Below are 56,814 nucleotides of genomic sequence, written 5' to 3' on the forward strand. Positions count from 1 at the left end.
CGAGGAACAGGCCACCGACCGCGCCTACCGCATCGGCCAGACCCAGCCCGTACAGGTCCACCGGATCATCGCCGAAGGCACCGTCGAGGACCGCATCGCACGCCTCCTGGAACGCAAACGGGCCCTGGCCGACGCCGTGCTCGCGGGCGGCGAGAGCGCGCTGACCGAACTGACCGACGCCGAACTGGCCGAGCTCGTGGCACTGCGCCCGGCCACGGGGAGTACGCGATGAGCACCGGGGACCCGTACGAGAAGACCTTCGCGGCGCTTCCGCCCGCACCCGGCCGGGGCTTCGCCCGTACCTGGTGGGGCCATGCCTGGCTGCGCGCCCTGGAGGACAGCGCGCTCGACGGGGAGCAGGTGCGCCTGGGCCGCCGCGTCGCGCGCTCCGGCGCGGTGGGGACCGTCTCGGTGCGCCCGGGCGGGCTCACCGCGGTCGTGCGCGACCGGGACGGGACGGCGCACCGGACGGACGTGCTGGTGCAGGAGTTCTCGCAGGCCGAGTGGGACCGGCTGCTGGGGCTCGCGGCCGCGGAGTCGGGCTACATCGCGGCGCTGCTGGACCGGGAGGTTCCGCCGGAGCTGGCCGAGGACGCGGCGGCGGCCGGGGTGGAACTGCTGCCCGGCATCGGGGACTTCGACCCGCGCTGCGACTGCGGCGAGTGGGACCACTGCCCACACACGGCCGCGCTCTGCTACCAGGTGGCGCGGCTGCTGGACCAGGACCCCTTCGTCCTGCTGCTCCTGCGCGGCCGGGGCGAACGGCAGCTGCTGGACGGGCTGGAGGCGCGCAGCGCCGCGAACGCCCCGGCGCAGACCCCGGACGCGGACGTGGCCGCCGACGCGGGTGTCCCGGCGGACCTGGCGTACGGGGCGGCGCGTGCGGGCCTGCCGCCGCTGCCCCCGCTGCCGGAACCGCCGCGGGCGCCGGGGCAGCCGCCGACCCTGGACACGGAGGCGGAACCGGACGGGCTCGACGTGGACGCGGTGGAGTTCCTCGCGCGGGCGGCCGCGGCCGAGGCCTTCCGGCTGCTGGCGGAGGCGGTCGCTCCGGGCCACGCCGACCGCGCCGTACCGCCCGTGCTCACGCAGGCGCAGGACGCCGTACGACTCACGCGGGAGGCCGATGACGTCCGGGTCCGCTCCCGTCTGGCGGCGGCTACCGGGCGCAGCCGGGCCGACATGGAACTGGCCGTACGCGCCTGGGGCTTCGGCGCGGCCCCGGGCCTGGCGGCGCTGGAGGACGACTGGACGCCGGACCGGACGACGCTGGCCCGTGCCCGGACGGCACTGGCCGCCGCCTGGGCGGAGGAGGAGGCTCCGGTGCTTCGCCGGGTCCGGGCCCGCTGGACGTCTCCGGGGACGGGCCGGCAGATCCGGCTGGGCCGGGAGGGGCGCTGGTGGCCGTACCGCCGGGAGGCCGGGCGGTGGATCCCCTCGGGCCCGCCGGCCCCGGACCCGGCGTCGGCACTGGCGGCCGCCGACCCGGCCGGCTGAGGCGGGGAGGGCTGCGGCAGCGAGCCGTACCCGTGGCGCGCCGACCGGCCGGAGCGGGCCCGCGCCCTGGCCGACGTACCGCTTGCCGGGGCTCGGCGGCGCGACGACGATGGGGGCGCTCCGGGTACCGCGGCACCACGGGAGGGTGACATGGGCGACCGGGATCCGTCGGTGGCACTGCCGGACGGGGCCGATCCGGCCGCCCGTTCGCGGGAACTGCGCCGGGCGCACGCCGCGTTCACCCGGGACGGGCGGGTGGAGACCCCGGTCAGGGCGGTCATCGCGCGGTCCTGGCGGCGGTGCGCGCGGGCCCGGCTGAGCCCGGAGTGCGCACCGCGGGTGGAACTCGCGGAGGCGGAGCTGCGCCCGTACCGGGAGGAGCACCCGCTGGCCCGGGTGATGCCGCTGTTCCGGGACCTCGTCGGCGCGTTCGCCGCGCACGGGGCGTACCTGCTGGCGGTGTGCGACGCGCGGGGCAGCCTGCTGTGGGTGGAGGGCGAACCGGCCACCCTGCGGCGCGCCGAGGGCCTCGGCTTCGTCCCGGGCACCCGCTGGGCGGAGTCGGCGATGGGGACCAACGCCCCCGGGACGGCGGTCGCGGTGGGCGAGCCCGTGCAGGTCTTCGGGGCCGAGCACTTCAGCCGCCGGGTGCACGCGTGGACCTGCGCGGCGGCGCCGGTGCGGGATCCGCGGACGGGCGGGGTGCTGGGCGCGGTGGACATCACCGGCGGCGACGGGCTCGCGCACCCGCACTCCCTGGCGTTCGTCCGGGCGGTGGCCCGGGCGGCGGAGGACCGGCTGGCCCTGCTCGACGGTGGGCCGCCGGCCGCGCGGGACACCCTCACGGCCCTCGGCCGGGACGAGGCACTGCTGGTCACCGGTGGCCGGCGGGTGCGGCTGGGACGCCGGCACAGCGAGATCATGGCCCTGCTGGCGCAGCATCCCGAGGGCCTGTCCGGCGAGGAGCTGGCGATCGCCGTGTACGAGGACGAGTCGGTGTCACCGGTCACGCTGCGCGCCGAGATGTCCCGGCTGCGCGCGCTGCTGGGACCCGCGGCGCCGTTGTCGCGCCCCTATCGCACGGCCGGTCCGCTGGATGCGGACTTCACCGCCCTGACCCGGCGGCTGGCGGCCGGAGCCGTCTCCGCGGCCCTCCACCACTACCCCGGCCCGCTGCTGCCGGCCTCGACGGCGCCCGGGGTGGTCCGGCTGCGCCGGCGGATCGAGGACCAGACGCGGGCGGCCCTGATCGCGCGGGCCGACGCGGGGCTGCTGGCCGACTGGGTGTGCAGTGCGTGGGGCGCGGACGACCCGGAGGCGTGGCGGGCGCTGGCGGCGGCGCTGCCGCCCGAGGCCAGGCCGGCCGCGCTGGCCCGGGTACGCGCCCTGGACCGTGAGCTGGGGGACCTGGGGGGTGCCCGGCCGGGCGGGCGCGGTCGGCGTGCAACGTATCCGCAACCTGCCCGCTCCTAGCCTCCACCGCAGCGCTGTCCGACGGCGGCCGGCGCCCGGCAGGGGAGGACACCATGGCCCGTTACGCTGCGCCCGGTACCGAGGGGTCGCTGATGTCGTACGCGTCCCGCTACGACCACTTCATCGGCGGCGAGTACGTCCCGCCCGCCCGCGGCCGCTACTTCGCGAACCCCTCGCCGGTCAACGGGCAGACCTTCACGGAGGTCGCGCGGGGCACCGCCGAGGACGTGGAGCGGGCGCTGGACGCGGCGCACGCGGCGGCGCCCGCCTGGGGCCGGACCTCCGTCGCCGACCGCTCGTCGGTCCTGCTGCGCATCGCGGACCGGATGGAGCAGCACCTGGAGGCCCTCGCGGTCGCCGAGACCTGGGAGAACGGCAAGCCGGTGCGCGAGACCCTGGCGGCCGACCTGCCCCTGGCCATCGACCAGTTCCGCTACTTCGCGGGCGCGCTGCGTGCGCAGGAGGGCGCGCTGAGCCAGATCGACGACGACACCGTCGCCTACCACTTCCACGAACCGCTGGGCGTGGTCGGGCAGATCATCCCGTGGAACTTCCCGATCCTGATGGCCGTGTGGAAGCTGGCCCCCGCGCTGGCGGCGGGCAACACCGTGGTGCTCAAGCCGGCCGAGCAGACCCCGGCCTCCGTCCACTACTGGCTGGGCCTGGTCGCGGACCTGCTGCCGCCGGGCGTGGTGAACGTCGTCAACGGCTTCGGCGAGGAGGCGGGCAAGCCGCTCGCGTCCAGTCCGCGCGTGGCGAAGGTCGCCTTCACCGGGGAGACGGCGACGGGACGGCTGATCATGCAGTACGCGGCCGAACACCTGAAGCCGGTGACGCTCGAACTGGGCGGCAAGAGCCCGAACCTGTTCTTCGACGACATCTGGTCGCAGGACGACGACCTGCGCGACAAGGCCCTGGAGGGCTTCACCATGTTCGCGCTCAACCAGGGCGAGGTGTGCACGAACCCCTCGCGGGCCCTGATCGAGCGGGGCCGGTACGGGGACTTCCTCGACGCGGCCGTGGCCCGTACCGAACTGATCGTGCCGGGCCACCCGTTGGACACGGACACGATGATCGGGGCCCAGGCCTCGGAGGAGCAGCTGAAGAAGGTCCTGTCGTACGTGGAGATCGGCCAGCGGGAGGGCGCGAAACTCCTGACGGGCGGCCGCCGCCAGGAACTGGAGGGCGACCTCGCGGGCGGCTTCTACGTCCAGCCGACCATCTTCGAGGGCGACAACCGCATGCGGATCTTCCAGGAGGAGATCTTCGGACCGGTGGTGTCGGTGACCGCCTTCCAGGACTTCGAGGACGCGGTGCGCATCGCCAACGACACGGCGTACGGCCTGGGCGCGGGCGTGTGGACCCGCGACGTCAACACGGCCTACCGCGCGGGCCGGGCGATCCAGGCGGGCCGCGTCTGGACGAACTGCTACCACGCCTACCCCGCCCACGCGGCCTTCGGCGGCTACAAGCAGTCGGGCATCGGCCGCGAGACCCACAAGATGATGCTGGAGCACTACCAGCAGACGAAGAATCTCCTGGTCTCCTACTCCCCCAAGAGGCTCGGCTTCTTTTAGAGCCTGAAAGACGGCGCCTGACCTGGGCTTTCGCCCGTCAGGCGCCGTCGGCTCGACCCGCTCGACACGGGTGTCAACCCTTTCTGTTCCTCCCGGTTCGTCCAGCCCCTCTCCCGCGGTCGAGGTACACGTCAGCTGACCCGAAGACCGACCGCCATCGTCAGCTCGAGGACCCGGTGTGGCGATGCGAGATCCGGAAAAAGCTCCCGCAGCTGCGACATCCGGTACCGGACGGTCTGGGGATGGACGAACAACGCCGCCGCCACCTCGTCCCGCCTGCCCTGGTGCAGCAGCCACTCCCGCAACGTCTCCTCCAGCCGCCGTGCGGTCGCGACAGGCAGGGTCCGCAACGGTGCGAGGGCTCGGGCACGCAGGTCCGCGAGCACGTCCGCGTCGGCGCTCAGCACCAGCTCGGGCAGGTGGTCCTCGGTGTCGCGGATATCGGAGGAGAGCAAGCGGGCGCGTGCGGCTCGTGCGTACGAGGCGGACGCTCGAGTCCATGGCCGGGCCGGGCCGACCACGGCGGTGCGTCCGGTCAGCTGCCGCAAGAGATGTGACCGGTCAGCATCGGGGACGAGCAGCACACCGGTGGCGTCCGGCAGATCGTCGAGAACGAGGGTGCTCGGGTCGAGCGCGCGGTAGGCGGGCCGGGCCTGGGTGGCGGGCAGCAGGACCGCGGTCAGCGAAACCGGAGGCTGCCACCCGGCCCGTTGAGCAGAGGCCAGCAGCACGTCCGGGCTCGCGTCGGCAAGGAGGTCGCGGGCCAGGTGTTCCAGGTGGCGCTCGTGGTCCCGGCCCCGGGCGGCCAGTTCGTCGGCGTGGCCCGCGGCGCTCGCGGCGGAGAGCTCGTCGATGTAGGCGAAGGTCAGCTCGGCGAACTTGGCGACCTCGGCGGCGGGCAGGCCTGCGGGTACCGCCCCCGCTGCCAGGCATCGCCAGGCCACGCGGGCGCCGACGCGGTAGGCGCTGAGCAGAGCGTCCATCGAACGGCCGTCGCGGACCTCGCCGCGCCCCAGCTCGTAGGCCGCGTCACCGCCGTCGCCGCCCGTGGCGTTCCCGCTCGCGAGGTCCAGGTAGTGCCCGAGGGCCGTGCGGACGGCGCGGCGGATGGTGGCGCCCATGCGTCCCGAAAGGGCGTTGGCGTAGGGAGGGACCTCGTCGATGATCGCCTGGACGACCTCGTCGGCGGTGGTCTTCAGCGCGGCCCGAAGTACGGTGACCGTCGTCTCATCCAGGGCCAGCTCGCTGGCCCTCCGGGTTACATGGCTCACGTTTTTGTTCCCTGCGAACAATTCTGCCGATCAGATTCACGTCCTACGGTCAGGACCTTACGCCGTGAGGCGCAGCAAGCTGGAGCCATGACGAGTGCAGCCCTCCGCAGTAGGGCGTGGAAACTGCTGGAGATGGTCACGACGCCGCTGCTGCCGTCGGACTACCTCGACCTGGTCAGCCCGCTGCGGGCGGGTGCCGACCTGCGGGGGCGCATCGAGGCCGTGCACCCCGAGACGGCTGACGCCGCGACCATCGTGATCAGGCCGGGAAGGGGCTGGCGCGGCCACACGGCCGGTCAGTACGTGCGGATCGGGGTCGACGTCGACGGGCGGCGCCTGTGGCGCGCCTACTCCATCACCTCGCCGACGAACCGCCAGGACGGCCGCGTCACGATCACCGTGAAGGCGATCCCGGACGGCAAGGTCAGCAACCACCTGGTCCGCAGGGCGAAGCCCGGCACGCTGGTCCAGCTCGACCAGCCGACCGGCGACTTCGTACTGCCGGAGGCCAAGCCCGCCAAGGTGCTCTACCTGACGGCCGGCAGCGGCATCACGCCCGTGATGGGCATGCTGCGCGACATCGACTTCGACGACGTCGTCATGATCCACAGCGCGCCACAGCCGCAAGACGTGATCTTCCGCGACGAACTGCACGACCTGGTCGCGGCCAAGAAGCTGCGGCTCACCGAGGTGCACACCGACACGGACGGCGTGCTCGACATCGCCCGACTCGACGAACTGGTACCCGACTGGGCCGAGCGCGAGACCTGGGCCTGCGGGCCCGCGGGCCTGCTCGACGCCGCCGAGGAGTTCTGGAGCGAACGCGGCGTCAGAGAGCGCCTGCACACCGAACGCTTCCGCCCCGGCATCGTCGCCGCCGGCGACGGCGGCGAGGTCACGTTCAGCGCCACCGGCAAGACCGTCGAGGCGGACGGCGCAACGCCGTTGCTGGACATCGGCGAGGAGGCCGGCGTGCTCATGCCGTCCGGGTGCCGCATGGGCATCTGCTTCGGATGCGTCACGCCGCTCAAGGCGGGCGCCGTCCGCGACCTGCGCACCGGCGAGATCACCGAGGCCGAGCCGGGCGTCCTCATCCAGACCTGCGTGTCCGCCGCGGCGGGCCCCTGCGACATCGAACGGTAGGAGCACCTTGACCGCCATCGACCCCACCGCCCACCTGACCGCGGAGCAGATCGAAGAGCTTGGCCGCGAGCTGGACGCGATCCGCGACGAGGTGATCGCCAGCCGTGGCGAGAAGGACGCCGCCTACATCCGTAAGGTCATCTCGGCGCAGCGCAAGCTCGAGCTGGTCAGCAGGGGCGTGCTGCTGTTCTCGTTCTTCCCGCCCGCGTGGCTGCTCGGCACCGCCGGGCTGTCCGTGGCGAAGATCATGGACAACATGGAGATCGGCCACAACATCCTGCACGGCCAGTGGGACTGGATGCGGGACCCGAAGATCCACTCCACCACCTGGGAATGGGATCACGTCTCGCCGGCCGACCAGTGGAAACACTCGCACAACGAGCTGCACCACACGTACACCAACGTGATCGGCAAGGACAACGACCTCGGCTACGGCATCATGCGCGTCGACGAGGACCAGAAGTGGCACCCGTTCCACCTCGGCCAGCCGCTGTGGAACTTCATCAACGCCTGCTTCTTCGAGTACGGCATCGCGGCGTACGACCTGGAGCTCGGCAAGAACCTGCACAAGCGCCGCCGCAACACCCCGGAGTTCCGCGCGCGGGCCAAGGCCGTGGGCCGCAAGATCCGCAAGCAGGTGCTCAAGGACTACGTGATCCACCCGCTGCTGTCGGGCCCGTCCTTCCTCACCACGCTCGCCGCCACGTTCACCGCGAACCTGGTCCGCAACATCTGGTCCCACTCGGTGATCATGTGCGGGCACTTCCCCGAGGGCGTTCAGACCTTCGAGCGCCGGTCGATCAAGGGCGAGACGCGCGGCCAGTGGTACCTGCGCCAGATGATGGGCTCGGCGAACATCAGCGGCAGCAGGGCCATGCACTTCATGACCGGCAACCTGTCGCACCAGATCGAGCACCACCTGTTCCCGGACCTGCCGAGCAACCGGTACGCCGAGGTCGCGGTGAAGGTGCGCGCGCTGTTCGAAAAGTACGAGCTGGAGTACGTCACCGGGCCGCTGCCCAAGCAGGTGTTCTCCGCGTGGCGCAAGGTCTTCCGGCTCTCGCTGCCGAACAAGAAGCCCAAGGTCGATGCGCCGGACCGCGATCAGGAGCTCGTCGCCGCCTGATTCCCGGTATCGGTTCGGACCTTTCACCCGTACGTCGGCCGTTCTCACTCTGCACGCCGACCCGCCCACCGGACCTCGGAAGGACCTGGCTCTCCCCGCGCAACCCGCGCGAGATTCAGGCACGGGACGCGGCGGCCCGACAGGTGGGCGTGCTGGACTGCCCGATCCCGGCCGCCCGGGCCGGAACGTACCAAGATCCGGAACATTCCCGGGCCAGCCCCTGGCAGAAGGCCTCACCGACTGTCGTTTCGCCTGGCCAGAATGGGTCTGGGTGCTGTACCACCAGCAGACGAAGAACCTCCTGGTGAGCTACTCCCCCAAGAGGCTCGGCTTCTTCTGAGAACGTCAGGGCGGTGCCTGACCTGCACGAAGGCCGGTCAGGCAGCGCGCCGTGGACTCGGGACGGCTAGCGAAGCCGGGCCGTTGCGGAGTTCGCTCGCCTCCGATGTCCCGCTTCACCGGGCCGGTCACCCGGGTGTCAGGTGGGTGTGTGGGCGGTCTTGTTCGTCGTGGTGCCCTCTTCGTCCTGGGCCTGCGCCGCAGCAGGCTGTTGCGGAGCGGGCGGGGTGCGGATCAGCAACGCGACCAGCACGGCCAGGGCGCCGATCACGGCGCCGATGCCGAATCCCCAACGGATGCCCGTGGCGAGAGCGCCGGTGGCGTCGGCGCCCCCGGCCGCTGCCGTGGCGGCGTGTCCCGACATCACACTGATGACGAGGGCGGTGCCGGCGGCTGCCGCGACCTGTTGGAGCGAGCCCAGGATGGCGGAGCCGTGGGGGTAGAGGTGCGGCGGCAGTACGGACAGGCCGGAGGTGAAAACGGGGGTGAAGACGAACGCCATGCCCGCACTCAGGGCCACGTGGAGGGCGAGCACCAGCCACGGCGAGGTCTGTTCACCCGCGAGGGTGAACAGCGCGAGGCAGAGCGCTGTGAGTGCGGCTCCGGGTACGACCAGGCGTGGTGCGCCGAGTCGGTCGTAGAGCTTGCCGACCTGTGGTCCGAGCAGGCCCATGGTCAGGCCTCCGGGGATGAGGAGCAGCCCGGTCTGCAGCGAGGTCAGGCCGCACACCTCCTGCAGGTAGATCGGCAGCAGGATGAACGCACCCATGAGGGCCATGAAGGACAGGCACATCAGGCCCAGAGCCACGGAGAAGTGACGGAACGTCAGTGCACGCAGGTCCAGCAGCGGGCTGGAGGAGCGCTGCAGTGCCAGTTGTCGCCACACGAACAGTCCTACGAGCACTGCGCCGGCCAGGGTGGTGGCCTCCGGGGGCACGGGCGACTGGGCCGCGTTCTCGGCACCGAGCCCGCTCAGGCCGTAGACCAGGGCGCCGAAGCCCGCTGCCGCCAGGGGGACGGACATCCAGTCGATGGGGGCGGCCTGCGGTTCGCCGATGTTGACCAGGTTGCGCCGACCGAATACGGCCATGGCTCCGGCGATGGGAAGCACGGCCAGGAATAGCAGGCGCCATGACCCCAGCTGCAGCAGCACACCGGAGACGGCGGGGCCGAGGGCGGGTGCGACGGAGATGACGAGGGTGATGTTGCCCATGACACGGCCGCGGTCGTGCGGGGGCACGAGGGTCATCAGCGTCGTCATGAGCAGCGGCATCATGACGGCGGTGCCACTGGCCTGGATGACGCGGGCGGCCAGCAGTACGGGGAAGGCGGGCGCGGCCGCGGCCAGAGCCGTGCCGGCGAGGAACAGTGCCATGGCGAGGCCGAACGCGGTTCGGGTCGTCACGCGCTGCAGGAACCACCCCGTCACCGGGATGACGACGGCCATGGTGAGCATGAAGGCCGTGGACAGCCACCCTGCGGCGGCTGCGGTGACCTCGAAGTCGCGCATGAGCCGCGGGATCGCGTTGACCATGATCGTCTCGTTGAGGAGGACGACGAACGTGGACAGCACCAGAATCCGCAGCACGGCGGTGACACGGGCGGGCGGGAGGGTGGGCGTTGCGTGGGGTGCGGGCATGGTGCCTTCCGTCATCTGAGTGTCCTCCGCGTGTGGGCAGGTCACACTGACAGACCGCGGCGCCGGGAAGAACTCATCGGTGTTCCCCGATCCTGTCGGTGCCGCCGCCCGGGCTCAAACCATTTTGCCGACCCGGAACGGCCAGGACACGGCTTCTGGAGCAGTCCGGCGCCGAGCTCCAGGACGACGGGCAGCAGGCGCAGCCTTCCTTCCCTCCGGGCGGGGTGTCGTTCAGTCGCAGCAGTCGCAGCAGCATTTGCACGGATTGCAGCAGCCGCCGCCACCGCCGCCGCAGCCGTCACCCGAGCCACCGCCCGAACCGCCGGAAGAGCCACCCGAGCTGCCGCCGCCCCGGCCGCCGAACCAGCCGTCACTCCCGGAACCCTCACTCCCGGAACCGTCCCGGCTCGTCGAGCCGCCGTTGCGGTTGCCGTCGCCGAACTGCAAGGGCTCTGCGTCATCCTGGCCGTCGTCCTCGCTGCAGCTGCAGCAGGTGGAGCACGATCTGCAATCGCCGCACAGCCGGCGCCACTCGCGACACCGCCGGCACTGTCCCTCCGGCGGCCGGCCCGACGCCGTCACCCCACCGTCCGGGGCCGCGCCCGCAAGCTCCCCCACGGCGCAGGCCGTGCCGGTGCCGGTGCCGGTTCCCGACGGCGTTTGCGTCTCTGCACGGCGGCCCAGCCAGGACAGCATGGGCAGGCCCCGCACCTGGCGGCGGCGGTGCTGATGGTGACGAGGCCGCGAGTCGAAGGCCCGGTCGACGGCACGCTCCAGCTCTGCGCCCAGAAGCGCCCGCGCCAACCGCCCGTCGACGAACACGGCGTCGGTCAGGGCGAGTCGGATCCCACGAACGGCGTCGTCGCAGAGCCGGCGCACCTCGGCGCGGTCCGCGCCGGTCACGGCGATCGGGTTCCACGCGCCGGACGCCTCGTCCGCGTCCAGGTCCTCCACCGCGTCCAGGAGATGCGCCAGCCGACCGAACAGCCGGCCGGCTTCCGCCAGCGGTTCGGCGTTGCCCGGGCGGTCCGTGAGCACTGCGGTGTACGCGAAGGCGGCCGCGGTCGCCGTCTCCGAAGGCTCCGTGACCGTCAGCAGCGAGCCACCGGGGCCGGTCAACCGCTCGACGTCCGGCTGGCGTTCGACCGCCGCGAGCAGCAGCGCGGTGTCGAAGCCGAGTCGTTCGCCGCCTGCGACGCCCGCACGGTCCCAGGCGTGGGCGATCCGGCGTGCCGCCAGCGCCACCGGGCGGCGGCCCACCAGGCCGTCACCATCGGCCGCGTGGTCACGCATCTTCGCTGCGGCCAGCACCAGCGACACCGTCGCCGCCAGCCGCGCCCCCTCACCCTGCGCCACGTCCGCCGACCGCATCCCGCGCAGCGGGCACGGCCCGGCACCCCGCCGCCAGTCCCCGGGGCGCTGCGACTGCGCTTCGGTCAGCACCGAGAGGATCAGGCCGTCGTAGTTGGTGGCCACCCTCGCGAACTGCCCGTACTCGCTGCGCAAAGCCAGGCACAGCCCGCACAGATGCGCCATCCACTCGGTACGCAAGCCCTCGCCCAGGCGATGACGGCACGGCCTGATGATTCCGAACACCGAAGTTCTCCCCCGTAGGAACAGCAACCCGGACGGATCCGGTCGGTCGGCTCACGGACGCAAGACCGCACACATGCGGCACGACCCGGCGTGACGTCGACCGCGTGCGACATCAACGCGCGGCCGACATCCTAGATGGTCGGGGGTGTGGAGGCGTCCTACGCGAACCCGCCCCATACGGCGGCTCCGCCCTGCGCGGCACCGGCAGTGGCGTCGATCCGGTAGGTGTCGTCCTTCGCGTCGCGTCCGCCGGCGGCGTGGTCGTACTGGCCGGCGAAGACGTGCTCGCCGGACGGGACGGTCCTGCCGGGTCTGAGGGTCCACCGGTAGACCAGGAAGCCGCCCTCCTCGCGCGCGGTGAGGTCGAAGTCCCCTGCGGGGCGGGTCCGCCAGCTACCGGTGTCCTTCACCCCCTCGGTGAGGGCGATGCGCAGCTCGACGACGAGCGCGGTGAGCGGCGCCCTCGCCTTGAGCGTGACGTTGCTCTGAGCCCAATAGGCGTTGCTGTGGGGGTCGACGGAGCCGTCGGCCCACAGTGGACCGTCCTCGGTCCGGCTGCCCTCGGTCGGCGGCGCCGTGCGGCCGGTGGCGGACGGGGCGGCGGCGGACGGGGCGGCGGGCGTCGGGGCGGCGGCCGTCGGATTCCGTGGCGGGTCCGGGGTGTGCACGACAGCGACCACCGTGAGGGCGCTCACCGTCAGGGTGCCGGCGGTGGCCAGGGTCGCGAGGACGGTCCTCGGCCAGTACAGGGCGCGGATGCGCTCGCGTGCCCGTGGTCGGTGGGCGGCGCCGGGACGGGCCGTGCCGCGCTCGACGCGGGCCAGCATGCGGGCCCGGTCGGGCAGGTGGGCTTCGGCGCTCCCGCGCAGCAGGTCGCGCAGTTCGTCGGTCACCGGGTTCCCCTTCCCACCAGCTCGTCCGCGGCCCGGGCGCCGAGCAGCCGCTGCAGTTCCGCCGTCCCCTTCGAGGTCTGGCTCTTCACCGTACCCACCGATATCCCGAGCGCCGCCGCGGTGTCCTTCTCCGAGAGGTCGAAGGCGTGCCGCAGTACCACGCAGGCGCGTTTGCGGAAGGGCAGCGTGTCCAGCGCGGCCCGCACGTCCATGACGGCGGCCATGTCCGGGCCGTCGGTCCGCTCCGGGCGGTGCGACCAGAACAGCAGGACGCGGCGCCGCTCACGTACCGTGCTCCGGATCCGGCTGCGGGCGAGGTTGGCGACGATCCCCCGGGCGTAGGCGGCCGGGGAGTCGGCGCGGCGGGCCCTGTCCCAGTGGTGCCAGAGCGCGACCATCGCGTCGGCGGCGAGGTCGTCGGCCGCGTCCGCCTCTCCGGTCAGCAGGTACGCCAGGCGGGAGAGTTCGGCGTGGTGGCGTTCGAAGAACGCGCGGAAGTCCGCGGCCGCCTCGTCTTCGGTCATGGCCTCGGTACGGCCTCTCGGTGCGACGGGGGCGATCTCAGGCAGGTGCCGGAGCGTAGCAGTCCGTTCGAGTGCCCGTTCGGACACCTCGGTGCGCCCGGGCCCGGTCCGCACAGTGGCGCCCATCAGCCCGTCGGGTTCCAGCCGTCGGTGCCGGCCAGGTAGGCGCGGGCGGTGTGGGCTGCGGCCTGGTCCGGGCCGAGCTGGGGCCGGGTCGCTCCGCTGCCGGCGCCGGGGCCCGTGTTGGCGTACTCGGCGAACCGGGCGGACTTCCAGGAGAAGCCCCCCATGTCGGTCCACGGCCCCTCGGTCTTCACGGCTGCGGGCAGGCTCGTGTTGCGGATGACGAGCCGGCCGACCGCGCTCTCGGCGGGGTGCCAGGGCCGGCCGAGGTAGTAGGTCCCGGGCCGGGCGGGGCTGCTGATCGTACTGTCGGTGATGAGGATCCCGTACGGCTTGGCCGCATCGGTGTTCGGCGCGGCGAGATATCCGTTGTGGCCGCCGGTCGCGGCCCCCCGGTCGCGCAGGGTGAAGTTGACGCGGTCGTAGACGGCGGTGGCGTTGCCGAAGACGAAGTCGACGTCCCCCGCGATGAAGCAGTGGCGGAAGTACTGCCGGTACTGGCCGGTGGCCGAGGGAGCCCAGTTGAGGACGGTGTCCTGGTGCCCGATGAAACGCGAGTTGAGGTACTTCTGGCGGTCGCCCGACGCGTTGACCGCCACGGCCTGGGTGTCCCTGACGTCCGGGTGCGCCGACCTGTCCCAGGTGTTCTCGACCGTCACGCCGGTGACGGTGATGTCGTTCGCCGAGAAGGTCGCGGTGGCACTGCCCGCGGTTCCGTACGTACCGCCTCCGGGTTTCGGCGTGCCGGAGGCGTTGTCGTAGGTGATGACGACGTCCTCGGCATTGCCGGTGGCGCCCTTGAGGGTCAGCCCTTGCTTGGAGGCGGGGACGTTCAGCGTCTCCCGGTAGGTGCCGCGCGAGACGAGGACGGTGTCGCGCGGAGCGGCGGCGTTGACGGCGGCCTGCACGGAACGGTGGTCTGCGGAGCCGTCGGCGGCGACCGTCAGCGTACGGCCGCCGGCCGAACCGGACGGGGCGGGAGCCTTGCCGCCGGTCTCGGTGAGGACGCCGGCGCCCGCCTCCCCCGCCTTCCCCGCAAGCTTCGTCGGCAGTCCGGCGGCGGGTTCCAGTCCGGCGGTGAGGGTGGGCCGCCAGCCGACGGTGGTCTTGATCTTCTTCCCGGTGTCGGCGGAGTTGTGGGCGGCGACCAGGTCCACGGGGGCGCCGTCGACGAGGTTGCCGCTGCCCGCGACGGCTCCGGTGCCGTCGCCGCTGAGCAGCTGGGAGGTCTTCCGGTCGGAGGAGAGCTTCCAGTGGTTGTTCTGCGCGACGACCTGGGCGCCGGCACGGGAGTTGACGCTGTAGCTGTGCGCGTAGCCCTCCGACGCCGTGGTGTCGTAGTAGTTGTCGTACAGGTGGATCTGGCCCACCCGGGCGAGAGGGGCCCGCTGGACGACGCCCCGGAAGACGTTGTGGTGGAGCGTCACCCGCAGTTTGGTGTCCTTGTCGCTGCTGCCGATGAGCATCGTCTTGTCGTGGTTGCTGAACGTGTTGTATCCGACGGTGACCAGGTCGGAGGCGTTGGTGATGTCGAGGGCACCGTCGTGCACCTGGTACTCACGGCCGAAGTGGACCGGGTTGGCGGAATCCGGGTGCGGGTCGTCGGAGAAGCTGTTGTGGTCGACCCAGACATGGGTGGCGCCGCGCAGGCTGACGGCGTCGTAGGCGGAGTTCCAGTTGCCGGTGGAGCCGTCGGTCGGGTCCCACTGCGGGAAGCAGTCCCGGACGTCGGTGAGCGACAGGTTGCGGATGATCACGTTGTCGGCGTTCTTCACCACCAGGCTGCCGCCGGTGATGCCCGCTCCGGTGCCGGGGACGCCGACGACGGTGGTCCGCGCCGGCACCGGGAACACCATGCGGGCGGCCTGCCTGGCCTGGGCCGCCCTGCGGGCGTTCTCCTGAGCGCCGGACGGCACCTTGGCACGGCCCCAGACCGCGGGATCGTAGGCCTTGAGGTAGGAGTCGAGCGAGTAGCCGGTGCCCGCGGCGTAGTCCGCGCAGCTCTGCGACTTCCCGCTGTCGTCGGTGTTGGCGTCGATCAGGCCCTTGACCCGGACGATCCGCGGGGCGTCGGCCGGGCCCGCGGCCAGAGCTCTCGCCAGCTCGGCCCGGGTGGAGACGGTGAAGACGCGTGCGGTGGCCGCAGCCCGGCCGCCGGTGGTGCCCGTGCCGCTCGCGGCCCAGCCGTCCCGGGCGGGCAGCACGCCGTGGGCGAGGTCGGCGGGGGCCACGGCGTCCGCCGTCACGACCAGCGGCACGGCGCCGAGACCGGCGGCGACCAGGGTGGCCGCTCCGACCAGGGCGAACCTGCGGCGTCCGGTGGGTCGGCGATGGGGGGAAGCGGACATGGGCGGTGGCTCCTTGGGGTGAGGTGCACTGTTCACCCCTCAGTTGCCGCCGGAGCCCGAAAGGTTGCCGGGCACCCGCCGGAATTTCTCCGCGGCCTTGGTGACCGGGTCCCGCGGGGAGCTTGGGCGAAGGTTCTGAGCGCTGTCGTCGACGGGCCGGGTGGGACGGACCGGCGTCGGTGTCGTAGCGTGATCGTCCACTGCATGGAGTGACCGTGCGCCGGCTGGTCCGTACGCGAGCTTCCGGCGGAGAGCGAGGAGGCCGCGATGACCGAACCGACGAAGCCCGTGATCGAACTTCCGGGGGGTGAAGCTCCGCAGGAGCTGACGGTCCGTGACCTCGTCGTGGGGGACGGGGCCGAGGCGAAGCCGGGCAGGGTCGTCCGGGTTCACTACGTCGGGGTGACCTTCGAGTCCGGAGCGGAGTTCGACGCCTCCTGGGACCGGGAGCAGCCGTTCAAGTTCGCCGTGGGTGGTGGCAGGGTCATCAAGGGCTGGGACCGGGGAATCAGGGGGATGAGGGTCGGCGGTCGGCGCGAGATCATCGTTCCCCCGCGCCTCGGCTACGGCAACCAGTCCCCCTCGCCCTTGATCCCGGCGGGTTCCACGCTCGTCTTCGTGGTGGACCTGCTCTCGGTGGTCTGAGGGGTCGCTCAGGCCGAGGCCGGTGGGTCCGTGGATTCGGCGGCACGGCGGTATTCGGCGTTGATGCGCTGGGCTTCTTCGAGCTGGTCTTCGAGGATGATGATGCGGCAGGCCGCCTCGATGGGGGTGCCCTGGTCCACGAGTTCCCGCGCACGGGCGGCGATGCGCAACTGGTAGCGGGAGTATCGGCGGTGACCGCCCGCGGAGCGGAGCGGGGTGATCAGGCGGGCTTCGCCGATGGCCCGCAGGAAGCCCTGGGTGGTGCCGAGCATCTCGGCGGCCCGGCCCATCGTGTAGGCGGGGTAGTCGTCGTCGTCGAGCCGGTCGAACGAGTCGTCTGCTGTCATTGCACCTCAATCATGGGACGCGTGGAGGGGCCCTGATGCCGTACGGCACCAGGGCCCCGAAGGAACTTCTACACCATCTGCCGACTCCGGTACCGCCCCGACCTCCGGATCCGGCGGGTGAGCGTCGCCGCCCCGACATGCGCGCAGGGCCCGACCGGCTGTGTGCCGGTCGGGCCCTGCGCGTGCGCCGGGTGCCGACGCGCGCCTTCCCCGGTCGGCCGTCAGACGGCCGCGGTGCCGAGCATCGCCGAGGCGTGCTCCAGCGGGCTGAGGACGCGGGCGGGCGCCGCGGCCCGGGGAAGGCCCCGGCAGGTGAAGCCGAGCTGGGTCATGGCCCGCAGGACTTCGCCGGCGCTGAAGTCGCGGCGGTCCTGGCGGGTGATGACCTGGCCGACCTGTTTGGCGGGGTAGGTGCGGCGGCCGATGGTCACGGACTCACCGGTGACCTCCTCGGGCTTGACGCCCTTCATCGATTCCAGGACGCCGTTCCTGGTCAGGTCGAACGGGAAGCGGGCGATGACGCAGCGCATGGTGCCTCACAGGCAGAAGGGGAATGGTCCGGCAGCGGGGCGGTTCAGCCTGCGAGGGCCGGGACGTCGCGCAGCCTGAGCCGGTCCGTGTACGCGTCGCCGGCCCGGACGGCGGCGAGCTGGGCCTGGGTGACCCGTCCGGTGTACACACCGGACGGGTCGCAGACGAGCAGATGCCCCTCGCGGGCACTGGCCATGACGGACAGGGCCACTTCGACCGTCATGTCGTCACAGATCTGCGGGACGCCCGCCTCCGGGGCGTCGCCCGCCGTCCTCTGGCCCGGGTCTGCGTTGCGGGAGCGGAACGGCATCTGGATCAGCGTCAAAATCGTGCCTCCTGCGGGGTTGGGCCGGCTTGGGCGATCGAGGGGTTCTCAGGCCGCCGCGTCGAAGGCTGTCCGGCGCTCGGCCACGCGCCGGGCCGCCGAGGCGGAACTGCGCCGGCCGCGGGAGGCCGTGCTGCGCTTGGACCGCTCCGACACCGGCGCGGTGATGGTGACGGGGACGCCCGAGGGGGTGCGCGCACCGGTGATGCGATGGAGCGCGTCGTCGCCGGAGCGGACCTGAGTTGCCTGGGGAACGATGCCGGCCGCGGTCATGAGGCGGGTCATCTCACGGCGCTGGCCGGGGGTGACCAGCGTGACGACGCTGCCGGACTCGCCGGCGCGGGCGGTGCGGCCGCCCCGGTGGAGGTAGTCCTTGTGGTCGGCCGGCGGGTCGACGTTCACGACGAGGTCGAGGTTGTCGACGTGGATGCCCCGGGCGGCGACGTTCGTGGCGACGAGCACGCTGACGTGCCCGGTCTTGAACTGGGCCAGGGTGCGCGTGCGCTGGCCCTGGGACTTGCCGCCGTGCAGGGCGGCAGCGCGGACCCCGTTGTGGAGCAGGTCCTGGGTGAGGCGGTCCACGGCGTGCTTGGTGTCGAGGAACATGATCACCCGGCCGTCGCGGGCTGCGATCTCGATGGTGGTCGCCTGCTTGTCCGTGCCGTGGACGTGCAGGACGTGGTGTTCCATGGTGGTGACCGCGCCCTGCGAGGGATCCACGGAGTGGACGACGGGGTCGGTCAGGTAGCGGCGCACCAGGAGATCGACGTTGCGGTCCAGGGTCGCGGAGAACAGCATCCGCTGGCCGTCCGGGCGCACCTGGTCCAGGAGCGCCGTGACCTGCGGCATGAAGCCCATGTCGGCCATCTGGTCGGCTTCGTCGAGGACCGTGACGGCGACCTGGTCGAGCCGGCAGTCGCCGCGGTCGATGAGGTCCTTGAGGCGCCCCGGGGTGGCCACGACGACTTCGGTTCCGCCGCGCAGCGCACTCGCCTGCCTGCCGATCGGCATCCCGCCGACCACGGTGGTCAGACGCAGTCCGACGGCGCGGCCGTAGGGTGCGAGGGCCTGGTTGACCTGCTGGGCGAGTTCCCGGGTCGGGACCAGGACCAGTGCCAGGGGCTGACGCGGCTCTGCGCGCCGTCCGGCGGTGCGGGCCAGGAGCGCCAGGCCGAAGGCGAGGGTCTTGCCGGAGCCGGTACGTCCTCGGCCGAGGACGTCGCGGCCGGCGAGGGAGTTCGGCAAGGTCGCGCCCTGGATCGGGAACGGCACCGACAGCCCCTGGGCACCGAGCGCGGCCAGCAGCTCGGCGGACAGGTCGAGATCGGCGAACGCCTCGACCGCGGGCAGCGCGGGAGTGATCGTCTTCGGCAGGGCGAACTCACCGGGTACCGCGGCGGGGCGTCGGCCGTGGCCGCCACCCGAGCGGCTCGGGCCCCCCGAACGGGCCGGGGCGGACGAACCGAAGCGGTTGCCCCGACCCGAGCCCGAGCCCGAGCCGGACCCGAAAGCGGGGGCCCCGGTGCGGCCTCGGGTACGGGAAGAACGGTTGTTCGTACGCGTGGGGTTCATGCAGAACCTTCCTTGATACGGCACGCATCAAGGAATTCCCTCCACGGAAAGAGCAGCGCGGGGAATCACGAGAACGAGCCGAAATGAATGCGACAGTCGATGTGACCGCAGAAAATCCATGCGGGCAGAATCACTGGAACAGGCGATGTCTCACGGAAATGGATCCGGAAAGTCAACGGGGACGGCGCGGAGGAGGCGGCATCCCTGGAATGCTACGTTCTCGCAGGTCGAACCACTGCGGGAAATACGTGCAGCTGGGGCCCACACCCCGAGGGATGCGGGCCCCAGCTACGAACCACGCGTCAGCGTCAGGCGAGAACGATGTTCTCGGCCGTCGGGCCCTTCTGACCCTGCGCGATGTCGAAGGTGACCTTCTGGCCCTCGTTCAGCTCGCGGAAGCCCTGGGAGGCGATGTTCGAGAAGTGGGCGAACACGTCGGCACCGCCACCGTCCTGCTCGATGAAGCCGAAACCCTTTGCCGCGTTGAACCACTTCACTGTGCCAGTAGCCATGCCATGTCTCCTTTGGGGCAGTACAACGGCGTCCGCACCGTGCGAACACCGTGTCGCCGCGATGATGCCCCACCGGAAAATGACCCGGAAATACGAAGCGCTTCCTGCGGCACGAAGGCCGGCCGGAGACGCCTGAAGTTTTTGGGTACCAAAACTGCAACCGAGATCGACAGTAGCACGTCACGGCGGGTTGCGTTCGTCCGAGAATTGCAACAGCGGAGGGAGGCCAGAAAATCTCCCTGCGGGATCCGCTCAATTCTCAGAGCGCGAGCACAGATATTCTTTCGCCCCGGCGCGGCCGATTCCGGGCGGGCGGTGGACGGCGCCGTCGGGGCGGCGGCATCGCCGAGGACGACCTGCCGCGCGTGTTCGACACCGGCTGGCGGGGCAACCCGGCCCGTACCCCGCCGTCCGGGGCGGGGCTGGGGCTGGCGATCGTACGGGGCACCTGGCCCGGCGGCGGGAGGGGCCGTCAGGCGCCTGGCCGCACCAGGCCCGACTCGTAGGCGATGATGACCAGTTGGGCCCGGTCGCGGGCGGCCAGCTTGCCCATGATCCGGCTGACGTGCGTCTTCGCGGTGAGGGGCGAGAGGCCCAGGGCCTCCGCGATCCCGGTGTTGTTGAGGCCCCGGGCCACCAGTGCGAGGACCTCGCGTTCGCGGTCCGAGAGGCCGTCCGGGCCGCCGGTCGCCGGGGTTTCCGGGAGCGCCAGGGCCCGGGCTATCAGCCTGGAGGTCGGGCCGGGCGACAGCAGGGCCTCGCCGGCCGCGACCGTACGGATCGCGGCGAGGAGTTCCGCGGGGCGGATGTCCTTGACGACGAAGCCCGAGGCGCCCGCCCGTAGCGCCTGCATGACGTGCTCGTCGGTGTCGTACGTGGTGAGGACCAGCACCTTCACCCCGGCCAGGTCCTCGTCGGCGGCGATCAGCCGGGTCGCCCCGATGCCGTCGAGTTCGGGCATCCGGACGTCCATGACCACCAGGTCGGCCCGGGCCGAACGGGCCAGCTCGACCGCTTCCCTGCCGTTGGCCGCCTGACCCACCACCCGCATGTCCGGTGCCGAGTCGACGAGCATCGCGAACGACGCCCGGACGAGCGTCTGGTCGTCCGCGAGCAGGACCCGGATCACACCGTCACCTCTCTGCCGGGGAGCGGCAGCTGCGCCGCGACTTCGAAGCCCCCGCCGTCGCGGGGGCCCGCGCTCAGTGTGCCGCCCACGCTCCTCGCCCGCTCGCGCATCCCGAGGATCCCGTACCCGGAACCGCCCGTCCCGCCGGGGGCGGTCCCGCCGTTGGTCACGCGGACCGTCAGCACGTCCTCGTCCAGACCGACGTCGACCCTCAGGTCCGCGCCCGGCGACCCGTGCCGTACGGCGTTGGTCAGGGACTCCTGCACGATCCGGTACGCCGCCGCGCCCACCGCGGCCGGGACCTTCGCCGCTCCCGTCCGTACCGTGAGGTCCGCGCCCGAGGTCCGTACGAGATCGGGCAGCGAGGCCAGGTCCGGCAGCGGTCCCTCCGGGGTGGCCCGCAGCACGTCCAGGGTCGTGCGTACCTCGCTGCGGGCTTCCCGGCAGGTCTCGGTGATGCCGTCCAGCGCCTTGACGAGCGCCTCCCGGTCGAGCCGGTCGGGATCGGCGACCAGGACGTGCGCGGCGACCGACGTCTGCACGCCGATGAGCGTGATCGAGTGGGCGAGGAGGTCGTGCAGGTCCCTGGCTATCCGCAGCCGTTCCTCGGCGACCTTGCGTTCGGCTTCGCGCTCCGCCCGCTCCATCACTCCCGCCACCAGCTGCCGGTAGAGCCGGATGCTGGCGCCGAAGACCAGCATGGCGATCACCCAGCCGGAGACCCTCAGCAGCTCCACCATCTCGTGCGGGTTGACGAAGAGCTGCATGGTCAGCGTGACGGAGGTGACCGAGAGACCCACGAAGAGCGTCCGCTTCGGCCGGCCGGTGGACGCGACCGTGTACAGCGCGGTCATCGAGGCCGGTATCGGCGCCAGGTGCATGTAGTCGAGCGCGTGGTACGGGGCGACGCAGGCGACCACGGCGAGCAGCACCGGCATGGGCGCCCTGCGCCGCCACGCCAGCGGGACGTGGGCGGCGAGCAGCAGGGCCCAGCCGAGGGCGTCCGGGGCGCGGCCGTCGTCGACGGTCAGTGCGAGGACCGCCGCGAGGGCCGCGAACACGGCCGCGGCGGACGCGTCGCACCGCACCGGGTACGGCGCGGCCTGCGGGTCGCGGGTGAAGGCCGCTGCGAAGTCCATGGTGTCCATCCTCTCCGAGGGGCGGGGGCTCCTGACAGGCCGGGGAGCCCCCGCCCGGCCCCGATCAGACCCGTGCCGGTGCCCGCCCGGCTCCCGAACCGGCCCTGGCGGGCGCCCTGTCGGCCAACGGGCCCGGCCACCACACCTTTCGGCCGAGCAGCACGCTCGCGCTGGTGACGAGGTAGGTGCGTACCAGGAAGGTGTCGAGGAGGACGCCGACCGCGATCACGAAGCCGAGTCCGGCCAGTTGCACCATGGGCATGTTGACGAGGACCGCGAAGGTGGCGGCGAGGACGAGTCCCGCCGAGGCGATCACCCCGCCCGTGGTGCGCAGGGCGGTGAGGGCCGCGGCTCCGGGTTCCGCCCCGTCCAGGCACTCCTCGCGCATCCGGTGGTGCATCAGGAAGATGCCGTAGTCGACGCCGAGGGCGACGAGGAAGACGAAGGAGAGCAGTGCCAGGCCCGGGTCGGTGCCCTCGAATCCGAAGAGGGACTCGAAGGCGAGACCGCCGATGCCGAGGGACGCGCCCCAGACGGCGACGACCGCGGCGACCAGGATCAGCGGTGCGACGAGGCTGCGCAGCAGCACGATCAGGACGAGCAGGACGACGACGATGACGAGGGGGACGACGATGCCCCGGTCGCGGGCGTTGGTGTCGGTCATGTCGAGCTGTTCGGCACTGGGCCCGCCGACGTACACGCCGTCGCCGAGGGCGGAGCGCAGCTCTCTGATGGTGGCGGTCTCGGCCGGTGACTGCGGCGGGTGCGCGGCTGTGACCGAGATCTCCGTCCACCCGTCTCCGCTGCGGCCCCGCTCGGCCTTCGCGACCCCTTGGGTGGAGCGCGCGGTCTCCAGCACGCCGGAGGAGGCTGCTGTCGGGGCGACGACGGTGATGGGCTGGGTACCCGTCTGCGGGTACGCGGCGGCCAGCGTCTTCATTGCGGCGACCGCTTCCGGGGTGGAGCTGAAGGAGTCCTCCTGCTTGAGGGCCCCGGGCAGGTTCAGCGTGCCGAGGGCGAGGGCGGCCAGGGCGGCGGCGCCGGTCAGGAGTACGGCGAGGGGGCGCCGGCCGGCCGAGGAGCCCATGGCGGCGAAGAGGGAACGGCGAGCCGCCTTCGGCTCGCTGCCGTAGGCCGGGATCAGGGGCCAGAACACCCGGCGGCCGAGGACGACGAGCAGGGCGGGCAGGAGCGTCGTCATCGCGACGAGTGCGCACAGCACGCCGACGGCGGCCGTGGGGCCCATGCCCCGGCTGCTGTTCATGTCGGCGGCGAGCAGGCACAGCATGCCGAGTGCGACGGTCCCGGAGGAGGCGAGGACGGCGGGGCCGCAGCCGCGCAGGGCGGCCGTCATCGCGTCGTACGGGTGCGGGGTGCGGCGCAGTTCCTCTCGGTAGCGGGAGACCAGCAGGAGGGCGTAGTCGGTCCCCGCGCCGAAGACGAGGATGGTCATGACGCCCGTGCTCTGGCCGGAGACGCTGATGTCGAAGCCCTGGTGGAGGGCGTAGGTGACGGCCATGGAGAGGTAGTCGGCCACCCCGGCGACGGCCAGCGGGACGAGCCAGAGGAAGGGGCTGCGGTAGATGAGGATCAGCAGGACGGCGACCACGGCGACGGTCGTGTAGAGGAGCGGCCCGTCGAGGGACTCGTAGACCTCGCTCGCGTCCGTGGCGAGGGCGCCGGGGCCGCCCACCTCGCCGCTGACGGTCTCGCGGACGTCGTGGACGAAGGCGTCCCGGGCGGCCTCGTCCGTGCCGGGCCCGGTGCTGGACACGGCGTACAGCAGGGTGGTGCCGTCCTCGGAGGGCACGGCCTGCGGCGCGGAGGTGAGCGGGTGTTCGGCGGCGACCTGCCCCACCTCCCGGGCGGCGGTCGCCCTGTCTTCGGATGTCAGTCCGCCCTCTCGGTGGTAGACCAGCACGAGGTCGGTCGAGTCGCCGCCCGGCAGCTGCTCGGTGATCTTCGCGACCTGGGTGGAGTCGGCGCTCGCGGGCAGGTAGTCGACCGCCCGGTCACGCTGTACGTCGCCGAGCTTCCCGGCGAGAGGTGCGGCGAGGGCGATCACGATCACCCACAGGGCCAGCACCCCCCAGCCGAGGATCCTCTTTCGGCCCTCCATCGGGGCTCCCTTCGTCGGTCCTCATCGGTCCTCATCGGTCGGTCCCAGGCTCTCGCCGCGGGAAGGCCGATTCGTCGCGCTGAAGGCCGAGTCGGGAGGTACTGCCGGGGGCGGTGCGGTCCGGGGACTACTCCCGGGGGAGTACGGGGGCGGGCCTCCCGGCGTCAGGTTCTGCGGGCGTGGAGGGTGTGCGCGCCGAGGGCGAGCGGGGTGTGGCCGACGAGTGCGAGGCCGCAGTCGGCGAGCAGCCGGGCGTAGTGCTCGGCGGTGCGTTCGCGGCCGCCGGTGTTGCACATCATGTGGAGGTCCCACGCGGTGGCGAGGGAGGCGGCGCCGTCGGCCGGCAGGAGGCGTTCGACGACGAGGAGGTCGGCGTGCCCGGGCATGGCGTCGGCGCAGTGGCGCAGGATGCTCCGGCAGCGGTCGTCGTCCCAGTCGTGCAGGACGCGGGACAGGACGTAGACGTCGCCACCCGGCGGGACGTCCGCGAAGTCGCCCGGCCGGAAGTCGCAGCGGGCGCCGACGGGCGTGGCGGCCAGCCTCGTGCGGGCGGCCGCGAGCACCTGGGGGCGTTCGAGGAGGATGCCGCGCAGGGTGGGGTGGGCGGTCAGGATGCGGCCGAGGAGTTCTCCGGTGCCGCCGGCGATGTCGACGACGGTGCGGGGGCGGCCGGGGGCGGTGGCGGCGGCGGTGAGGACCGGGTGCGCCGGGAGGGGTTCGAAGATGGGGGCGCTCGACACCATGGACTGGTCGAAGAGGGTGGCGAGTTCGGGGTGGCGGGCGAAGTGGTCGAAGTGGTTCTCGCCGTAGAGGTGCTCGAAGCCGGGCTGTCCGCTGCGGACGGTGTGGGCCAGGTGGGCGAAGGACTGGTAGAAGGGGCCGCCGTACATCAGCGCCAGGGGCCGCATCGAGCCGGGCGCCCGGGCGTCCAGGAGCGCGCCGACGCCGGTGAGGCGGAAACCGTCCGGGCCGTCGCGGACCACGCCCAGCATGGCGAGGTACCTCAGCAGGGTCGCCAGGCTCTCCGGGTGGGCGCCGACGGTCCGGGCCAGTTCCGCGGCGGGGGTGCCGGTGTGGCGGTCCATGGCCTCCGGCAGCCGCAGCTGTGCGCACGCGGCCAGGGCCTGGGTGGTCCAGGCACCGGTCAGCAGCCGCAGGAGCGTTTCCGCCGGCTGCGTCTCGCCGTGCTCCCCTGCGGGGCCGGCCGCCGCGTCATGGGCGCCGAGGTGCTCGGCCAGGACGTCGCGGTGGTCGCCGCTCCCGTACAGCTCCACGCGCCGGTACGCCGTCTTCGTGTCGGCGGGGGCGGTGAAGTAGAAGACGGTGCCGTCCTCGTGCAGGTTGTATCCGCCGCCGTCGGCGGCGGCGCCCTGCCGTGCGAAGCTCGCCAGGAGCCCGCGCAGCACCAGCGGGTCGGGCCGTACGACGTCGAAGGCGAGGTGCGCCTCGTGTTCCCGGCGGCGTTCGTCGGCGGCGATCGGCGACAGTGCGGAACCGGGCGGCACGGTCAGCGCGAAGACCTCCACCGCCCGGTGCTCTCCGGCGGGGCCGCGGACCTCGGGACGGAGAATCCTTACGTCAAGATCCGCGAGGTCGCGGCGGTGGCGGGCGGCGAGGCGTTCGCGGACGACGACACTGGGCTGCGCCGGCGCGTCGGTGGGCAGAGCGCACCCCGCCAGTTCCCTGCGCAGCGTGTCCTCGTCGGGCGGGAACACCAGGACGGCGGCGTGCGCGAAGCGGCACTGGTCCGTCAGCGCCCGCAGTTCGGGACCGCCGAGGCCGGGCAGCACCCGGGAGAGCAGGTCGCAGGTGTCCTGTTCGCGCACGAACGCGGCCGTCGCGCTCAGCCGCCCCGCGTCGTCGACGGCGGCCGCCGTCATCGTGGTCGCGGGCATGGTGAAGGGAGGTTCTGAGTGCATTCGGTGTCCGTGTGTGAGGGAGGAGGCCCGTGCGTGGGCGCGGGCAGCCGTCGGCCGGGCCCCGGGAGGATGGGGCCGGGGAGGAGCGGGGAAGGAGGGAGAAGGCCCGTCAGATGCCGACGTAGTTCTCGGCGAACCAGTCCTGCTGGGTGTGCGAGGTGCGCAGCGAGGCGATCCGGGAGTGGCGCAGACGTTCCTGGAAGAGCGAGGCTCCCCCGGGATCCGAGGCGTCGTGCAGGAGACGGACCATCCAGTGCGAGAACTCCTGCGCGCGCCAGATGTGGACCAGGCACCGCTCCGAGTAGCGGTCGAGCGGCTCGGGGTCGCCGTGGACCAGCGCGTCGGTCAGGGCGTGGGCCAGGATCTCGGCTTCCAGCACCGCGAGGTTGGCGCCCTTGGCGGCGGACGGGCTGATCAGCCCGGCGGCGTCGCCCACCAGGAACAGCGAGCCGTGGCGCAGTGGTTCGAGGACGTCGGACTCCAGGTCGACGACGGTGCGCTGGACGAACGGGCCGCGCCGCAGGGGTCCGTACTGGGCCGCGCGCATGCGCAGGGCGAGTTCGTCCCAGATCCGGTCCTCGTGCCAGGCGTCGGCGCGGGTCCCGCGGTCGCACTGCAGGTAGTAGCGGGTGATCTCGGCGGAGCGGGCCATGTGTCCGGCGAAGCCGCTCGGGTGGAGCGCGTAGCCCACGGCGTCCAGGCTCGGCGGTGCCTCGGCGAGCAGCCCCAGCCAGGTCACACCGTGGTCGCGGTGGTGGCGGTGGACCGCGCCGGGCGGGAGCGAGCGCCGCCCCGCCCCGTGGCGGCCGTCGCAGGCGGCGACGAACCGGGCCCGCCAGCGTACGGGGCGCCCGTCGCCGTCCCGTACGGTCACCGAGGGCGTCGGGCCGTCGGCGTCGGCCACGGCGACCGCCTCGGTGTCGAAGAGGATCGTCCCCCCGGCGTCCAGGAACTGCGCCTGCAGGTCGGCGACGAGTTCGTGCTGGGGGTAGACGGTGTGGGGCTCGCCCCGGCCGAGGTGGCGGTAGTCCAGGCGGAAGCGGCCGTCCTCGGTGCGGAATTCACACACGCTGTGTTCCTGCCCGCGGCGGCGCAGCCCAGCGTCCAGACCGTTGCGGGCCAGGATCCGCACGGTGTTCGCGGCGAGGAAACCGGCCCGTGCGCGTTTGTGGAGGCCGTCACGACCCGCGCGTTCCAGGACGACGCAGTCGATGCCGCGGCGGAGTAAGAGGTTCCCCAGCACCAGGCCGGCGGGACCGGCCCCGATGACGACCACATCGGCCGAGTCCTGTGCGACTGCGGCATATTGACTCTCTGTCACAACGGTGGATCTTAGGCACTGAAAAGTTCAAAGATCGTCCAGAATCACCCGTATGGTCCGCACGATGAGAAAAGGATTCTGCCGCCACCGTCGAACACGGCCGGATCAGGGGGCGATCTCGAACTCCGGTGCCTTCAGGTCCTTCAGGCAGGCGGTGTCCGGGGCCTGCGGGTCGTCGAAGAACGACACGGCGATCTCCTGCGCGCACTTCGACGTCGCGAACACCACGTGCGGCTCGTACGGGACCGTGACGGCCTTGGCCTTGCCCAGCGTACGGGCGACGTATGCGCCGTTGTCCGCACCGGTCTGGGAGTCGAAGCCGCCCGACAGGGCGAGGGTCGGGATGTCGCCGCGCGTGGCGTCACGGATGGAGGGCGGCGCCGCCGGGACGTTCCAGACGTCGCAGTCCGGGCGGAGGGAGGTGAGCTGCGGCGCCTGTGCCTGCACCGAGGGCGGGAAGGACGGGAACGTCTCCTGACCGCCGCGGAGCGCCTGTTCCTGGGTCTCGTACGGCGTCCACTCGCTGCAGAAGACGCCGTAGACGAGACCGTGCGCGATCCTGCCCATGGCCTGGGGGCTGAGCTTGCCGCCCGCCCACTGCTGGGCGATCCGCTGCGGCTTGCCGTTCGCCAGCTCGTCGAGGGCGGCGGGCACCTGGGGCGCCACGTGGGTGGCCGAGGTCATCCAGTTCACCAGGGCTCCGCCGTCGAGGACGACCTTCACCGGCTTGTCGCTGCCGGGGAGCGTGACGGTGGTGGTGACCGGCTTGGCCTCCAGTTGGCGGACGAGCCTGTCGAAGGTGGCCGACAGGTTCGGATAGCGCTTGTTGCACGCGGGCTGGGCCGCGCAGGCCTTGAACAGGCCGTCGAATCCCTGCTTGGCGCTGCTCCAGGTGGCCGCCGAACCGGACCTGGACGGCGGGAGGATGCCGTCGATGCCCACCGAGCGGAGTCCCTCGGGGTGCAGGCGCATGTAGACCAGGGCCAGGTGGGTGCCGTAGGAGATGCCGTAGAGGTTCCACTTGTCGATGCCGAGCGTCTTGCGGAGGTCCTCGTAGTCGGCGGCGCTCTCGATGTCGTTGTAGGCGCTGAGGTCGATCCCGCGGGCCGCGAGCTTGTCGCGGCAGGCCTTGGTGGCCTCGACGTGCAGGCGCTCGGTGGCCGGTGCGTCGTGGGGGAGGCCGACCGCGCGTGCGTTGAACTCGTCGATGTCGGGGCACAGGAGGTTCGGGTCGGCCGAGTACGTTCCGCGCTGGGACATGAAGATCACGTCGCGGTCGCGGTTCAGGCCTCCGTCGATCGCCATCTTCGCCTCCCCCACCGCGTCGTCTCCGGGACCGCCCGCGAGCCAGACGATGGGGTCGGCCTTCGGTGTGCCGGACGCCGCCGGCACGATCGCGACGCCGAGCCGGACGGAGCGGCTGTCGGGCTTGCCGCGGTTCTCGGGCACGGTGAGCGTTCCGCAGCGGGCCCCTTCGAGGGCCTCGATCGGTTCCGGTGTCTTCGGGCAGGGGCCCGGTTCGAAGGCGGCGTCACCCACGGTCCGGGCGACCGTGCCGCTCGGCGCACCGGGGGTGGGGTCGGTGCCGGTACCGGCTCCGGTGGTGGTCTGCGCCCGGGCGGGCGCCGCGAGGAGGCCGGCGACGAGGAGGGCGGCCGCCAGGCCGGCCGACGACGGAGCCAGGAGTCTTCCCGCGGAGCGGTGACGGCGAGGCGCACGTGCGGGGGTCATCTGCCCTCCCGGTCATTCGGGGATGATCGTGAACGGTTTGGGCTCCACGTCGTCCACGCAGCTGGTGTCGGGCGCGGTCGGGCGGGCGAAGAACGAAGCCAGGACGCTCTGCGCGCAGGGCGACTGCGGGACCACCCAGTGGCCGATTCCGGGGACCAGCACGGAGGTCGAACGGGACAGGTTGCGGGCCACGTCCTTCGCCCAGCTCGCCCCCGTCTTCACGTCGAAGGTGCCGGAGATGACGAGCGCGGGCACGGAACTGACCGTGGGCACCCGCTGGGCGGCCGCGCGGTCCGCAACGTCCCAGATCCGGCACGCCGGGTACTGGAAGGGAAGTTGCGGCACCTCGGCGAGGACCGTGTCCGGCCACGCGGGATAGACCTTGCGCCCGGCGTTCAGCACGTCGGTCTGCGAATACCCCGGCGCCCATTCGCCGCACACCACGGACTGCGTCAGTCCGTGCGCGAACTCGCCGGTCTTCTGGACCGATCCGGCCGCGCGTGCCTTCGCGAAGCGCTCCGGGTTTCCGGCTGCGAGCTCGTCGAGCGCCGCCGGAAGGTCCTCGGGCCGGGGCGAGAAGGCGACGATCAGGTTCAGGAGCGCGCCGCCGTCGAGGACGACCGTGACCGGCTTTCCCCCGCCGGGCGGCTCGACGTTGAGCGTCAGGGGGTGGGCCTCGAGCCTGCGCACCTGTTCGGTCAGCATCTGGCGGAAGTCCGGGTAGCGGTCCTTGCAGGCGGGCTGCGCCGCGCAGGCCTCGATGATGTTGTCGATCCCCTCGGCGGTGCTGGCCCACGTCCACGGAAGGGTCACGTGCTGGGGAGGCGTGATCGAGTCGATCGCGAACGCGCGGATGCCCTCGGGGTGCAGGCGCAGGTACGTGAGGGCCAGGTTGCTGCCGTACGAGTAGCCGTAGACGTTCCACTGACGCAGCTTCAGCGCCTTGCGCAGGTCGGCGAAGTCGGCGGCGTTCTCCGTGGTGTTGTAGGCGCTCAGGTCGATGCCCTGGGCCGTGAGGCGGTCCCGGCAGTCCTTGACGGCTTTCAGCATGAGCTGTTCGGCCTGCTCCGAGTCGTAGCCGAGGCCGACGGCCTGCGCGTTGAACCGGTCGACCTCCGGGCAGGCGAGGTTCGGCCGGTCGTAGAGGTTGCCGCGCTGGGCCATGATGATCAGGTCGCGGTCCTTGTTCAGGCCGGAGTCGACGAGGAAGGGAATGTCGTCGAAGGTGTCGGCGCCGGGACCGCCCGCCATGAACACCACGGGGTCCTGCGGGGGCTTCGCCGGGTGGATGGCCGCAATGACGGCGACGGCCAGTCTGATGGTCCGGCCTCCCGGGCGGGAGCGGTTCTCGGGAACCTCCAGGTAGCCGCAGCGTGCGTCGCCCAGAGCCTCGATGGGCTCGGGCGGCTTCGGGCAGGGGCCGGGCACGAACCGGGCCGGGGCCGCCGTGCCGGGGCCGGCGGACCGGGAGTCCGGTGACGCGGTACCGCCGGCTGCCGGGCCGCCGGGTGTCGGGCCGAAGGCGGTCAGACAGACCAGTGCGGCCGCGGCGGTCACCGCGTGGAGGGTGTGCTTCGGCATGGGCTTCGTTCCTCTGCCGGCATCGACGGCGGGCCTGCTGGGCCAAGCCCCAGCGTTGGGGCGGAACGCTCCTTGTCGACGCTACCGGTTGCACCGTACCCACGCACGCGGAGCGGATCAGCGGCCCTGGGCCGGGTCGGGGCCGGTCGGCGCCGACACACCCGCCCGGGTGCGGCGGATCACCGGCCCGGTCGACGAGGATCGTACGGCGGCGGCGTCGAGCCGGACACGAGTCCGTCGCCCCTTCCCGCCTCGCCGCCGGAGTCACCATGGCCCCACCCTCGGACCGGTCGCGCCCCCGCCCCCGCCGGGCTTCGCTCCTGCCGGTCCTGCTGCCCATCGCGGTGCTGATCGTGGTGGCGGTGGCCGTGGGGTCGTGGCTGCAGTTCACCGAGCGGCAGGCGATCGACACCGTCCACACGGTGGGATCGGGAGCGGCCGACCGGGTGGACGTGCGGGCGACCGTCCAACGCGTCGACGCAGCGGCCAGGGAGCTGGTGCTGCGGGTCCGGGTCACCCCGCGCGGGTCCCTCGGCGAGGAGGACGGCACCGCCCCGGTCGGGGACCTCAGCCTCCAGACCACCGAGGCGACCGTCGGCGACCTGTCGTTCCGGGCGCACGAACGGCTCACGGCCAAGGACGTGAAGGTCGTCATGACGGGTGGGTCGATCGGTGACTACCCGTTCGACGCCTACGAGAGCGACATCGGGTTCTGGGCGCAGATGGACGGCAAGGAGGTGCCCGTCCGGATGATGTTCTCCAACAACGACACGCTCTTCTCCGTCTCCGTGACCCCCTGGCCCTCCCCGCAGGAGGCCGCCCTGGGGCTGGAGTTGGTCCGGTCGGGCAGCCTGCTCGTCTTCGCGGTGCTCATGATGGTCGTGATGTGGGCGCTGGCGGCGTCGGTGCTCATCGGGACCTGGTACCTGACGTCCCGCGGCGAGGGCCTGGTCTGGCCCGCCCTCGGCTGGATGGCCGCGACCCTGTTCGCCCTCTCGGCGTTCCGCAACACCGCACCCGGCTCACCCCCGATCGGCTGCGTGCTGGACTGGTTCGCCTTCCTGTGGGCCGAGACCGTCATCGCCCTCTGCGTGATCGCCGTGGTCCTCACCGGCGTCCGCACCGCACTGCGCCAGGACGACGGGAGGACGGACGACGGCAGGACGGACGGCAAGACGGACGGCGAACCGGACGGCGGGACGGGCGATCTTGGCGGGGCGAGCAGACAATGAGCACGAGGCGCCCGGCACGGTGAAGGTCCCGGGCCGGCGCTCGACGCCGCCCGCCGCAGCGCCGCGGGTCCAGCGAAGGACTGATGGGTGATGTCGGACGAGAGAGCCGAACGCATCGCGGATTTCATCGAGCCGCTGCGGGTGGAGCCCGGGTCGCGGGTACGCCTCGACCGGGACTTCGATCCCCGCTTCAAGGCCGGCCTGAAGAAGCGGGACGGCGCCGAGCTGCTCCGCGTCGGGGTGTCGTTGCTGGCCGAGTACCAGGACCGGCTGGCCGCCCAGGACACGTACGGCGTGCTGATGTGCCTCCAGGCCATCGACGCCGGGGGCAAGGACGGGACGATCCGTCACGTGATGAGCGGCGTCAATCCCCAGGGCGTACGGGTCAGCAGCTTCAAGGTGCCCTCCGCCGAGGAGCTGGACCACGACTACCTGTGGAGGTACGCCCGGCGGCTGCCGGCGCGCGGCGAGATCGCCATCTTCAACCGCTCGCACTACGAGGAGGTCCTCGTCGTGCGGGTGCACCCCGACAACCTCGTCCGGCAGCACCTGCCCGAGGATGCCTGCGGGCCGGACGTGTGGGACCGCCGCTACCGGGAGATCAACCGCTGGGAGCACTACCTCACGGACAACGGGTTCAAGGTGGTGAAGATCTTCCTGAACCTGTCCGAGGAGGAGCAGCGCGCCCGCTTCCTCAAGCGGATCGACCGGCCGGAGAAGAACTGGAAGTTCTCCGCCGCCGACGTCCGGGAACGGCGCCGCTGGGACGACTACCAGCACGCGTTCTCCGCGATGCTGTCGGCCACCAGCACGAAGTGGGCGCCGTGGTACGTCGTGCCGGCGGACCGGAAGTGGTTCGCGCGGATCTGTGCGGCGGCGGTCCTCGCGCACACCCTGATGGACATCGATCCCCAGTACCCCGACGTGGGGGAAGAAGCGCGCAAGGCCCTCCTCGTCACCCGGCGCGAGCTGGAACGGGAAGCCCCCGCCGGGGCCCCGGCCGATCCGTACGCCGACTCCGCCTCCCGGCGGCGCGGCAAGAAGAAGCACGGGAAGAAGCACGGGAAGAACGAGCGCGGGAAGAACGAGCGCGGCTGAGGCCGGAGGCACGACGATGACGGTGCGGGCGGAATCTGCGGGAGAGCGGCCCCGGGCCCCGGGAGACGGCTGGTACACGCGTGCTCCGGAAGAGGTCGTGGCCGCGTTCGACGTCGATCCGGCGGTCGGTCTGTCCTCCGCGCGGGCGGTGGAGCTCCTGGCCGCGCACGGACCGAACGCGCTGCCGGAGGAGGAGGGGGTCCCGGCCTGGCGGCGGTTCCTCGCGCAGTACCGCAGCTACATGCAGATCGTCCTGCTGGCCGCGGCGGCCGTGTCGCTGCTGATCAGGGAGTGGACCACCGCGGTCCTGCTGCTCGTGCTGACCCTGCTGAACGCGGTGGTGGGCCTGCGCCAGGAGGGCAAGGCCGAGAGCGCGATGAACGCGCTGCAGTCGATGATGAAGGCCACGGCGAGGGTCCGCAGGGACGGCTCGGAGGCCGAGATCCCCGCGGAGGGGCTCGTCGTCGGCGACGTCGTGCTCATCTCCGCCGGGGACCAGGTGGGGGCGGACGGGCGCATCATCGAGGCCAGCGCCCTGCAGATCGACGAGTCGGCGCTGACCGGCGAGAGCGTTCCCGCCCTGAAGGACTCCGGGACGCTCACGGGCTCCCTGCCGGCGCCCGGCGACCGGACGAACATGGCGTTCATGAACACGCCGGTCACCCACGGCAGCGGCGTGCTCGTCGTCACCGCGACCGGCGCCGGCACGGAGCTCGGCAAGATCTCCGGGATGCTGTCGGCCACGGAGAAGGAGGTGCCGCCGCTCACCAAGGAGCTCGACACCCTGACGCTGTGGATCACGGCCGCCGCGGGCCTCACCATGATCGTGATGTTCGCCCTGGGGCGGCAACGGGACCAGGCCTGGGACGTGTTGTTCGTCAGCGCGGTCTCGCTGGCCATCGCCGCCATCCCCGAGGCACTGCCGACCGTGACGCAGGCGATCCTGTCCGTCGGCAGCCTCAACCTGGCCAGGCGGAACGCCATCGTCAAGGAACTGCCGTCGGTCGAGACCCTGGCGTTCACGTCGGCGATCAACTCCGACAAGACCGGCACCCTGACGATGAACCAGATGACCGCCGTCGAGGTGCTGAGCCCGACCGACCGCTACACCGTCTCGGGCACGGGGTACGGGCTGGCGGGGAGGGTCCACCACGCGGCGGGCTCCTCCGCCGGCATCGAGGACGCGATCCTGCCGTACGTGGTGGCCAGTGACGCGAAGCTGGTGGACGGCGAGGTGGTGGGCGACCCCACCGAGGGCGCGCTGCTGGTGCTCGCGCACAAGGCCGGGCTGGACGTCGACGCCACCAGGGAGGGCCTGCCCCGGCTGGCCACGCTGCCGTTCGACCCCGGGTACAAGCTGATGGCCACCTTCAACGAGGCGCGCGACGCCGCCGGACGGCCGGTCGTGCGGTGCCACGTCAAGGGCGCCGTCCCGGCGGTGGTGGCTCGGGCCGCCACCGCGCTCGCCGCGGGCGAGACCGTCCCGTGGGACGCCGCGCTGGCGGCGCGCGCCGAGGAGCAGACCGAGCGGATGGGCGGTGAGGGGCGCCGGGTGATGGCCGCCGCGACCCGGGACCTGGATCCGGCCGGCTTCGATCCGGAGGGCGACCTGCTCGCGTACGTCAGGGAGCTGCGGATGACCAGCCTCGTCGGCATGGTCGACCCGCCCCGCGAGGAGGCCAGGGCCGCCGTGGCCGACGCCCAGGCGGGCCACATCCGGGTGCGCATGGTGACGGGGGACGACGTCACCACCGGTGCGGCGATCGCCCGGCAGCTCGGCATCCCGGGCGAGGCGATCCTCGGCGCCGACTTCGCCGCCCTGAGCGAGGAGGAGCAGCTCGACCGGATCGACGGCATCGGTGTGGTGGGGCGGGTCGCGCCGGAGCACAAGGTGCTGCTCGCCGACACGCTCAAGAAGCGGGGCGACGTCGTGGCGATGACCGGGGACGGCGTCAACGACGCGCCCGCCATCAAGTCCGCGGACATCGGGATCGCGATGGGCAGCGGCACGGACGTGGCGAAGAACGCCGGACGCATGATCCTCTCCGACGACAACTTCGCCACGATCGTCTACGCCGTGGAGCAGGGCCGCAGGATCTACGACAACCTCACCAAGTACATCCGGTTCGTGCTGCTCCTGCTGGTGACCTTCGTGCTGACCTTCCTCGGGGCCACGGTCTTCAACATCGCCGCCGGTGAGCCCTTCACGCCTCCGCAGGTGCTGTGGATCCACTTCGTCGTCAACGCCTCCTTCGGCTTCGCGCTGGGCTTCGACCGGGAGAGTCCCGGGCTGATGCGGCGCAGGCCGCGCCCGCGCGGGGAGTCGGTGCTCACCCGGCCGGTGCTGGTCACGGTCGGACTCGGCGGGCTGGCGATCACCGTCGTCCTGCTCGGGCTCATCACGCTCGGCAAGGCCCACTTCGACAGCGTCGCGACCGGTCAGTCCATCGCGTTCACCGCCTTCGCGCTCTGTCTGATCGTGGCCGCCTTCGAGTGCCGCAGCGAGACGGAGTCGGTGCTGACCCCGTCCACCTTCGACAGCCGGCAGATGAACTGGGTGGCACTGGCCCAGTTCGTGCTGGCGGTGCTGGCGACCCAGATGGACGGCTTCCGCCGGCTCCTGGGGACGACGGAGATCGATGCCCGGCAGTTCGGCTGGGCGGTGCTGGCCGCCCTCGCCCTCCTGCTCCTGTGGGAGCTGGGCAAGCTCGTGGCCCGGCGGTCCCGGAGCACCTGATGGGCGGACGGTCCGCGCCGACCCCGCGCGGGCACCGCACGCTCGTCTCCCGGGTGCGGGCCGTCCCCGGGGTCCGGGCCGCCTCGTCGTACCGGCGGGAGTGGCTGGTCAAGGACCTGGTGGCGGGTGTCGTGCTGACCACGCTGCTGGTTCCGCAGGGCATGGCGTACGCCGAGCTGGCGGGCCTGCCGGCCATCACCGGGCTGTACACGACGGTCCTCTGCCTGCTCGGCTACGCGGTGTTCGGGCCGTCCCGGATCCTGGTGCTCGGACCGGATTCGTCGCTGGGGCCGATGATCGCCGCCACCGTCCTGCCCATGGTGGCCGCCGGCGGGGATCCCGACCGGGCGGTGGCGCTGGCGTCGGTGCTCGCGCTGATGGTGGCGGCCCTGATGATCCTGGCCTCGGTGGCGAAGCTCGGCTTCGTCGCCGATCTGATCTCCAAGCCGACGATGATCGGCTACATGAACGGGCTGGCGCTCACCATCCTCATCGGTCAGCTCCCCAAGCTGCTCGGCTTCTCGGTCGACGCGGACGGCCTGATCGGCGAGGGCGCCGGCTTCGTGCGGGGCCTCGCGGACGGGGCGGCGGTGCCGGCCGCCGCCGCGGTCGGCATCGGCGGGATCGTCGTGGTCCTGGTGCTGCAGCGCTTCCTGCCGAAGGTCCCGGCGGTCCTCGTGATGGTCGTCCTGGCGATCGCCGCGGCCGTCGCCCTCGACCTGGGCGAGCACGGTGTCGCCCTGGTGGGGGAACTGCCCGAGGGCCTCCCGCCGTTCACCCTCCCCGCCGTGCGGCTCGCCGACCTGCCGCTGCTGCTGGGCGGGGCCGCCGGCATCGCCCTGGTGTCGCTGGCCGACACGATCTCCAACGCGTCGGCCTTCGCGGCCCGTACGGGGCAGGAGGTCCGCGGCAACCAGGAGATGGCGGGCGTCGGCGCGGCCAACCTGGCGGCCGGTCTCTTCCAGGGCTTCCCCGTCAGCACCAGCGGGTCCCGTACGGCGGTGGCGGAGCGGGCGGGCGCCAGGACCCAGCTCACCGGGGTCGTCGGAGCGGCGCTCATCGTCCTGATGCTCGTGCTGGCTCCGGGCCTGTTCCGCGACCTCCCCCAGCCGGCCCTCGCCGCCGTCGTCATCACGGCGTCGCTGTCCCTGGCCGACGTCCCCGGGACCGTACGGCTGTGGCGGCAGAGCCGTACGGAGTTCCTGCTGTGCGGCGCGGCCTTCGCCGGCGTGGCCCTGCTCGGCGTGCTGCAGGGGATCGCGATCGCCGTGGGCCTCTCCGTCCTCAACGTCTTCCGGCGCGCGTGGTGGCCGTACCGCACCGTGCTCGGGCGGGTGCCGGACCTGGAGGGCTACCACGACGTGCGCTCCCACCCGCGGGCCCGGCAGCTGCCGGGCCTGGTGATCTACCGGTTCGACGCACCGCTCTTCTTCGCCAACGCCAAGACCTTCGCCGACGAGATCAGGCGGCTGGCCGGCGCGGACCCGCCCCCCACCTGGATCGTGATCGCGGCGGAGCCCATGACGGACGTGGACACCACCGCCGCCGACGTCCTGGAGGACCTCGACGAGGCGCTCAACGCGGACCGGGTGCACCTGGTGTTCGCCGAACTGAAGGATCCGGTGCGGCGGAAGATCGAACGGTACGAGCTGACCCGCACCATCGACCCCGCCCACTTCTTCCCCACCGTGGAGTCCGCCGTCGCCGCCTACCGCCGGCTCACCGGGGCCGAGTGGGCGGACGGCGACGACCGTTGACCGGGCAACGCCGGCCCGGGGCCGTCCAGGTGGGTAGGGCCCGGCGGCCCGGATGGCAGACGCGGCCGGACCGCGGGACCATGGCCCCGGAGGACTGCGATGACTCATGACCCGCCGGCGTCCGCGTCGTCGTCCCCGCCGGACGGACCGCCGCCGGCCGAGGACGGGGCCGGGGCCGCGCGCGCGACCGGACGGGCCGGGCAGGGCGGACAGGGCGAACAGGACGAACGGGCCCGCGACTCGGGCAAGCGCCGCCGTCGGATCCACGTCACCCTGCCCGGCTGCTGGGGCGCGCTCGTCCTCGCCTGCCTGTCCTTCACCCCGTCGCTCCTCCCCCGGGGCGGCGTGCTCCAGGGGCTGATCTGCGGCATCAGCGCGGCCATCGGCTACGGGATCGGCGTGGTCGCCGCCTTCGTGTGGCGGGCTTTCGCCGACCGGGACGCGCGGAGCCCCTCACGCCGGTCCTGGCTCGTCCTGCTGGTCTGCTCGGTCGTCCTGTTCGGCCTGGCGTTCGGGCTCGGGCAGTACTGGCAGCACCGGATCCGCCGGCTCATGGAGGTCACCGACTACAGCGCCCTCGCCACCGTCGCCTGCCCGTTCGTCGCGGTCGTCGTCTTCTACCTGCTGCTGATGGCCGGGCGCGGGCTGCGGCGCCTTTACCACGGGGCCGCCCGACTGCTCGGGCGCTGGATCGGCCCGCGGGCGGCGCGGGTGGTCGGCTGGCTCCTGGTGGCGGGTGTGGCCTGGTCCGTGGTCAGCGGGGTACTGCTGGGCGGCTTCGTGAACGCCGCGAACGAAGCGTTCTCGGTGCGCGACACCGAGACGCCTGAAGGGGTGCACCAGCCGACCTCCGTCCTGCGCTCGGGCGGGCCCGGTTCGCTCGTGGCGTGGGACTCGCTGGGCCGGCAGGGCCGGGCCTTCACCGGCAGCGGACCGACGGCCCAGGACATCGGCGCGTTCACACGCCGCACGGCACGGGAGCCGGTCCGGGCCTACGCCGGGCTGTCGACCGCCGAGGACACCGAGACCCGGGCGGAGCGGGCCGTCGCGGACCTGCAGCGGGCGGGCGGCTTCGGGCGGCAGAACCTGCTCGTGACGACCACGACGGGCAGCGGCTGGGTCGATCCCGCCGCCGTGGACTCGTTCGAGTACCTCGGCAACGGCGACACGGCCACCGTGGCGATGCAGTATTCGTACCTGCCGTCCTGGCTCTCCTACCTCGTCGACCAGTCCAAGGCGCGCGAGGCCGGCCGCGAGCTCTTCGACGCGGTCTACGACGTGTGGTCCAAGCTGCCCCAGGGCGAGCGGCCCCGGCTGTTCGTGGCGGGTGAGAGCCTGGGGTCCTTCGGCGGCGAGACGGCCTTCAGCGGGGAGTACGACCTGCGCAACCGCACCGCCGGAACCTTGTTCGCCGGTCCGCCCAACTTCAACACCCTGTTCCGGGAGTTCAGCGATCACCGCGACGCGGGCAGCCCCGAGATCGAGCCCGTCTACAAGGAGGGGCGTACGGTCCGGTTCACCGACGACCCGGCCACCGGGGTGACTCCGGCGGACCGTGCGTGGGACGGCACCCGGGTGCTCTACCTGATGCACCCCTCCGACCCGATCGTCTGGTGGAGTCCTTCTCTGGCCCTGTCCGAACCCGACTGGATCGGACAGGCGCCGGGCGGTGACGTGCTGGAGGAGATGGTCTGGATGCCGTTCGTGACCTTCTGGCAGGTCACCGCCGACCTGCCGTTCTCGACGGGGGTGCCCGACGGGCACGGTCACACGTACAAGGCCGCCTACGTCGACGGCTGGAACGCCGTGATGAGACCGGAGGGGTTCACGGCGCAGGACCTGGACCGGCTGCGGGAGATCGTCCGGCCGCCGCAGGACTGAGCCCGCCTCCGGCGGTCAGGACAGCAGGTACCCGGCCACGTAGCCGAACGCGTTGACCGCCCAGTGCAGGCCCATGGGTGCCAGCAGGCTGCCGCTGCGGCGCCGCAGTTCGCAGAACAGGACGCCCGCCGCGGCCGTGAACACGACGGCCGCCACGACGGCGAGGGCGGCGCCGGCCGCGGAGTCCCCGAACACCTCGGTCAGAGCGGGTTTCGCGGTCGCCAGGTGCAGTGAGGGCAGTACGTGCCAGAGACCGAACAGCAGGCTCGACACGGCCGTCGCCCGGAGCGCCCCGTGGGAGCGGCGGACCAGACCGTACAGCACCCCCCGGAAGGCGACCTCCTCCAGCAGGACGGTTCCGACGGGGACCAGCACGAGGACGCGCAGGGTGACGTCGCCCGCGCCCATTGCGTCGTGGCGCCGGTCCTCGAAGAGGCTTCTGGTCGCCGGCAGCAGGGCTCCTACCAGGTAGACGAGGGCGACCAGGGCGATCAGTGCCAGCGCCCACCGGGCACCGCGGGCGTAGGTCCCGGGAGCCAGGCCCGCGTCCGCCGCGGTGCCGCCCGCCCGGTGGAGCACTCCGAGCAGCAGGGCGCTCGCGGCGACGGCCGTCACCAGGCCGAAGGGCCCGCTCCAGTAGTGCACGGCCAGGTTGGCGGTGACGAGGACGGCCAGGGTGAGTCCCACGGCCGGCCAGGTACCGATCGGTCCGCGCCGTCGGCGCCGCGGCGGGCCGCTCGCGGCCCGGTGCCCGGGTGCTCCGCGCCGCTGGGCGTCGTCGTGGTCGCCGCTGGGCATGACGCCCACGCTACCGGCCGCCTCCCGGCGGCGCTCGGCCGCCGGGGGCCGACATGCCGAGGAGCGGCCCCGCGCAGTGCGCGGGGCCGCTCCCGACCGGTCTGCCGAAACGTTACGGCGCGACCTTCAGCAACTTGTTCGCCGTGCCGGAGGACGGGTTCTTGATCGCTCCCTTCGTCGCGGCCCCGGTCAGCGCGGCGGCCGTGGCCGCCGGCGTCGCGGACGGGTTGGCCGCCAGGTACAGGGCGGCGGCGCCCGCCACGTGCGGGGAGGCCATCGAGGTCCCGGAGATCGTCTTCACCCCGGTGTCACTGTCGTTCCAGGCCGACGTGATCTCCGAGCCCGGCGCGTAGAGGTCCACCACCGAGCCGAAGTTCGAGAAGTCAGACTGCTGGTCGTCCTCGGTGCTGGACGCGACCGTGAGGGCTTCGGGCACCCGGGAGGGGGAGCCCTGGCCGGCGTCGGAGGACTCGTTGCCGGCCGCCACGGCGAAGGTCACACCGGCGTCGACGGCCCGCTTGACCGCCGCGTCCAGCGCCTCGTCCACGCCGCCGCCGAGGCTCATGTTGGCGACCGACGGACCGGAGTGGTTCTTCGTCACCCAGTCGATGCCCGCCACGACCTGCTCGGTGGTGCCGGACCCGTTGTCGTCCAGCACCCGCACCGCGACGATCTTGGCCTTCTTGGCGACGCCGTGCGCGGTGCCGGCGATGGTGCCCGCCACGTGCGTTCCGTGGCCGTTGCCGTCGTCGGCGGTCTCGTCGTTGTCGATCGCGTCGAAGCCACTGGTGGCCCGGCCGCCGAAGTCCTTGTGCGTGGTGCGGACTCCGGTGTCGATGACGTAGGCCGTCACCCCCTCGCCGCCGCCGTCGGGGTACGTGTACTTCTGGTCGCCGGCCGTGGCCGCCTGGTCGATCCGGTCCAGGCCCCAGGACGGGGGCTTCTCCTGGGTCTCGCTGATGGTGAAGCGCTTGTTCTGCACGACCGTGCCGACGGCCGGGTCCGCGGCGAGCCGCTTGGCCTCCTTCTCGGTCAGGCCGGACGCGGAGAAGCCGTTGACCTTGGAGCCGTAGGAGCGCTCCAGCTTGCCGCCGTACTTCTTCGCCAGGTCCTCCTTGTTCGCGGATGCGTCGAGGATGACGACGAAGCTGCCGTCCACGGCGCCCTGGACACCGAGGCCGTGCACAATCCCTTCGGCCGGTTCGGCCGCCCCCGCGAGGGGGCTCGCGAACAGGGCCGCCGCGACCGCCGTTGCGGCGCCCGTGGCTATGGCCGTGTTGCGAAGGGCTTTGGACCGCTTGTGAGTTGCCATGTAAAGGGTTCTCCTCGTGTTGACGTGTGGGGCGTCAAACGTTCTGAAGAACCCTGTTCCGATTGACAGGAGCAAATCAAGGGCGAACCGGGGGTAAGGACTTGTTCAACAAGGTTTCTTAATAGGCCCTCCACACCTCCTCCACCTCGCACACGCGTTCTCACGAACTCCCGCGTGTAATAGGCACGTTCTTTGCAGGCGCATGTGCACTAGTCGGTGAAGGCCGCCGCGTAGGAGGCGAGCCCTTCCGCGGAGGCTCCGGCCCATCCGACGTAGCCGTCCGGGCGGATCAGGAACACCCCGTCCCCGTAGGCCTCGTACGAGGGGATCCGGACGGTGCGCACCGCCGCGAGCCCGGGGAGTCCCGACAGGTCGGGAAGGCCGGATCCCACGGCGCTGCCGGCGGCAGCGCCGACGGTGAGCAGCGTCCAGTGCGTCCCGCGGAACTCCTCGAACAGCCGGACGCCGCCGCGGATCCCGTCCGGAGCGCGGTCGCCCGCCCGCAGGGCCTGCTCGGCCAGGCCCGCACGGGTCTCCACGGCGAGCGCGCCGTCCCGGTAGCCGAGGCCGAGCTGGCGGGTGGCGGCGCCGCGCCGCGCCTCGCCGCGGTGGATGCGGGTGGACAGGCCGAGCATCTCGGCGGCGACCGGCAGCCGTTCCTCCTCGTAGGAGTCGAGCAGCGACTCGCGGGCTCCTCCGCGCAGGACGGCCGCCAGCTTCCAGCCGAGGTTGTAGGCGTCCTGGATGCTGGTGTTGAGACCCTGCCCGCCGGCGGGCGAGTGCACGTGCGCGCTGTCGCCGGCGAGGAAGACGCGGCCGTCGCGGAACCGGTCGGCCATGGCGGCGCGCGGCCGGAAGTCCGAGGCCCAGCGCACCTGCGTGACGTCACCGGGCGCTATGTGGGAGCGGGCGGCGACCACCGCGCGGATCCCCTCCAGCGAGAGGTCCGGCTCGACGCCCTCCGGGAACTGCGCGACCGCCTGGAAGTCCTCCGTTCCGGCGAGCGGGCAGATCGCGAGGAAGCCGGCGCCGTCGGCGGGCGGGAAGACGTGCCAGTTGTCGCGGTCGAGGCCCGCGATGCGCAGGTCCGCGACGAGCATCGGGCTCGGGTCGACGCTCTCGCCGGTCATGCCGATGCCCAGCGCGCGCCGCACGGTGGACCGGCCGCCGTCCGCGGCCACGGCGTACCGGGCGCGGACCGGCGCCCCGGCGGCGAAGGTGACCGTCACTCCCTCCGGGTCCTGTTCGACACCGGTCACCTCCCGGCCGAAGGCGATCCCGCCGCCCAGCTCCGCGAGCCTCGCGGCGAGGATCTCCTGCGTCCGCCACTGCGGCACCATCCAGGGGCCCGCGTACGGGGCGCCCTCGTCCGGGGCGACGTCGTCGAACATCCGGTGCTCGCCGGCGCGGACGCCGTCCTGCCAGACCATCCCGACCGGGTAGGGCGCCCCGGCCGCCCGGACCTCCTCGTAGACGCCGAGGTCGTCGAGCACCTCCAGGGTGCGGGGCTGGAGCCCCTTGCCGCGCGAGCCAGGGAAGAGGGAGCCGGACCGCTCGACGACGAGGGCGGCGACTCCGCTGCGGGCGAGGTCGACGGCGAGCGCGAGCCCGGTGGGACCGGCGCCGACGACGAGCACGTCCGTGTGCTGGACCTGCATACCCATGACCATCTCCTTAACACTGTTAAATGCCTGCGCCGCCAGCATGCATTTAACGGTGTTAAGCTGTCAAGCGTGGCTACCCGGAGATCCCCCAAGCTGGACAAGAAGCAGGCCGTCGACACGGCGCTGCGGCTGCTGAACGACGTCGGCCTCGACGGGCTGACCCTGCGTGCGATCGCCAAGGAGCTGGACGTGCAGGCGCCGGCCCTCTACTGGCACTTCAAGAACAAGCAGGAACTCCTCGACGAGATGGCCACCGAGATGTACCGGCGGATGGTCGCCGGGCAGCGCATCCCCCCGGACGCCACGTGGCAGGAACGGCTGACGATCGCCAACACGGGGCTGCGGGCCGCCCTGCTCGGCTACCGCGACGGCGCCAAGGTCTACAGCGGCTCCCGCTTCACGGGCACCGAGCACGCGGTCCGGATGGAGGAGAACCTCCGCGCCTTCGTCGAGGCCGGCTTCGAGCTCGGCCAGGCCGTACGCGCGCTCACCACGTCCTACTTCTTCACGCTGGGCTTCGTCACCGAGGAGCAGGGGGTCGAGCCCCTTCCGGGCGACCGCCGCGAGGGCTACGACCCGGACGAACGCGCGGCGCGCATGGCGGAGTTCCCCCTGGCGGCGGCCGCGGGGGCCGCACTCTTCCAGGACTTCTCCGCGGGCTTCGAGGAGAGCCTGCGCCTGCTCGTCGCGGGCATCGAGGCCCGCTACGGCATCTCCTGAGCGAGTGCCGCCGGCGGTCGGACGGAGCCGGGCGGACCGAGCCGGGCCCGCGGAACCCGGACCCGGAAGCGGCGGAGCGGCCCGGGAGGCGATTCCCGGGCCGCTCCGGCGGCCTCACGAGCGCGGCGCGCTCACCCGATCAGATGACGCCCTGGGCCAGCATCGCGTCCGCGACCCGCTCGAAGCCGGCGATGTTCGCGCCGGTGACGTAGTCGCCCGGGGCGCCGTACCGCTCGGCGGTCTCGTGGGCGACGGCGTGGATCGACCGCATGATGGCGGCGAGCTCGTCCTCCACCCGCTGCGCACTCCAGGCCGCCCGGCCCGCGTTCTGGCTCATCTCCAGGGCGCTGACCGCGACCCCGCCCGCGTTGGCGGCCTTGCCGGGCCCGAAGGCGACCCCGGCCTCCTGCAGGATCCGTACGGCCTCGGGGGTGGTCGGCATGTTCGCGCCCTCGGAGACCGCCTTGACGCCGCTCGCGACGAGCGTACGGGCGTCCCCCGCCTCCAGTTCGTTCTGCGTGGCGGAGGGGAAGGCGATGTCCGCCGGCACCTCCCAGACGCGGCCGCCGGGCACGAACCGCGCCGAGGATCCGCGGCGCTCCGCGTACTCGCTCACGCGCCCGCGCTCGACCTCCTTGACCTGCTTGAGCAGTGCGAGGTCGATGCCCTTGTCGTCGACGACGTAGCCCTGGGAGTCCGAGCAGGTGAGCGGGTTCGCGCCGAGCTGCTGGAGCTTCTCGATCGTGTACAGCGCGACGTTGCCGGAGCCGGAGACCACCGCGCTCAGCCCTTCCAGCGACTCGCCCCGGACCTTCAGCATCTCGGCGGCGAAGAGCACGCTGCCGTAGCCGGTCGCCTGCGGCCTGATCGCGGAGCCGCCCCAGCCCTGCCCCTTGCCGGTCAGGACGCCGGCCTCCCAGCGGTTGGTGATGCGCCGGTACTGGCCGAAGAGGTAACCGATCTCGCGGCCGCCGACACCGATGTCCCCGGCGGGGACGTCGGTGTGCTCGCCGATGTGCCGGTGCAGCTCGGTCATGAAGGACTGGCAGAAGCGCATGACCTCGGCGTCCGACCTGCCGCGCGGGTCGAAGTCGCTGCCGCCCTTGCCGCCGCCGATGCCGAGGCCGGTCAGGGCGTTCTTGAAGATCTGCTCGAAGCCGAGGAACTTCACCACGCCGATGTCGACGGACGGGTGGAAGCGCAGGCCGCCCTTGTAGGGGCCGAGCGCGCTGTTGAACTCGACGCGGTAGCCGCGGTTGACGTGGACCCGGCCGCGGTCGTCCTGCCACGGGACACGGAAGACGATCTGCCGCTCGGGCTCGGTGAGCCGCTCCACCAGGGCCAGCGCCGGGTCGGCGTACTCGGGCCGGGCGGTGAAGACGGGGGCCAGGGTTTCGAGGACCTCCCGTACCGCCTGGTGGAACTCGGGCTGCGCGGGGTTGCGGCGCTCGATCTCGGCCCGCAGTGCTTCCAGCCTGTCCTTCGAGTCCTTCACGTGTGTCCTTCCAGGTCGATTCCGAGTGCGCCGCGCCGCGAACGCGCGCTTTCGGAAGAGTTCTTCCAGAGGGCGGCCCTTTCGCGGAGGCTACCGCGCACGGTGCCGCTCCGGTAAAGGCTTCTGCCCCGCGGACAAAAACCCGCGGACGGAGTGCGCCTCAGCCGTCGCTTCCGGTACCCCGATCGGGTGCGCTCATGTCCCCGGTCCCGGGAACGCCCTCGGCGAGTCCGTAGCGCAGGTACACGGTGCCCTTCGGGCCGGCGGCCGGGGGTTCGAGGAGCGTGAGGTTCGTGGGCACCGCGCCCGTGTCGAAGACCTTCTTCCCGACGCCGAGCACGATCGGGTGCACCCAGAGGTCGAGCCGGTCGAAGAGCTTCTCGCGCAGCAGGGTCTGCACCAGGTCCAGGCTGCCGACGACCTTGATGTGCTCGTGCCGGTCACGGATCTCGCGCACCGCGCCGGCGAGGTCCGGGCCGAGCTGTGCGGATCCGGCCCAGGAGAGGTCCGGGGTGCCGCGCGAGGCCACGTACTTCGGGACGCGGTTGAAGAGCGTGGCGATGTCGTCGTCCTGGCCCCCCTCCTGGTGGGGCCAGTAGGCGGCGAAGATGTCGTAGGTGCGCCGGCCGAGCAGGAGGGCATCGGTGCCCTCGTACGCGGCGCCGACCTGCGCCCCGGAGGTCTCGTCCAGGAGGGGCGCCTGCCAGCCGCCGAAGGGGAACCCGGACGGGTCCTCGTCGGGGCCGCCGGGCGCCTGGCCGACGAGGTCGAGGGTGGCGAACAGCTCGATGTGGATGAGTCCCATGACGTGCTCCCGGTGAGTCGGTCTTCCTTCGTCAATGGATAGACCGGCGGGAGCCCGCCGACTCATCGGCGCGACGGAAGTGCGGCGCGCGCAGGTGCGGCCAGGGCGGTCACCGGCGGGTCATGAGTCCGATGCCGTGTTCGAACCGCTCGTCGAAGGAGGCGTCGGCGAGGTGGGCGCCGACGCGGCTCAGGGCCGGGTACCCGCCGGGCGCAAGGGCCGCGGCCAGGGCCTCGCCCTGGGCCCGGTCGGCGGTCTGCTCCTCCTGGGCCAGCCCCAGGACGAAGTAGACGATGGACCAGCAGGTCCAGGCGGCCTCCCGTTCGCCGAGCCCGCCGGCCAGCAGCGCCTCGACCATGCGGTCGGCGAACCGGAGCGTGCCCGGTTCGGCGACGTGCGTGCCGGCCACGATCACCGCGCCGTCGCGGTGGGACAGCAGCGCCCGCCGGTAGCGCCGGGCCAGTTCGTGGACGCGCTCCCGCCAGTCCTCGGGCAGTCCGTCCGGGGAGACCTCCTCGACGATCGCGTCGGCCATCAGCTCCAGCAGGCGGGCCTTGGACTTGGCGTGCCAGAGCACGGTGTTCATCCGTACTCCGAGCCGGTCGGCGACACCGCGGACCGAGACGCCCTCCGCCCCGCGCTCGTCCAGGAGTTCCAGCGCCGCCCGCACCACACCCTCTTGCTTTTTGGTCACTGACCAAGTCTACTTCTTGGTCAGTGACCAAGAAAGAGGTGATTCGATGATCGTCATCGTCGGAGCCGGACCCGTCGGCCTGTGGCTGGCGGCGGAACTGCGACTGGGCGGGGCCGACGTCACCGTGCTGGAGCACCGGGCGGAGCCGGATCCGCATTCCAAGGCCCTCACCGTGCATCCCCGCACCCTGGAACTGCTGGCCTGCCGGGGCGTCGTGGACCGGTTCCTGGACGAGGGCCGCCGCATCCCGGACGGCCACTTCGGCGGCCTGGACGACCGCATGGACTTCGGCGTGCTCGACACTCCGTTCCCCTTCACGCTGGCCCTGCCGCAGGCCCGTACGGAGGCGCTGCTGGAGGAGCACGCGCGCGCCGCCGGAGCGCGGATCCTGCGGGGCCACCGCGTGACCGGGCTGACCCGGGACGCGGAGGGCTTCACGGTCGAGGTCGCCGGTGGGCCGCCGGTGCGGGCCACGCACGTCGTCGGCTGCGACGGCACCCGGAGCGTCGTACGGGACGCCGCGGGCATCGCCTTCCCCGGTACGGAGGCCACCACCTGGGGCTGGCTCGGTGACGTCGTCCTGGACGACCCGCCGCCGGGGCCGGTCAGCGTGTCGGGGCCGTCCGGCGGCCTGATGGTGGTGCCGCTGCCGGACGGTGTGCACCGGATCGTCGGCGGGGACCCGGACGGCGGCCGCCCCGGCCGGCCCGGAGCCCTGACCCTGGACGAGCTGCGGGAGAAGGTCGTGGCGATCTCGGGCGGCGACTACGGCCTGCGCGACCCGCGTTGGCTCTCCCGCTTCGGCAACGCCACCCGGCAGGCGGAGCGTTACCGCAGCGGCCGGGTGCTGCTCGCCGGGGACGCCGCGCACATGCACTTCCCGACCGGTGGCGTCGGCCTCAACGTCGGCCTCCAGGACGCGGCCAACCTCGGCTGGAAGCTGGCCGCCGTGGTCCGGGGCGAGGCCCCGGACGCCCTGCTCGACACCTACCACGACGAACGCCACCCGGTCGGCGCCGACCTGCTGGCCTCGACCCGCGCGCAGACCGCGCTGATGACCGGCCACTCCCCCGAGGGGCAGGCGCTGAGAGCCCTGTTGAGCGGGCTCATCGCCGACCTGCCGGAGCTGTCGCGCACCCTGGCGGAGCGGTTGTCGGCGCTGTCGGTCGCCTATCCGGCCGGGGGCGGCCACCGGCTGGCGGGCACCCGCGCCCCCGACCTCGTCCTCGGCGGCACCCGGCTGTTCGGTCTGCTGCGCACAGGCCGCCACGTCCTGCTGGACCTGGCGGGCGGCACCCGGCCGGCCGAGGGCGTCACCCTGCGCCGCGGGCCGCTCTCCGTACCGCACGCGCACTGGGCGGGGGTGACGGCCGCGCTGATCCGCCCCGACGGCCATGTGGCCTGGGCCAGTGACGACCCGGACGCCGATCCCCGGCCGGCCGTGGCCGGGCGGTGGGGGTGACGCGCTTCGTGCCCGTCAGGCGTAACGGAAGGTGGTGACCACCGCCGCGTGGTCGGAGGGCCAGTCGTTGGCGGCGACGTACGGCCGGGGGCGATGCGGCCCGTGGCCAGGGTGGTGGAGTCCAGGACGGTGAGGCGGCCGCCGGCGTGGAGCACGTAGTCGATGCGGTCCTGCGGTTCCGGGCGGCCGCTGCCGTCCTCGTGCTCGGGGTGGACGGGTGACCAGGTGGTCCCCGGACACTCCACCGGGTCGGGGTGCGCCTCGCGGTAGGAGTCGCGCAGTCCGGCCCGCTCCACGGCGCGGGAGACCGGCCAGTCCACCGGGCCGTGCCCGCCGTGCAGCGGGGCGGCCGCGGCCGTCCAGTCCAGGTGCGAGGGGGCGTTTGAAGTCGCCGACGAGCAGGACCGGGGTACGGTCGGCCGCTTCGAGGTCCGGCGCCATGACCGGGACGTCATGTGGCTCCAGGTGGAGCCGGGCGCACCCGTGCTGCACGTGCTGCGCGTGCGCGGGCCGGACGGCGAACCGGTCCTGCTCGAACGCACGGTGTACGCCGACTGGATCGCGCCCGCCGTCGAGCGCATCGAGCCGGACTGCCCGTCGGTGACGCAGCGTCTGCTGGACGACACGGACTGGTGTTCGCGTACGGGGAGCACCTCATCGACGCGGTCGCGGACGGCGCCCAGGACGCCGGCCTCCTCGAAGTGCGGCGCACCAGCCCGCTGTTGCGGGTGCGCCGCATGACCACCACGCGCGAGGTCCGCCCGGTCGAGGGGTCCGACGTCCGCTACCGCTCGGACGCGGTGGGGTTCAGCGTGCACAACTCCATCGGCAGCAACGCCCTGGCCCGCCGTACGGGCCCGGCCCTCACGGGGGCCTGAGCACCCCCGTCACCGGCTCAGGCCGGGGTGAGGGCCGCCGCGCCGAAGGAGACGTCGAAGCGGTCGCACCAGATGCTGACGCTGGTGTAGTCGGCCAGGTTCACGTCCGCCGGGACCGGGTAGTTCTGGTCCCCCTTGTTGCCCTTGAGTTCGCCGAGGCTGAGGTGTGCGCCGTCGTCGAAGACGCGCCAGCCCGCCACGCCCTCCTTCACCGGGGCGTCGGTCAGCCACACCCTCAGGTCCGGCCCGTTGCTGGTGTCCAGCCCCTCCAGGCGCAGGAAGCGCGAGCCGTCCTGCAGCTCGATGATCCTCACCTTGCCGGTGGTGGTGTGCTCGTGGCTGATGAGATCGCCCGTGGCGAGCGTCCGGGGCGCGGCGGGCCCGGCGGATCCCGAGGGCCGCGCGCTCGGCGCCGTACTGGGCAGGGCCTCGCTCACCGTCTGCTCCTGCCAGAGCTTCCACGGCTCGAACCAGTACAGCCCCACGCCCACCAGTACGGCCACCACGGCCGCCGCGGCGATCAGCAGCGGCCGGCGCCGCCCGCCCACACGTCCCACGTCGCACTCCTCGGTCGTTCGTCGCGCGGTTCGGCCGGCCACGGGACGGCGAACCCTACGATGTCCGTCATGCCCGGTACGGTCGTTGTTGATCCGCAGGTCCCCTCCGCCGGCGCGCGGCTGCGGTCCGGCGCCCGGCTGGTGATCTGCGCCGCGGTGCCCTGGTACCTGTGCCTGTGGTGGGGCACGAGCACGGCGCCCGTGCCCGCCGCCCTGCCGGCCGTCCTGATCCTGCGTGAGGACGTGTACGCTGCGCCGCGCCTGGCGTGGGAGCGTCTGCTGGGCGTCTTCGTCGGTGTGCTGCTCAGCACGCTCGCGCTGGACCGGCTGCCGCCCTCGTCGCCGTCCTTCCTGGCCGTGCTGGTGTGCGGGTGCGCCGGCATGTACCTGCTGGGCCGGCCCGGCTCCCCCAACCAGCAGGTCCTCATCACCGCCCTGATGATCTACGCCACCGCGCTGCCCGGGTATCCGCTGGCGCGCCTCGCGGAGACCCTGGTCGGGATCGCCGTGGTCGTCCTGCTCGGGCCGCTGCTGTGGCCTCCTGACCCGTACAGGTCGGCAGCGGAGGGCCTGGATGCGTACCGGGCGGGGGTCGGGCGCCTCCTCGACGGGGTGGCCGGCCGGCTCGCCCGCGGCGGGCCGCCGGCGGCCCCGGTTCCGCTGCCCGAGGGGGCGCGGCTGTGGCTGCGGCCGCAGGCCTGCCGCGCCGCCTTCGACCGGGCCGCACGGCGCCGGCGGACCCGGAGACCGCCGGACGGGCTCGACGGGCGTCTGGGGCTGGCCGCCCGGAGCGCCGTGACCCTCCAGTGCTTCACGCAGGAGCTCCAGGAACGCGCCCGCGGCCTGGGCACCGGCCCCTCCGCGACACCCGGGGCGCCCGCCGCCGCTCCCGATCCCGCCCTGCGCGCCATCGTCCCGCTGGTCCGGTCGACCGCGCTGGCCCTGGACGCCGCCCTGCGCGGGGACGAGTTCGCCGCCGAGCTCGACCGGGCCCGCGGTCTCGACCTCGCCCACCGCGCGGCCCACCCCACCCGGCACGACGCGGTCCTACGGGCCGGCCTGCACCTGACGCACGAGGCCCTCAGCGACCATCTCGCGTCCCGCCACTGAGGAGCGTGCGGTCCGACGGGGCCGACCGCGGCAGCAGGAGCGGGGTGGCCATGCCGAGGACGCCGGCGATCGCGATCGCGGCACGGGGGCCGGTGGCGACGGCCAGCAGGCCCCACAGGGCGGTCAGCGCGGCGATGGCGGCCTTTCCCGACACCGACCAGGCGAGCAGGGTGCGGGCGGCCCGGTCCGCGGGGGTCCGGGCGAGCCGGCAGGTGGCCAGCACCGGGTTGAAGACGCCCATGCAGGTGATGAGCCCCAGCTCGACGGCCATGACGAGGACGAGCCCGGTCGTGCCGGGACCGACGAAGGCCAGCCACGGCAGCCAGCACGCCCGAAGCGCCCCCGCGGTGAGCATGACCCGGTGCCGGCCGAACCGGGCGACGAGCCCCGGCGCCAGCCGCGAGCCGATCAGGCCGCCCACGCAGGGCACGGCGAAGGCGAGTCCGTACTGCCAGGGCGCGAAGCCGAGGGGGCCCAGCATGAGGACGGCGAGCAGCGGCGAGGTGGCCATGATCAGGCCGCCGACCAGGACCGAGTTGAGGAACAGCGGGCGCAGCACGGGGTCGGTCAGGATGTGCCGCCACCCTTCGAAGAGGTCGCCGGGCCGCAGCCGCTGCCGCGCTCCGGCGGGCTCCGGGCGCGGTTGCGGTCCCCCGATCGCGCGGATCCCGGCCGCCGACAGCAGGTGGCTCACGGCGTTGGCCATGACGGTCACCACCGGCCCGAACGCGGCGATCGCGGCCCCGCCCAGCGGCGGTCCGAGCATGGTGGCGGTCCAGGTCGTGGATTCGAAGCGGCCGTTGGCGACGAGCAGGTCCTGCGGCGGGACGAGTTCCTTCAGGCACGCCCCGCCGGCCGCCGTGAAGGCGATGCCCGCGGCGCCGGCCACGACCGACACGACCAGGAGGTGGACGAAGGTGAGCCCGCCGAGCACGTACGCCGCCGGCACGCTCGTCAGCGCCGCGAACCGGAGCAGGTCCGTCGCGATCATCACCCGTCGCTTGGGGCGGTTCTCCACCCACGGTCCGAGGGGCAGCGCCAGCACGGCGCCGACCGCCGGCCCCACGGCCGCCAGCAGCGACACCCGGGTCGTCCCGGCGTGCAGGACGAGGATCGCGATCAGCGGGAACGCGTCGAAGGCGAGCCAGGTGCCGAGCGTGCTGACGGCGTAGGACGTCCAGAGCCACCCGAACCGCCGGCCCAGCGACCGTCCGCCCACCATGATCCGCCCTCCCCCGCCCTCCGCAGGGACGGCCCCGCGCCGTCAGGGGGATCCAAGCGACCGGCGCACCGGCGGGTCAAACCGGCGAGGCCACCGGTCCCGCCGGGTCGCGGCGCGCCGATGGCCTCGTCCCCGCTGGTGACGGGGGGCGGGACGGGGTTACGGGACAGGCTGCTGCTGGGTGACGCAGTGGATCCCGCCGCCGCCGGTACCGAGGCGGTCGATGTTGAGCTGTTCGACGACGCGGCCGGGGAAGAGGCGGGTCAGTGTGGCCTTCGCCGCCTGGTCGGCCCTGGTGTCTCCGAACTGGCCGCTGATGACGGCGCCGTTGCACACGTAGTAGTTGGCGAAGGAGGCCAGGAAGTCGGGGTTGGTGGAGCGGATCTTGTAGTAGTCGGGGCCCTGGAGCTGCTCGACGGCCATCCGGGCGCCGCCCGCGGTCGTGGCGCCGGACAGGATCTGGTACTGCTGGCGCGCGTCCTTGGCGTAGACGTCGTTGTCCGAGGCCAGGGGCATCTGGACGAGGGCCTTCCCCGGGGCGAGGAAGCGGGAGGTCGCGTCGACGTGGTCGTCGGTGATGTCCTGGCCGACCACCCCGTCGAACCAGATGACCTTGGTCGCGCCGTAGGCGGTGCACAGTGCGGCCTCGATCTGCGACTGCGACCTGTCGGGGTTGCGGTTGCGGTTGACGAGGCTGCTGCGGGTGGCCATCAGGGTGCCCGCGCCGTCCTGTTCGACCGCGCCGCCCTCCCCCACCAGGCCGGCGGCGGTGAACGGGACGCCGACGTGGGCCGCGATCCGGCCCGCGACCAGGGTGTCCTTGGCGTGGGCCTGCTTCTTGCCCCAGCCGTTGAAGTTGAGGCCGACCGCGTCCAGGCCGCCCGCTCCGTCGGTGCGGAAGACCGGTCCGGTGTCGCGCATCCAGCAGTCGTCCACGGGGATGGTGGTGATGACGGTGACGGTGGAGCCGCACAGGGAGCGGGCCTTGGCGGCGCTCGCGGAGTTGGCGCAGAGGTAGACCGGTTCGTACTTGGCGATGGTGCGGGCGATGAGGGCGATGTCCGCCTGGACGCCGCTGAGCTTGCTGCCCCAGATGGAGCTGCTGTCCGGCCAGGCCATCCAGGTGCGGGTGTGGCGGACGTCCTCGATCGGTACGCGGAAGGTGCCCGCCGCGGCGGCGGGCCGGGCCGCCGCCCGGGCCCGTCCCCCGGCCACCGCGAGGGTGGCGGCCGCGGCGGTGACGCCCGCGGCCGTCAGGAACCGGCGTCTGTCCATGCCCGCGCCGGGCGGGTTCGCTGCGTGATCGTTCATGAGGGGTCTCCTTGTGGGGGTGAAGTCCGTGAACTCCCCGCGCCGACTGCGGGGTTGACCGGAAAGCTAAAACTGGCCAAGCGCTCGGTCAATACTTTGGACGGAGCCGTTCCGGAGGTTCCGGGAAAGCCGCAGGTGGCGGCGCGCGGGCTCGTTAGAGTGACGCCATGGCAGCTTCCTCGAAGGTCCCGCCGGACCCGTCCGACCCGTCCGCTCCCGCCGTACGCACGGGGCGTCCCCGGGCCTCGGCGAAGGGCGAACAGACGCGGGCACGGCTGATCGCCGCCGCGCGGACCCTGCTGGCGGGCGGCCTCAGCGAACGCTTCACCACCCGCAACGTGGCGGCCCTGTCCGGCGTTTCACACGGGATGTGCCACTACCACTTCCAGGACCGGACCGATCTCGTCCTCGCGGTCGTCACGGACATCCGCCCGGAGTGGATCCACCCCCTGGAGGAGGCGGTCTGCGCCCCCGGGCCGTTCGCCGAGCGGGCCGAACGGGTCGTCGAGCTGCTCTCACGGCCCGAGGGCGCCGAACTCTCCCACCTCCACTCCGCGTTGCACTGGCACGCCCTGAACGACGAGCGGGTGCGGGAGAGCCTGGAGGCGGAGTACCGGCGCTGGCGCGGCTGTTTCGTCACCCTCTTCCGGGTCCTGGCCGACGAGCGGGACGAGGACGGGGGCCGGGGCGGCCACGTCGACCCGCTCGCGCTGGGCGAGGCGGTGGCCGCCGCCGTGGACGGTCTGGCGGCCGCGGAGTCGCTCGGCTCCGAGGTCGACTCCGGTCCCGTGCTGCGCACGCTGATCCGTACGCTCGCCGCCGGCACCCGCGCCTGACCCCGACGGGGCGTCCCGCGGATCAGGGGCGGCCCAGGGCGTGTCCGCACAGTCCCGCCCGCCCGGCGGGGTCCGGCACGCCCGCCCTCCGGGCGGCCGGCGCTACTTCGCGGACACCCCCTGGAGGGCCCGCCGGGCGGCGGCGATCGCCTGCGGGTCCCATCCCGGGCGGGGCACCGACTCCAGCAGCAGCCGGGTGTACGGATGACCGGGCGCGGTGAGGACCTCCTGCGTGCGGCCCTGCTCGACGACCGCCCCGTGCCGCATCACCACGATCTCGTCGGTCACGCACCGCACGACCCCGAGGTCGTGGGTGATGAAGAGGTAACCGATCCCGGTCTGCTCCCTGATGTCGGCCAGCAGGTTGAGGATCTGCGCCTGTACGGAGACGTCGAGGGCGGCGACCGCCTCGTCCAGCACGAGCACGGCCGGCTCGACGGCGAGGGCCCGTGCGATGGCGACGCGCTGGCGCTGGCCGCCGGAGAGCTGCCGGGGCAGGGCGTCGGCGGCCCGGGTGCCCAGGCCGACCTGGTCGAGGAGTTCGCGTACGCGCCGCGCGTGGTCGCGGCCGGGGAAGTGCAGCCGCAGGGTCTCCCGGAGGGCCGCTTCGACGCCGGTGCGCGGGTCGAGGGAGAGGTAGGGGTCCTGGAAGACCATCTGCACCTCCCGGGCGCGGGCGAGCCGCGCGGCGCGCCCGCCGGTGCGACCGCGCCCGGTCCGGGACCGGCCGCGTACCAGGACCTCGCCCTCGTCGGCCCGTTCCAGGCCGACGACGATGCGGGCGGTGGTCGTCTTGCCGGAGCCGGACTCGCCCACGACTCCCAGCGATCCGGCCTCGGGCAGTGCGAAGGACACGTCGTCCACGGCGCGGACGGCGCCGAAGGCGCGGCGCAGCCCCCTGACCTCCAGTACGTTCCGCGGTCCGTTCTCAGGCATCGACGGCGCTCCCTTCGAGCAGGTCGCTGTGGTGACAGGCGGCCCGGTGCTCCGGCCGGCCCGGGGCGGCGGCCGGCAGCGGTGCCCGCTGGTCGCAGACCTCCGTGGCCAGCGGGCAGCGGGTGGCGAAGGCGCAGCCGTGCAAGGGTTCCCGCAGGTCCGGCGGCTGCCCCTCGATCGCGGCGAGCCTGCCCCGGGGGCCCTCCATCCGCGGGGTGGAGGCGAGGAGCGCGGCCGTGTACGGGTGGCGGGGGCGGGCGAAGAGGTCCTCGGCGGGGCCGGTCTCCACGATCCGCCCGGCGTACATGACGTGGACGCGGTCGCTGATGGCGGCGGCGAGGTCGAGGTCGTGGGTGACGAAGAGCAGGCCGGTGCCGAAGCGTTCGCGCAGCGTGGCGAGGAGGGCGATGACCTCTGCCTGGCTGGTGACGTCCAGGGCCGTGGTGGGCTCGTCGGCGAGCAGGAGCACGGGGTCCCCCATGAGGGCCGCCGCGATCACGACGCGCTGGAGCATGCCGCCGGAGACCTGGCCGGGGTACTTGCGCAGGACGGACTCGTCCAGGCCCACCGCCCCCAGGAGTTCCACGGCGCGGGCGGTGGCGTCCGTGCGGCTCGTGGCGCCGGTGAGGGTGACGCTCTCGGTGAGGAAGTCGCCGATGCGGCGCAGCGGGTTGACCGCGGCGCGCGGATCCTGGAAGACCATGGCCACCGAGCCGGCCCGTACGCCGCACAGCCGGTCGGCGTCCATGGCGAGCACGTCCTCCCCGCCGACCCGTACGGCGCCCTCGACGACCGCGCCGGGCGGCAGCAGCCGCAGCGCGCTGCGGGAGGTCAGGCTCTTGCCGGAGCCGGACTCGCCGACGAGGGCGACGGTCTCGCCGGCGCGGACGGTGAGGTCGACGCCGTCGAGGACGGGCCGGGCGGTGCCCGGCAGGGTGATCTTCAGGCCCTGGATGTCGAGCGTGGGCACCGGTTGCGTGGGGTTCATCGGTCTCTCCTGGCGACACGGTCGGCCCACCGCTCGCCCACCACGTTGAAGGCGACCACGGTCAGCACCATGAAGGCGCAGGGCAGGATCGCGGACAGCGGGTAGCCGTGCTGGATGGCTGTCTGCCCGTCGAAGACCATCCGGCCCCAGTCGGGCGTGAGCGCGGGGACGCCGAGCCCGAGGAAGGACAGCCCGGCGAGGTCCATCAGGGCGTAGCCGAAGTTGATGGTGGACTGGGCGAGGACGACGGGGGCGATGTTGGGAAGGATGTGGCGCAGGCAGATCTGCACGGCCGAGTGGCCCTGCACCTGGTAGGCGCTGACGTACGGGCGGGCGCGTTCGGCCAGGACCAGCGAGCGGGTGAGGCGGCTGACGTACGGCAGGTAGGCGACGGCGAGCGCGATGACCGGGGCGAGCAGGCCTTCTCCGTAGACGGAGATGATCAGGATGGCCAGGAGCATGCCGGGGAAGGCGAAGACCAGCTCGGTGCTGCGGGAGAGGACGGAGTCGACCCAGCCGCCCCGCCAGGCGGCGGCCGTGCCGACGGCGATGCCGGCGACGGTGGAGAAGACGACGACGCCCAGCGGGCCGAGCAGGGAGGTGCGGGCGCCGAGCAGCAGCCGGGAGAGGGTGTCCCGGCCGGCCGCGTCCACTCCGAGCGGGTGCGCCGCGGAGGGTCCGGCGAGGGCGTTGCCCAGGTCGACGGCGTTGGGGTCGTAGGGCACCAACAGGGGTGCGAACAGGGCCGCGAGGACGACGGCGGCGACGAGGCCGAGGCAGAGGAGGTGGAGCGGGGACCCGGTGGCCCGGATCCGGGCCAGGCCGGGGCGGCGGGTGAGGACGGCGGTCATGCGGCGGCCTTCCTGGATCCGAGGGTGACCCGGGGGTCGACCAGGGGCAG

At 72.8% G+C, this 56,814-nt stretch carries 45 protein-coding genes and 6 pseudogenes (1 of these 51 only partly in view); 18 read left to right on the top strand and 33 right to left on the bottom strand.

Features of this window, described 5'->3' with window-relative positions:
- From IG86_RS39310 to exaC, 4 genes and pseudogenes are all read left to right on the top strand, one after another.
- A pseudogene (locus tag IG86_RS39310) lies at positions 1-232 on the top strand (DEAD/DEAH box helicase); the annotation flags it as partial.
- Positions 229-1,497, top strand: coding sequence for an SWF or SNF family helicase (locus tag IG86_RS0132460; RefSeq protein WP_037849536.1), 1,269 nt, complete (start codon positions 229-231; stop codon positions 1,495-1,497). The pseudogene IG86_RS39310 and the gene IG86_RS0132460, both read left to right, overlap by 4 nt.
- 150 nt (positions 1,498-1,647) lie before the next feature.
- Positions 1,648-2,970 (top strand): helix-turn-helix domain-containing protein, encoded by a 1,323-nt coding sequence (locus IG86_RS0132465; RefSeq protein WP_030831532.1) that lies wholly within the window; start codon positions 1,648-1,650, stop codon positions 2,968-2,970.
- Between the two features lie 53 nt (positions 2,971-3,023).
- Positions 3,024-4,547 carry an acetaldehyde dehydrogenase ExaC gene (gene exaC / locus IG86_RS0132470; protein WP_030901753.1) on the top strand — a complete coding sequence of 508 codons (1,524 nt, stop codon included), beginning with the start codon at positions 3,024-3,026 and terminating at the stop codon, positions 4,545-4,547.
- Between the two features lie 131 nt (positions 4,548-4,678).
- Here the strand turns inward: exaC and IG86_RS0132475 are convergent, their stop codons facing one another.
- Positions 4,679-5,818 (bottom strand): PucR-like N-terminal domain-containing protein, encoded by a 1,140-nt coding sequence (locus IG86_RS0132475; RefSeq protein WP_030831526.1) that lies wholly within the window; start codon positions 5,816-5,818, stop codon positions 4,679-4,681.
- An 87-nt stretch (positions 5,819-5,905) separates the two neighbouring features.
- Here IG86_RS0132475 and IG86_RS0132480 point away from each other — a divergent pair, with 87 nt between their 5' ends.
- Positions 5,906-6,961, top strand: coding sequence for a ferredoxin reductase (locus tag IG86_RS0132480; RefSeq protein ID WP_030831523.1), 1,056 nt, complete (start codon positions 5,906-5,908; stop codon positions 6,959-6,961).
- A 7-nt stretch (positions 6,962-6,968) separates the two neighbouring features.
- Positions 6,969-8,087 (top strand): fatty acid desaturase family protein, encoded by a 1,119-nt coding sequence (locus tag IG86_RS0132485; RefSeq protein ID WP_030831520.1) that lies wholly within the window; start codon positions 6,969-6,971, stop codon positions 8,085-8,087.
- Between the two features lie 478 nt (positions 8,088-8,565).
- On the opposite strand, the gene IG86_RS0132490 is transcribed toward IG86_RS0132485, so the two are convergent.
- The 6 genes and pseudogenes from IG86_RS0132490 to IG86_RS45635 form a co-directional block, all read right to left on the bottom strand.
- Positions 8,566-10,080, bottom strand: a complete 1,515-nt coding sequence (locus IG86_RS0132490) for a DHA2 family efflux MFS transporter permease subunit (protein WP_234348836.1) — start codon at positions 10,078-10,080, stop codon at positions 8,566-8,568.
- A gap of 216 nt (positions 10,081-10,296) precedes the next feature.
- Positions 10,297-11,661: a DUF5685 family protein gene (locus IG86_RS40315; RefSeq protein ID WP_030901757.1), complete on the bottom strand. Its 1,365-nt coding sequence runs from the start codon at positions 11,659-11,661 to the stop codon at positions 10,297-10,299.
- A gap of 158 nt (positions 11,662-11,819) precedes the next feature.
- The gene (locus tag IG86_RS0132500) at positions 11,820-12,554 is read right to left on the bottom strand and encodes a hypothetical protein (protein WP_030901760.1); all 735 of its coding nucleotides are present in this window, start codon (positions 12,552-12,554) and stop codon (positions 11,820-11,822) included.
- Positions 12,551-13,078 carry a SigE family RNA polymerase sigma factor gene (locus IG86_RS0132505; RefSeq protein ID WP_030831510.1) on the bottom strand — a complete coding sequence of 176 codons (528 nt, stop codon included), beginning with the start codon at positions 13,076-13,078 and terminating at the stop codon, positions 12,551-12,553. The genes IG86_RS0132500 and IG86_RS0132505 overlap by 4 nt, the downstream gene beginning before the upstream one ends.
- Before the next feature lie 125 nt (positions 13,079-13,203).
- Entirely contained in the window at positions 13,204-14,148 is a 945-nt protein-coding gene (locus tag IG86_RS45630) for a pectinesterase family protein (protein WP_199814511.1), read from the bottom strand.
- Positions 14,149-14,199: 51 nt separating this feature from the next.
- Positions 14,200-15,549 (bottom strand): annotated as a pseudogene (locus IG86_RS45635) (pectate lyase family protein); the annotation flags it as partial.
- Between the two features lie 267 nt (positions 15,550-15,816).
- Between IG86_RS45635 and IG86_RS0132515 the strand changes: the two are divergent.
- Positions 15,817-16,194 (top strand): FKBP-type peptidyl-prolyl cis-trans isomerase, encoded by a 378-nt coding sequence (locus tag IG86_RS0132515; RefSeq protein WP_030831506.1) that lies wholly within the window; start codon positions 15,817-15,819, stop codon positions 16,192-16,194.
- Positions 16,195-16,202: 8 nt separating this feature from the next.
- Here IG86_RS0132515 and IG86_RS0132520 read toward each other — a convergent pair whose 3' ends face one another.
- From IG86_RS0132520 to IG86_RS0132540, 5 genes and pseudogenes are all read right to left on the bottom strand, one after another.
- The gene (locus IG86_RS0132520) at positions 16,203-16,541 is read right to left on the bottom strand and encodes a MerR family transcriptional regulator (protein WP_030831503.1); all 339 of its coding nucleotides are present in this window, start codon (positions 16,539-16,541) and stop codon (positions 16,203-16,205) included.
- A 221-nt stretch (positions 16,542-16,762) separates the two neighbouring features.
- Positions 16,763-17,071 carry an SCO5918 family protein gene (locus IG86_RS0132525; protein WP_030831500.1) on the bottom strand — a complete coding sequence of 103 codons (309 nt, stop codon included), beginning with the start codon at positions 17,069-17,071 and terminating at the stop codon, positions 16,763-16,765.
- A gap of 62 nt (positions 17,072-17,133) precedes the next feature.
- Positions 17,134-17,397: pseudogene (locus IG86_RS0132530) on the bottom strand (CBS domain-containing protein); the annotation flags it as partial.
- Positions 17,398-17,445: 48 nt separating this feature from the next.
- On the bottom strand, positions 17,446-18,969 hold the full coding sequence (locus tag IG86_RS0132535) for a DEAD/DEAH box helicase (RefSeq protein WP_030901766.1): 1,524 nt from the start codon (positions 18,967-18,969) through the stop codon (positions 17,446-17,448).
- 308 nt (positions 18,970-19,277) lie between these two features.
- Positions 19,278-19,481, bottom strand: coding sequence for a cold-shock protein (locus IG86_RS0132540; RefSeq protein ID WP_030831492.1), 204 nt, complete (start codon positions 19,479-19,481; stop codon positions 19,278-19,280).
- A 335-nt stretch (positions 19,482-19,816) separates the two neighbouring features.
- Between IG86_RS0132540 and IG86_RS45640 the strand changes: the two are divergent.
- Positions 19,817-19,987: pseudogene (locus IG86_RS45640) on the top strand (two-component sensor histidine kinase); the annotation flags it as partial.
- On the opposite strand, the gene IG86_RS0132545 reads toward IG86_RS45640, so the two are convergent.
- From IG86_RS0132545 to IG86_RS0132575, 7 genes are all read right to left on the bottom strand, one after another.
- Positions 19,954-20,610: a response regulator gene (locus IG86_RS0132545; protein WP_030831489.1), complete on the bottom strand. Its 657-nt coding sequence runs from the start codon at positions 20,608-20,610 to the stop codon at positions 19,954-19,956. The pseudogene IG86_RS45640 and the gene IG86_RS0132545 overlap by 34 nt on opposite strands.
- Positions 20,607-21,749, bottom strand: coding sequence for a sensor histidine kinase (locus IG86_RS0132550; RefSeq protein WP_030831486.1), 1,143 nt, complete (start codon positions 21,747-21,749; stop codon positions 20,607-20,609). The genes IG86_RS0132545 and IG86_RS0132550 overlap by 4 nt, the downstream gene beginning before the upstream one ends.
- Before the next feature lie 64 nt (positions 21,750-21,813).
- On the bottom strand, positions 21,814-23,868 hold the full coding sequence (locus IG86_RS0132555) for an MMPL family transporter (RefSeq protein ID WP_051785543.1): 2,055 nt from the start codon (positions 23,866-23,868) through the stop codon (positions 21,814-21,816).
- 164 nt (positions 23,869-24,032) lie between these two features.
- A complete protein-coding gene (locus IG86_RS0132560; RefSeq protein WP_234316251.1) occupies positions 24,033-25,787 on the bottom strand; it encodes a methyltransferase in 1,755 nt (584 codons plus the stop codon).
- Positions 25,788-25,896: 109 nt separating this feature from the next.
- Positions 25,897-27,108, bottom strand: coding sequence for a 4-hydroxybenzoate 3-monooxygenase (locus IG86_RS0132565; protein ID WP_234316250.1), 1,212 nt, complete (start codon positions 27,106-27,108; stop codon positions 25,897-25,899).
- Between the two features lie 105 nt (positions 27,109-27,213).
- A complete protein-coding gene (locus IG86_RS0132570) occupies positions 27,214-28,839 on the bottom strand; it encodes an alpha/beta fold hydrolase (RefSeq protein ID WP_078906112.1) in 1,626 nt (541 codons plus the stop codon).
- Between the two features lie 12 nt (positions 28,840-28,851).
- A complete protein-coding gene (locus IG86_RS0132575) occupies positions 28,852-30,420 on the bottom strand; it encodes an alpha/beta fold hydrolase (protein WP_030831471.1) in 1,569 nt (522 codons plus the stop codon).
- Between the two features lie 269 nt (positions 30,421-30,689).
- On the opposite strand from IG86_RS0132575, the gene IG86_RS0132580 reads away from it, so the two are divergent.
- The 5 genes from IG86_RS0132580 to IG86_RS0132600 all read left to right on the top strand — a co-directional run bounded on the left by IG86_RS0132580 (position 30,690) and on the right by IG86_RS0132600 (position 39,125).
- Positions 30,690-31,652: a DUF4436 family protein gene (locus IG86_RS0132580; protein ID WP_078848508.1), complete on the top strand. Its 963-nt coding sequence runs from the start codon at positions 30,690-30,692 to the stop codon at positions 31,650-31,652.
- 90 nt (positions 31,653-31,742) lie between these two features.
- Positions 31,743-32,750 carry a polyphosphate kinase 2 family protein gene (locus IG86_RS0132585; RefSeq protein WP_030831463.1) on the top strand — a complete coding sequence of 336 codons (1,008 nt, stop codon included), beginning with the start codon at positions 31,743-31,745 and terminating at the stop codon, positions 32,748-32,750.
- A 16-nt stretch (positions 32,751-32,766) separates the two neighbouring features.
- On the top strand, positions 32,767-35,487 hold the full coding sequence (locus IG86_RS0132590; protein WP_030831460.1) for a cation-translocating P-type ATPase: 2,721 nt from the start codon (positions 32,767-32,769) through the stop codon (positions 35,485-35,487).
- Positions 35,487-37,244, top strand: a complete 1,758-nt coding sequence (locus tag IG86_RS0132595) for a SulP family inorganic anion transporter (protein WP_030831457.1) — start codon at positions 35,487-35,489, stop codon at positions 37,242-37,244. Before IG86_RS0132590 ends, IG86_RS0132595 begins: the two co-directional genes overlap by 1 nt.
- 99 nt (positions 37,245-37,343) lie before the next feature.
- Positions 37,344-39,125, top strand: coding sequence for an alpha/beta hydrolase (locus IG86_RS0132600; protein WP_173429247.1), 1,782 nt, complete (start codon positions 37,344-37,346; stop codon positions 39,123-39,125).
- Positions 39,126-39,140: 15 nt separating this feature from the next.
- Here IG86_RS0132600 and IG86_RS0132605 read toward each other — a convergent pair whose 3' ends face one another.
- The 3 genes from IG86_RS0132605 to IG86_RS0132615 form a co-directional block, all read right to left on the bottom strand.
- Positions 39,141-39,923 (bottom strand): CPBP family intramembrane glutamic endopeptidase, encoded by a 783-nt coding sequence (locus IG86_RS0132605; protein WP_078848510.1) that lies wholly within the window; start codon positions 39,921-39,923, stop codon positions 39,141-39,143.
- Between the two features lie 112 nt (positions 39,924-40,035).
- Positions 40,036-41,235 (bottom strand): S8 family peptidase, encoded by a 1,200-nt coding sequence (locus tag IG86_RS0132610; protein ID WP_030831447.1) that lies wholly within the window; start codon positions 41,233-41,235, stop codon positions 40,036-40,038.
- A 209-nt stretch (positions 41,236-41,444) separates the two neighbouring features.
- Positions 41,445-42,899: an FAD-dependent oxidoreductase gene (locus IG86_RS0132615; protein WP_234316249.1), complete on the bottom strand. Its 1,455-nt coding sequence runs from the start codon at positions 42,897-42,899 to the stop codon at positions 41,445-41,447.
- Between the two features lie 69 nt (positions 42,900-42,968).
- On the opposite strand from IG86_RS0132615, the gene IG86_RS0132620 reads away from it, so the two are divergent.
- Positions 42,969-43,619, top strand: a complete 651-nt coding sequence (locus tag IG86_RS0132620; RefSeq protein ID WP_030831441.1) for a TetR/AcrR family transcriptional regulator C-terminal domain-containing protein — start codon at positions 42,969-42,971, stop codon at positions 43,617-43,619.
- 139 nt (positions 43,620-43,758) lie between these two features.
- Here IG86_RS0132620 and gdhA read toward each other — a convergent pair whose 3' ends face one another.
- The 3 genes from gdhA to IG86_RS0132635 all read right to left on the bottom strand — a co-directional run bounded on the left by gdhA (position 43,759) and on the right by IG86_RS0132635 (position 46,613).
- On the bottom strand, positions 43,759-45,114 hold the full coding sequence (gene gdhA, locus IG86_RS0132625; RefSeq protein WP_030831437.1) for an NADP-specific glutamate dehydrogenase: 1,356 nt from the start codon (positions 45,112-45,114) through the stop codon (positions 43,759-43,761).
- Positions 45,115-45,274: 160 nt separating this feature from the next.
- Entirely contained in the window at positions 45,275-45,919 is a 645-nt protein-coding gene (locus IG86_RS0132630) for a dihydrofolate reductase family protein (RefSeq protein WP_030831436.1), read from the bottom strand.
- A 109-nt stretch (positions 45,920-46,028) separates the two neighbouring features.
- Positions 46,029-46,613 carry a TetR/AcrR family transcriptional regulator C-terminal domain-containing protein gene (locus IG86_RS0132635; protein WP_030831434.1) on the bottom strand — a complete coding sequence of 195 codons (585 nt, stop codon included), beginning with the start codon at positions 46,611-46,613 and terminating at the stop codon, positions 46,029-46,031.
- A gap of 46 nt (positions 46,614-46,659) precedes the next feature.
- On the opposite strand from IG86_RS0132635, the gene IG86_RS0132640 reads away from it, so the two are divergent.
- Entirely contained in the window at positions 46,660-48,075 is a 1,416-nt protein-coding gene (locus IG86_RS0132640; RefSeq protein ID WP_030901783.1) for an FAD-dependent monooxygenase, read from the top strand.
- A 15-nt stretch (positions 48,076-48,090) separates the two neighbouring features.
- Here the strand turns inward: IG86_RS0132640 and IG86_RS44795 are convergent.
- A pseudogene (locus IG86_RS44795) lies at positions 48,091-48,498 on the bottom strand (endonuclease/exonuclease/phosphatase family protein); the annotation flags it as partial.
- A gap of 36 nt (positions 48,499-48,534) precedes the next feature.
- On the opposite strand from IG86_RS44795, the pseudogene IG86_RS39320 reads away from it, so the two are divergent.
- Positions 48,535-48,953, top strand: a pseudogene (locus tag IG86_RS39320) (UTRA domain-containing protein); the annotation flags it as partial.
- A gap of 17 nt (positions 48,954-48,970) precedes the next feature.
- Here the strand turns inward: IG86_RS39320 and IG86_RS0132650 are convergent.
- Positions 48,971-49,510, bottom strand: coding sequence for a DM13 domain-containing protein (locus IG86_RS0132650; protein ID WP_030901786.1), 540 nt, complete (start codon positions 49,508-49,510; stop codon positions 48,971-48,973).
- Between the two features lie 69 nt (positions 49,511-49,579).
- On the opposite strand from IG86_RS0132650, the gene IG86_RS0132655 reads away from it, so the two are divergent.
- Positions 49,580-50,620: an FUSC family protein gene (locus tag IG86_RS0132655; RefSeq protein ID WP_157854951.1), complete on the top strand. Its 1,041-nt coding sequence runs from the start codon at positions 49,580-49,582 to the stop codon at positions 50,618-50,620.
- Here IG86_RS0132655 and IG86_RS0132660 read toward each other — a convergent pair.
- Both IG86_RS0132660 and IG86_RS0132665 read right to left on the bottom strand, forming a co-directional pair.
- Entirely contained in the window at positions 50,592-51,842 is a 1,251-nt protein-coding gene (locus tag IG86_RS0132660) for an MFS transporter (RefSeq protein ID WP_030901791.1), read from the bottom strand. The two genes, IG86_RS0132655 and IG86_RS0132660, sit on opposite strands and share 29 nt — an antisense overlap.
- Positions 51,843-52,001: 159 nt before the next feature.
- Positions 52,002-53,153, bottom strand: a complete 1,152-nt coding sequence (locus IG86_RS0132665; protein ID WP_030901793.1) for an agmatine deiminase family protein — start codon at positions 53,151-53,153, stop codon at positions 52,002-52,004.
- A gap of 167 nt (positions 53,154-53,320) precedes the next feature.
- Between IG86_RS0132665 and IG86_RS40320 the strand changes: the two genes are divergently transcribed.
- Entirely contained in the window at positions 53,321-53,989 is a 669-nt protein-coding gene (locus IG86_RS40320; protein WP_030831416.1) for a TetR/AcrR family transcriptional regulator, read from the top strand.
- Positions 53,990-54,091: 102 nt separating this feature from the next.
- On the opposite strand, the gene IG86_RS0132675 is transcribed toward IG86_RS40320, so the two are convergent.
- The 4 genes in view from IG86_RS0132675 to IG86_RS0132690 are tightly spaced (each overlapping or abutting the next) and all read right to left on the bottom strand, a layout consistent with a single transcriptional unit that may run on beyond the window.
- A complete protein-coding gene (locus tag IG86_RS0132675) occupies positions 54,092-54,925 on the bottom strand; it encodes an ABC transporter ATP-binding protein (protein ID WP_030831412.1) in 834 nt (277 codons plus the stop codon).
- The gene (locus IG86_RS0132680; protein ID WP_030901796.1) at positions 54,918-55,913 is read right to left on the bottom strand and encodes an ABC transporter ATP-binding protein; all 996 of its coding nucleotides are present in this window, start codon (positions 55,911-55,913) and stop codon (positions 54,918-54,920) included. Before IG86_RS0132680 ends, IG86_RS0132675 begins: the two co-directional genes overlap by 8 nt.
- Positions 55,910-56,764 carry an ABC transporter permease gene (locus IG86_RS0132685; RefSeq protein WP_030831405.1) on the bottom strand — a complete coding sequence of 285 codons (855 nt, stop codon included), beginning with the start codon at positions 56,762-56,764 and terminating at the stop codon, positions 55,910-55,912. Before IG86_RS0132685 ends, IG86_RS0132680 begins: the two co-directional genes overlap by 4 nt.
- Positions 56,761-56,814 carry the 3' portion of an ABC transporter permease gene (locus tag IG86_RS0132690; protein ID WP_030901801.1) on the bottom strand. It continues 906 nt past the right edge of the window, so 54 of the gene's 960 nt are visible here — the last part of the coding sequence; the start codon falls outside the window, past its right edge; the stop codon is at positions 56,761-56,763. Before IG86_RS0132690 ends, IG86_RS0132685 begins: the two co-directional genes overlap by 4 nt.

Source organism: Streptomyces virginiae (genome assembly GCF_000720455.1).
GTDB classification, from domain to species: domain Bacteria; phylum Actinomycetota; class Actinomycetes; order Streptomycetales; family Streptomycetaceae; genus Streptomyces; species Streptomyces virginiae.

What these genes read in the sequence shown, in the direction of transcription:
- IG86_RS0132460 (WP_037849536.1), top strand. Translation starts at nt 229, where the DNA reads ATGAGCACCGGGGACCCGTACGAGAAGACCTTCGCGGCGCTTCCGCCC.
- IG86_RS0132465 (WP_030831532.1), top strand. Translation starts at nt 1,648, where the DNA reads ATGGGCGACCGGGATCCGTCGGTGGCACTGCCGGACGGGGCCGATCCG.
- exaC (WP_030901753.1), top strand. Translation starts at nt 3,024, where the DNA reads ATGGCCCGTTACGCTGCGCCCGGTACCGAGGGGTCGCTGATGTCGTAC.
- IG86_RS0132480 (WP_030831523.1), top strand. Translation starts at nt 5,906, where the DNA reads ATGACGAGTGCAGCCCTCCGCAGTAGGGCGTGGAAACTGCTGGAGATG.
- IG86_RS0132490 (WP_234348836.1), bottom strand. Translation starts at nt 10,080, where the DNA reads ATGACGGAAGGCACCATGCCCGCACCCCACGCAACGCCCACCCTCCCG.
- IG86_RS0132505 (WP_030831510.1), bottom strand. Translation starts at nt 13,078, where the DNA reads ATGACCGAAGACGAGGCGGCCGCGGACTTCCGCGCGTTCTTCGAACGC.
- IG86_RS0132515 (WP_030831506.1), top strand. Translation starts at nt 15,817, where the DNA reads ATGACCGAACCGACGAAGCCCGTGATCGAACTTCCGGGGGGTGAAGCT.
- IG86_RS0132520 (WP_030831503.1), bottom strand. Translation starts at nt 16,541, where the DNA reads ATGACAGCAGACGACTCGTTCGACCGGCTCGACGACGACGACTACCCC.
- IG86_RS0132525 (WP_030831500.1), bottom strand. Translation starts at nt 17,071, where the DNA reads ATGCGCTGCGTCATCGCCCGCTTCCCGTTCGACCTGACCAGGAACGGC.
- IG86_RS0132535 (WP_030901766.1), bottom strand. Translation starts at nt 18,969, where the DNA reads ATGAACCCCACGCGTACGAACAACCGTTCTTCCCGTACCCGAGGCCGC.
- IG86_RS0132540 (WP_030831492.1), bottom strand. Translation starts at nt 19,481, where the DNA reads ATGGCTACTGGCACAGTGAAGTGGTTCAACGCGGCAAAGGGTTTCGGC.
- IG86_RS0132550 (WP_030831486.1), bottom strand. Translation starts at nt 21,749, where the DNA reads ATGGACTTCGCAGCGGCCTTCACCCGCGACCCGCAGGCCGCGCCGTAC.
- IG86_RS0132555 (WP_051785543.1), bottom strand. Translation starts at nt 23,868, where the DNA reads ATGGAGGGCCGAAAGAGGATCCTCGGCTGGGGGGTGCTGGCCCTGTGG.
- IG86_RS0132560 (WP_234316251.1), bottom strand. Translation starts at nt 25,787, where the DNA reads ATGCACTCAGAACCTCCCTTCACCATGCCCGCGACCACGATGACGGCG.
- IG86_RS0132570 (WP_078906112.1), bottom strand. Translation starts at nt 28,839, where the DNA reads ATGACCCCCGCACGTGCGCCTCGCCGTCACCGCTCCGCGGGAAGACTC.
- IG86_RS0132575 (WP_030831471.1), bottom strand. Translation starts at nt 30,420, where the DNA reads ATGCCGAAGCACACCCTCCACGCGGTGACCGCCGCGGCCGCACTGGTC.
- IG86_RS0132580 (WP_078848508.1), top strand. Translation starts at nt 30,690, where the DNA reads ATGGCCCCACCCTCGGACCGGTCGCGCCCCCGCCCCCGCCGGGCTTCG.
- IG86_RS0132585 (WP_030831463.1), top strand. Translation starts at nt 31,743, where the DNA reads ATGTCGGACGAGAGAGCCGAACGCATCGCGGATTTCATCGAGCCGCTG.
- IG86_RS0132590 (WP_030831460.1), top strand. Translation starts at nt 32,767, where the DNA reads ATGACGGTGCGGGCGGAATCTGCGGGAGAGCGGCCCCGGGCCCCGGGA.
- IG86_RS0132595 (WP_030831457.1), top strand. Translation starts at nt 35,487, where the DNA reads ATGGGCGGACGGTCCGCGCCGACCCCGCGCGGGCACCGCACGCTCGTC.
- IG86_RS0132600 (WP_173429247.1), top strand. Translation starts at nt 37,344, where the DNA reads ATGACTCATGACCCGCCGGCGTCCGCGTCGTCGTCCCCGCCGGACGGA.
- IG86_RS0132605 (WP_078848510.1), bottom strand. Translation starts at nt 39,923, where the DNA reads ATGCCCAGCGGCGACCACGACGACGCCCAGCGGCGCGGAGCACCCGGG.
- IG86_RS0132610 (WP_030831447.1), bottom strand. Translation starts at nt 41,235, where the DNA reads ATGGCAACTCACAAGCGGTCCAAAGCCCTTCGCAACACGGCCATAGCC.
- IG86_RS0132615 (WP_234316249.1), bottom strand. Translation starts at nt 42,899, where the DNA reads ATGGGTATGCAGGTCCAGCACACGGACGTGCTCGTCGTCGGCGCCGGT.
- IG86_RS0132630 (WP_030831436.1), bottom strand. Translation starts at nt 45,919, where the DNA reads ATGGGACTCATCCACATCGAGCTGTTCGCCACCCTCGACCTCGTCGGC.
- IG86_RS0132640 (WP_030901783.1), top strand. Translation starts at nt 46,660, where the DNA reads ATGATCGTCATCGTCGGAGCCGGACCCGTCGGCCTGTGGCTGGCGGCG.
- IG86_RS0132655 (WP_157854951.1), top strand. Translation starts at nt 49,580, where the DNA reads ATGCCCGGTACGGTCGTTGTTGATCCGCAGGTCCCCTCCGCCGGCGCG.
- IG86_RS0132660 (WP_030901791.1), bottom strand. Translation starts at nt 51,842, where the DNA reads ATGGTGGGCGGACGGTCGCTGGGCCGGCGGTTCGGGTGGCTCTGGACG.
- IG86_RS0132665 (WP_030901793.1), bottom strand. Translation starts at nt 53,153, where the DNA reads ATGAACGATCACGCAGCGAACCCGCCCGGCGCGGGCATGGACAGACGC.
- IG86_RS40320 (WP_030831416.1), top strand. Translation starts at nt 53,321, where the DNA reads ATGGCAGCTTCCTCGAAGGTCCCGCCGGACCCGTCCGACCCGTCCGCT.
- IG86_RS0132675 (WP_030831412.1), bottom strand. Translation starts at nt 54,925, where the DNA reads ATGCCTGAGAACGGACCGCGGAACGTACTGGAGGTCAGGGGGCTGCGC.
- IG86_RS0132680 (WP_030901796.1), bottom strand. Translation starts at nt 55,913, where the DNA reads ATGAACCCCACGCAACCGGTGCCCACGCTCGACATCCAGGGCCTGAAG.
- IG86_RS0132685 (WP_030831405.1), bottom strand. Translation starts at nt 56,764, where the DNA reads ATGACCGCCGTCCTCACCCGCCGCCCCGGCCTGGCCCGGATCCGGGCC.